The following is a 53232-nucleotide window of genomic DNA, read 5'->3' on the forward strand; positions in this document are numbered from 1 at the left end:
CCGAAGGCCGCACGACCGCGCCCAGCGCCCTGGTCACGGACGCCCATGCGGCGGGGCTGAAGGTGGTGATCTGGACCCTGCGGGCCGAGAACGCCTTCCTCCCGGCCGAGCGGCGGCGGGGCGAAGGGTTCGCCGACCATGGCGACATGGCGGGCTACGCCGCCGCCTTCGCGGATGCGGGTGTGGACGCCGTCTTCTCCGACTTCCCGGCCCTGGCGCGATCCAGGTAGCCGGACCGCGCGTCTATCCGGCCCGGAACTGCAGTTCGGCCAGACGCGCGTAAAGCCCGCCCTTGGCCACCAGTTGGTCGTGGGTCCCCTCCTCCACCACGCGGCCGTCGTCCATGACGACGATGCGGTCGGCGCGGAGCACGGTGGCCAGGCGGTGGGCGATGACCAGGGTGGTGCGTTCCTGCATGGCCTGGTCGAGGGCGATCTGGACCAGGCGTTCGCTTTCGGCGTCCAGGGCGCTGGTCGCCTCATCCAGCAGCAGGATGGGCGCGTCGCGGACCAGGGCGCGGGCGATGGCCAGACGCTGGCGCTGACCGCCCGACAGGCTCTTGCCGCGTTCGCCCAGCGGGGTGTCGAAACCTTCCGGCAGGGCGTCGATGAAGCCCAGGGCCTGGGCCTTGTCGGCGACGGCGCGGGCCTCTTCCAGGGTGGCGGTCTCGCGGCCGAAGCGGATGTTCTCCAGGGCCGAACCCGAGAACAGCGGCGTCTCCTGCGACACCCAGGCGAAACGGTCGCGCACGGCGACGGGATCGGCCTGACGCACATCGACGCCGTCGACCGAGACCACGCCGGTCTGGGGATCATAGAAGCGCAGCAGCAGGCGGAAGACGGTGGACTTGCCCGCCCCCGACGGACCGACCAGGGCCACGGTCTCGCCCGGACGGACGGTCAGGCTGAAGCCCTTCAGGGCGGGCAGGTCGGGACGGCCAGGATAGGAGAAGCCGACGGCGGACATCGACACCTCGCCGCGCGGCGGCGACGGCAAGGTGACAGGCTGGGCCGGCGGGGCGATGTCGGGCTTGGCCTGCATCAGCTCCTCGATCCGCTCCATGGCGCCGGCGGCCTTCTGAACATCGCCCCAGCTCTCGCCCAGGGCGCCGACCGCCCCGGCAGCGAAGACCGACAGCAGCACGAACTGCAGCAATGCGCCGGGCGTCATCACCCCCGCCACCACGTCCAGCGCCCCCAGCCACAGCACCAGGGTGACGCCGCCGAACATGACGATGATGATCAGGGCGGTCATCCAGGCCCGCGCCCGCATCCGGGTCAGGGAGGCGGCGAAGGCGTCCTCGACGGCCGCGCCGAACCGGGCGATGGCGCTGCGTTCGCGGCCGAAGGCCTGGACGGTCTCGATGGCGTCCACGCTCTCGCCGGCGAAGCCGACGGCGTTGGCGAACCGGTCCTGAGAGGCGACGGTCAGTTTGCGCACCCGGCGGCCGAAGATGAAGATGGGACCCAGCAGGAAGGGCACGATCAGCATGACCAGACCCGTCAGCTTGGGGCTGACGAAGAACAACAGGGCGACCCCGCCGATCAGGGTCAGGAAGTTGCGCAGGGCATAGGAGACCGAGGTGGTCATCAGGGTCTCGACCAGAGCGATGTCGGTCGTCAGGCGCGACAGCACCTCGCCGGTGCGCATATGGGCGTAGAAGGACGGGTCCAGCGTCAGGATGCGGCCGAACAAGCCCTTGCGGACATCGGCGATGACGCGCTCCCCCGTGCGGGTGACGTAGAAATAGCGGGCGGCGGTGGCCAGGCCCAGGAAGAGGGCGTTGGCGCCCAGCAGCAGGAACCACAGGTTCAGATTGGCGCCGCCGGCCTCAAACCCGTGGTCGATGGCCCCGCGGGCCAGGACCGTCAGCCCCAGCGAGGCGGTGGTGGACAGCAGCAGCCAGAAGACCGCCATCAGGGCATGGCCCTTGTGGCGCATGGCGAAGGGGATCAGGCGGGCCAGGGGGCGAATGTCGCGGCGTTTGGCGCGTTTCTCGCCCGCCTCGGACATCTGCTCCATCAAAAGGGCCCCGGCGCTGGGTCGGCCTTCGGCCGTTCCGACGCCGGAGGCGCGCCCCGAAACGGCGGCGGAACGGGCGGGAGCGGCGGTTTGATCGGTCATTGCGCCCGCCTCTTGCCCCGGAACGCCCCCCGGTGTAAACGCCCCGCTCTTTCCCGCTGACTCTTTCGGCGGGATTCTCAATTTCACGCGCACCGACGGTCGGCATCGTCACCGCGCCAGAGACCGGACGACGACCAATGAAGGCCGATACGCACCCCGACTATCACTTCATCACCGTGGTGATGACGGATGGCACCTCGTACCAGACCCGCTCGACCTACGGTAAGGAAGGCGGCACGCTGAACCTGGACATCGATCCGCTGACCCACCCGGCCTGGACCGGCGGCAACGCCCACCTGCTGGACCGCGGCGGCCGCGTTTCGCGCTTCAACAACAAGTTCGCCGGCTTCATCAAGAAGTAAGCGCGTCCTGGCTGCGACACGTTGCAGCATTTGGGCAGCATCTGAGCAGCAATCGGCTCACGAAGAGCGCCGGTCCCGGGACCGGCGCTTTTTGTTTGCCGGGAACATCGGTAACATAAGCGGCGTTCGCACATACGGCGAAGCAAGGGCGTCGATCCACGGGGATCGACCCATCGGGAAGCGGACGGGTTATGAATAGACGGGAACTGGGTCTGGGCGTCGCGACGGCGACCGTGACCCTCGCCTCCACGGCGCGCGCGCAGCAGGTGACCGTGCAGCGCGGTTCGCAGGCGACCGCCTTCTACAACAGTTTCAACGACCAGATTTCGCGTCTGCCCGAGACGCAACAGGCCGACGTCCGCGCCTTCTATGAAATGAACGGCTGGCGGCCGGTGTGGACCGCCGATCGGCTGCGCGCCCTGAACGCCGTCGCCGGTCGGACCGAGCGGCACGGCCTGTCGGCCGGCGACTATTTCGACTTCGTCGGCCTGGCCGCCGATCCCGCCTCGTCGGATCTGCGCACCACGGCCGCAGCCCTGGCCTATGGCCGCGTCCTGGCCGAGGGCAAGGTCCGGCCCGAGACGGTCGAGGACCTGTGGGAGATGCAGAAGAACCGCGTGGACCTGCCGCGCGGCCTGAGCGACGCCCTGGCCCGCAACATCCTGCTGGACTGGTTCGAGGGTCTGGCGCCGACCGACATCGGCTATCAGAATCTGTCGGCGGGCTATGTCCGTTATCGTCGCCTGGCGGCCCAGGGCGGCTGGCCCGCCTTCCCGGCCGGCCCGACGATCGAGCCGAACATGAGCGACCGGCGCATCCTGGCCCTGATCGACCGGCTGACGGCCGAAGGCGACCTGACGGCGGCGAACGGCGCGCGGCTGAAGACCGAGGGCCTGACCTATGGGTCGGAGCTGCAACAGGCGGTTCAGGGCTTCCAGGTCCGCCACGGTCTGGGCGCCGACGGCCGCATCGGCACGGGGACCCAGCGTTCGCTGTCGGCCTCGGCCGAGGACCGCGCCCGCCAGATCGCCCTGAACCTGGAACGCCGCCGCTGGCTGAAGCGCGACGTCGCGCCCGAGCGGATCGAGGTCAACACCGCCGCCGCCATCATGGTCTATTGGAAGGACGGCAAGCCGGTCCACTCCAACCGCGTCATCGTCGGCTCGGCCGAAAACCAGACGCCCAGCCTGGAGAAGCCCTTCGCCTCGGTGGTCGCCAATCCGCCCTGGTATGTCCCGGCCAGCATCGCCCGCCGGGAGATCCTGCCCAAGGGGCCGGCCTATCTGGCCGCCAACGACATGTATGTTCAGAACGGCACGGTGATCCAGCGCGCCGGGCCGAAAGCCGCACTGGGCTATGTGAAGTTCGAGCTGCGCGACAGCTACGCCATCTTCCTGCACGACACCCCGTCCAAGGCGGCGTTCAACCTGTCAATGCGCCAGCGCAGCCACGGCTGCGTGCGGGTGCAGAATGCGGTCGAGTTCGCGCGGCTGCTGCTGTCGCCCGACCCGGTCAAGCTGGCGCAGTTCGACACGGCCCAGGACACGCGCGAGACGACCCGCGTCACCACCGGCCGCGAGATCTCGGTGCGCCTGCTCTATTGGACCGCCTTCGTGGACGGTCAGGGCCGGGTGGCGTTCCGCGAGGACGTCTATGGCCGCGACGACAAGCTGGCCCAGGCCCTGGGCATCGCCGTCAGCCTGCCCAAACCGGTCGACGACGGCCGCCGCGACGTCAACGACGTCGGGCCGTAAGGGGACAATCTTCTCCCTCCCCCTCGGGGGAGGGGCGTCGCTTAGCGACGGGGTGGGGGCGGCTAGGCAAGGCCGCACTCATTTGATTGAAACAAAGGTTCGTGGGACGTCGCCGTGCCGTTCCCACCCGGCTCCGCTTCGCTTCGCCCCCCTCCCCCTGCGGGGAGGGAGAAGTTCAGCGTTATACGCTTCAGCCCTTGAACGCGGCTTCCAGCAGGCCGTGCTGGCTGAGCACGGGATTTTGCGGCTGCTCTTCCTGGACGTCCAGATACATGCGGCGGTCCAGATATAGCGCCCGGTCGAACAGTTTCTCGGACCGGACCAGATATTCCACCAGGGCGATGGGCAGTTCCGCGTGGCTGGGTTCGCTCTCGATCTTGCGGTCGTTCAGGCGATAACGCGGCTCGCAGGCGGCGTCCGGCGTCATGTCGTCCTCGCGCACGGCCCGCTGGACCAGCAGCCAAGAGGCGATCTGCATCAGGCGCGTGGTCAGCTTCATGCTCTCAGCGGCATAGGCCAGGGCGGCGGCGCGGGACAGCATCTTGGAATCGCGGCGCCCCTCCCCGTCCAGATAGGCGGCGGTCTCCTCGACCAGCTCCATCCCTTCGCGGAAGGTGCGGTCGAACAGTTCCGAGCGGGCGAAGTCCTGCACCTTGCGACCGCGGTCGGCCTTGGAGCCCGTGCTCTGGGTGTCGCTCAGGGTCATGGTGGACATCATCATCGAGAGTGGACGCTTGTTCTGACTTTGGGCAAGGACGGCGCCCGTGTCGTCAGGACTGCAACCGTCATGCCACGGTTTCGATCCTTGCGCGATCACGCTCCAAATTTGAACAGGGCGTCGGCGGCGCTCTTCTTGGATTTCTTGCCTTCTATGGCCGAGCGGGCGCGCTGTATCTCATGGTCCAGCGCCTCGATCCGTTCTTCCAAGTCCTCGATCGAATAGAGGTCCAGATCTTCGCGCGCCAGGGCCGTCAGGGCCTCGCCGCGCCGGGGGCGGGGTTCGATATCCTCGAACATCGTCGTCGCCTTTCTTCATTCTGCCATGGCCGCGCACGGCCGGGGCGCCTATCTGAACGCCCGGACACGGACGATTGCAAGCGGAGCGACTATGCGGGTCATCGAGATCGAAGGCGGTTCAGGACCGGCCGAGGCGCTGCGGCCGGCGGACCGGCCCGACCCTGTGGCCCGCGCCGGCGAGGTGATGATTCGGGTTCATGCGGCGGGAATCAATAGGCCGGACCTGTTGCAGCGAAATGGAGTCTATCCGCCGCCGCCGGGGGCTTCGGACATCATGGGGCTGGAAGTCGCCGGCGAGGTCGAGGCCGTGGGCGAGGGCGTGACGCGCTGGGCCGTCGGCGACCGGGTCTGCGCCCTGCTGGGCGGGGGCGGTTACGCCGACAGGGTCGTGGTGGACGCCCGGCATCTGCTGCCGATCCCGGACGGACTGGACTATGTGCAGGCGGCGGTCCTGCCCGAGACGGTCTTCACCGTCTTCGCCAATGTGTTCGAGGCGGGCGGGCTGAAGGCGGGCCAGACGCTGCTGATCCACGGCGCGACCAGCGGCATCGGCGTCACCGCCATCCAGATGGCCAAGGCCGCCGGCGCGACGGTGATCGCCACCTCGCGCGGGGCGGACAAGACCGCCGCCGCACGCGCCCTGGGCGCCGACGTCAGCCTGGACGCCAAAACCGACGATCTGGCCGCCGCCATCGCCGAGGCGGGCGGGGCCGATGTGGTGCTGGACATGGTGGGGCGGGACTACGCGGAACTGAACCTGAAGGCGCTGAAGGCCGGCGGGCGCTGGGTGGTCATCGCCTCGCTGTCGGGGTCAAAGGTCGAGATCGACCTGATGCGGGTGATGCTGAAACGGCTGGTGCTGACCGGCTCGACCCTGCGCAGCCGTTCAGCCGACGAAAAGGCCCGGTTGACCGCCGCCGTGGAGGCGACGGTCTGGCCCTGGGTGGTCTCGGGGGCGGTCCGGCCGCCGGTGCAGGCGACCTTCCCGCTGGAGCGCGCCGCCGACGCCCATCGCGCGCTGGAGGCGGGCGATCACGTCGGCAAGTTCGTGCTGACGGCCTAGTAGCGACCGCCCCGCACCGGGCGCATCGACGAGATGCTGTCGTTGAAGCCGCCGCTCAGATTGCGGATGTCGCCTTCGACGATACGGCAACGGCCCCGGAACTCGGCGTCGGTGCAGACTTCCCACCGCCCCTGGACGCGCACCGAACTGATCCGGTCATTGAAAGGCGTGCGGCCCAGGTTGCGGTCCTCGCCGACGAATTCCCGCGAGGCTCCGCGGAAGTTCGAATTCTCATAGACGGTGATCGAAGACCGGCCCCAGCCGCCGCCGTTCCACCCCCCGCCGTGGCCGCCGTTCCAACCGCCGCCATTTCCGCCGTTCCAACCACCCCCATTGCCGGGCCCGCCGCCGGGCCGATCGGGCTGGCGATCCTCGTAGTCGCCCCGGAACCGGCCGCAGACCAACAGGCCGTTGTCGTTGCTGATCTCCTCATCGCCGCAGCGCGCCAGCTCGATCGAGGTGCCGCGAATCTGGCCGCGCATGTCGCGACAATCGGCGTACAGGCGGCCCCGGTGCGTATAGGCCTCGGTGCAGGACCGGGCGTAGCTGCCGCGCGGCGCGACCCGCTGGGCGGTGATGTCCTGGCCCGAAGCCAGGGCTGCGGCCATGGCGGCCCCAAGCAGAATGGACATGATGTTTCTCCTCTCCCGAAGGCGAAAGCCTCGACTACCGCGAAGGTTGCCTCGGCGCACATGAACCGTGGCTGTACGTGAATGTTCGGCGGCGTTTTCTTTTCGGGCGAATAGGCCTATATCGAAACCATAAGCGCCCGGTCGAAAGGCCGGGCGCCGTCGTATCCAACGCCAGCCGAACCCCCATTCGGCGGCCCCACCATTCCGGGACGAACGCCCCATGAGCGACATTCTTATGCCGAAGGCCACTGCGGTCTGGCTGGTCGACAACACCTCCCTCAGCTTCGAGCAGATCGCCGATTTCTGCGGCCTGCATCCGCTTGAAGTGCGCGGCATCGCCGACGGCGACGTGGCCCGCGACATCCGCGGCGTCGATCCCGTCACCGGCGGCCAGCTGACCCGCGAGGAACTGGACAAGGCCCAGGCCGACGAGAACTATCGCCTGAAGGCCATCGTCAGCCGTCACGCCGAATTGATGAAGTCGGCCAAGCCGGCCCCCAAATACACGCCGGTCTCGCGTCGCCAGGACCGTCCGGACGCCATCGCCTGGTTCGTGCGCAACCACCCGGAAGTGACCGACGCCCAGATCGCCAAACTGCTGGGCACCACCAAGTCCACCATCGAAAGCGTGCGCAACCGCACCCACTGGAACAGCGCCAACATCAAGCCGGTCGATCCCGTCACCCTGGGCCTGGTCGGCCAGCTGGTGCTGGACGAAATCGTCAAGAAGGCCGCCGACAAGAAGACCAAGGACGACCTGAAGAAGGGCGGCGGCACCATCCAGCCGGTGGAAGAGGTCGAGGCCGAACCCGAGTTCGTGCCGGAAGCCCGCCAGCGTCCCGGCGCCGAACCGACCGCCGCGTCGGTGTTCGGCACCAAGGACTGAGACGCGTCGCCTCCTCCCATCGCTACGCGACAGGGCGGAGACAGAACGAAAAACGGCCCCGGAGATCGCGCTCCGGGGCCGTCGTCATTTTCGGGAGGTCGAGCGCCCCTTAGTGGGCCCGCGCCTCCAGACTGGTGATTTCTTCCTTCAGCCGGAGCTTCTTCTGCTTCAGCTCCCTGACCTGCAACGTGTCCACGGACGGACGGGTGAGCTCCTTCTGGATCGTCTGATCCAGGGTGCGATGACGATTACCCAGTTCGCGAATACGAGCCTCGATGGTCATGGCTTGCGCCTCCGTAGGTTAGGGACCAGTAGAGTGAGCGCCCGGTTCGGCAGGCTGTGGAATCACATTCCAGTGACAGCCGGTCTCGCCGGACCCACGGAGGCTGACCCTTAAAATGGTCCATGATGTGAACGGAGCCATACGGAACCCTCCTTATCGGCTAGTCGTAGGAATTTCAGGGGCTTCCGGAGCGATTTATGGCGCACGGGTGCTGGACGCCCTGAAGGATCTCGGCGTCGAGAGCCATCTGGTGGTGTCCAAGGCGGCCCTGCTCACATTGTCGCAGGAGACGGACCTGTCGCCCGCCGACCTGACCGCCAAGGCGACCGTCGTCCACAAGATGGCCGACGTCGGGGCCACCATCGCGTCGGGGTCGTTCAAGACCCTGGGCATGATCGTCGCCCCCTGTTCGGTCAAGACGATGAGCGAGATCGCCACCGGCGTGACCTCGTCCCTTCTGACGCGCGCCGCCGACGTGACCCTGAAGGAACGTCGGCCTCTGGTGCTGATGGTGCGCGAGACGCCCTTCCACCTGGGCCATCTGCGGACCATGACGGCCCTGACCGAGATGGGGGCGATCATCGCCCCGCCCCTGCCCGCCTTCTACGCCCGGCCGGCGTCGATCCTGGAGATGGTGGACCAGTCGGTCGGCCGGTCCCTGGACCTGTTCGGCCTGGACTGGAGCGCCGTGCGGCGCTGGGAGGGGCTCAAGTGACGGCCGCTCAATCCGCGCCCCTGTGGGACTGGGCGGTCGCCGCCTATGGCGCGCCGGGCGTCAGCGAGGCCTGTGTGGCCTTGCAGGACAATCATGAGCAGAATGTGCCGGTCCTGCTGTGGTCCGCCTGGATCGCGGCCACGGGTCGTAATCCGGACGCCGAGACCATCGAGGCCGCCTGCGACACCGCTCGCGCCTGGGAGAGCGTCGTGGTGGCGCCGCTGCGTGCGATCCGTCGCACCCTGAAGGTGCCGATCCCCGACATCGACGACGAACCCCGCCAGGCCGTGCGCGATCGGGTCAAGGCGCTGGAGCTGCTGGCGGAGCGCCATCTGCTTGAGGCCTTGGAGGCCCTGGCGTTGGAGGCCCCGACAGGCTCGCCTCGCCCCTTTGTCGAGGCCCTGGTCGCGACGGCGCGGGTCTGGGCCCAGGTTACGCCGCGTCCCGCCCTGATCCGGCTGGCCGACGCCCTTCCGGCCTGAGACGCCGGTGGCTATACTCGTTTCGGGGATTGCACGATGAATGACGACGTTCCGGAATACAGCGAGGAAGAGGCGGCGCTTCACGCCCGCGTCAAACTGCTGCGCCTCGAACATTCCGACCTTTCCGCCTCCATCGACGCCCTGACCCAGGCCGCCGTTCCCGACCAGCTGATGATCGCCCGGCTGAAGCGCAAGAAACTGGCTATCAAGGACGAGATCGTGAAGATCGAGGACCAGATCCTGCCCGACATCATCGCCTGACCCTTCGGCGGATTGCGCCGAGCGCGGAATGTTGATAACGACTCGCAAAATAACGAGGGCGATCATGGCGACTGCAAGCACCGGCTGGGACGCGCGTTACGCCGCGACCGACGACTATGTGTTCGGCACGGCCCCCAGCCGCTTTCTGCTGAACCATGCGAAGGCTCTGACACCGGGCAGTCGGATTCTCGCCCCCGCCGACGGCGAGGGTCGCAACTCCGTGTATTTGGCGTCTCTGGGTCACGACGTGGTGGCGACCGACATCTCGCCTTCCGGCCAGGACAAGGCGCGAAGCCTGGCTCGCGAAGCGGGCGTGGAGGTTGATTTCAGGGTGCAGGACCTGCAGGACTGGGCTTGGCCCCAGGCCGCCTATGACGCCGTCGTCGCTGTCTTCATCCAGTTCGCCGCCCCTGATTTCAGACACCAGATTTTCGAGGGCATGAAGAGGGCCGTCAAACCCGGCGGCTTGATCCTGCTGCACGGCTATACCCCGCGCCAGATCGAATACGGCACCGGCGGTCCGCCCCAGGTGGACTACCTCTATACGCCGGAGCTGTTGCGCCAGGCCTTCGGGGATTTCGAGATCGAGACGCTGGACGCTTATGACGCCGATCTTCACGAAGGTTCGGGCCACCATGGCCGCTCGGCCCTGATCGATCTGATCGCACGCCGTCCCCCGGGCTGACGCTCTGCGACCATCCGCCGCCAGACGACGGCCCAAAAGTCGCCCCAGCCGCCGGGCATAAGCCGGCCTCCCCTGGGACGGCCGCCGCGAGACCGCGCCGCCGCGCCTTCAAATCCAGAGCGTGAATACGCTGGAGACGCCGCCGAATGCGACGCCTGCTGACCGACGCGCCCCTGGCGCGCTGCAAGAGCCTTCTGATCCACTCCGGCCAGACGGTCGCCTTCGCCGCCGTGGCCGTGCTGGCCGCCGCCGCCGCCCCCGGCGTGACGCGCGAGACGCCGCCGCCCGCCCTGGCCGCCGCCCCCGTGGCCCCGCCGGTCAAGGCCCAGGTCGAGGCGCCCGGTCCGGTGATGCGCCAGATCGTCTTCTCGGCCCCGGTGCGCGGCTATGCGATCAACTCGCCCTACGGCCTGCGCAAACTGGCGATCGAGGCCCGCGCCCGCGCCCACAAGGGCGTCGACATCGCCGCGCCCAAGGGAACGACCGTCTTCACCGCCGCAGAAGGCCGGATCGTCCGCACCGGCTATGACGCCGGCGGCTACGGCAACTTCATCGAAGTCCGCCACCCCAACGGCCTCAGCACCGTCTATGGCCATCTCAGCCGCATCGACGTGGCCAGCGGCGACGCGGTCACGCCCGGCCAGCGCATCGGCCTTGTCGGCTCCACCGGCTATTCCACCGGTCCCCACCTTCATTTCGAGGTCCGCCGCAACGGCGGCCAGGTGAACCCGACCAAGGTCATGGGCCGACATTTCGACGTGGCGGTGAAGGCCAAGGCCTGAGCCTGAGCAATCCGTTGCGACGCGGGCCGAGATCGTCCTAACCTCCCCTTTCTGTGGAGGGACTGGATATGAACAGATTTGTCGCCGCCGTTGTCGCGGCCGCCTTGTCAGCCGCCCCCATCGCCGCCTCGGCCCAGAACTACAACCGCTACAGCGACGCGGCGGCCCAGTCCGAACTGTCCCGCATCGCCGATGTCGAGATGGCGGTGATGGTTCCGATGCGGGACGGCGTGGGCCTGGCGACCAACATCTATCGGCCCAAGGGCGCCAAGGGGCCCCTGCCCACGGTCTTCGTCAGGACGCCCTATAACGAACTGGCCTACAACGCCCGCTCGACGCGCAGCGCCCTGACCTGGGTCAGCCGGGGCTATGCCCTGGTGATGCAGAACGAACGCGGCCGCTACTTCTCGCAGGGCGATTACGAGATCCTGGGCTATCCCCAGACCGACGGCTATGACGCCCTGACCTGGATCGCGGCCCAGCCCTGGTCGAACGGCAAGGTCGGCACCCTGGGCTGTTCCTCCTCGGCCGAGTGGCAGCTGGCCCTGGCCGCCCAGAACCATCCTGCCCACGCCGCCATGGCGCCCCAGGCGTCCGGCGCGGGCATCGGCAAGGTCGGCCGGTTCCAGGAACAGGGCAACTGGTACACGGGCGGCGTGCCCCGCAACCTGTTCTTCGTCTGGCTGTACGGCGTGGACAATCCGCAGCGCGCCCAGATCCCCGGCGATATCGATCCGGAAACCCGCGCTCGGATCGTCCGCTACAACGACCTGGACGCCGAGAAGCCGGACGTGAACTGGCCCAGCCAGATCCGCCACCTGCCCGTCAACGAGATGATGAAGGATCTGGGCGAGCCGCCGGCGACCTTCGAGGAACTGATCGCGCGCACGCCGAACGATCCGGCCTGGCGCGAAGGGGGCCTGTATCACGACGACATGGGCTGGGGCGTGCCGTCGCTGTGGTTCAACAGCTGGTACGACGTCTCCATCGGCCCGAACATGGAGTTGTTCAACCACGCCCGTTCCACCACCCAGGACCGCGAGGCGGCCGAGAACCAGTATGTCGTCGTCGGACCGAACAACCACTGCGCCTTCGGCGGCCTGGGTCCGAACTTCCGCTCGGGCGACCGGGACCTGGGCGACGCCAGTTTCGACAGCGACGCCCTGGTCGCCGCCTGGTTCGACCGCTGGCTGAAGGGCGAGGCCCGCGCCTTCCCGGCCACGACCCCGCACGTCCAGTATTTCAACATGGGCGAGAACAGGTGGCGCACCGCCGCCCAGTGGCCGCCGCAGGGCGTCGAGACGGTGCGGATGTATCTGCGCTCGGGCGGCGAGGCCAACAGCCTGAACGGCGACGGCCGCCTCAGCCTGGAGGCGCCGCCCGTCGGCGAAGCGGCCGACCGCTATCGCTATGACCCGATGAACCCGGTCCAGACCATCGGCGGCGGCGACTGCTGCAACGGCGGCCTGGTCACGGCCGGCGCCTTCGACCAGCGCCCGATCGAGGCGCGCAACGACGTGCTGGTCTATACGTCCGAGCCGTTGACCGCGCCGATGCAGGTGACCGGCTTCATCGATGCGGTGCTGAAAGTCTCATCGTCGGCGCAGGACACCGACTTCGCCGTCAAGCTGGTGGACGTGGCGCCGGACGGGACGGCCTATATCCTGGGCGACACCATCATGCGGGCCCGCTATCGCGACGGCTATGCCCGGCCGACGCCCCTGGTCCCCGGTCAGGTGGCGACGGTGCAGCCCACGCCGATAACCGTCAGCAACACCTTCCAGCCCGGCCACCGCATCCGGGTCGAGGTCACCAGCTCCAACTTCCCGAAATTCGTCCGCAACCTGAATACGGGCGGCCCGAACGAGACGGAAACCCAGGGCGTGATCGCAGACAACGCCCTCCACCACGCGGGCGAGGACGCCTCCTATATCGACCTGCCCGTCCTGAAGTAGGGGCGCGACGCCGAAGCGGCTGGCCTGAACCGCTTCGGCCTTGCTAGGCTGACTGCAACTACGGGGGGAGACGAGATGACGGCGGCGTTGACGCTGGAGAGCGTAAGCAAGCGGTACGGTGGCTTCGACGCCGTCCGCGATCTCAGTTTCCAGGTGCCCAAGGGCTCGATCTGCGGCTTTCTGGGCCCGAACGGGGCGGGCAAGACCTCGACCCTGCGGATGATCCTGGGGCTGCAGGAGGCGAGCGCGGGGCGGATCGATATTCTGGGCGCGCCCAATGGGCGGTTCGTGCGTGACCGGATCGGCTTCCTGCCCGAGGAGCGCGGCCTCTACAAGAAGATGACCCCGGTCGAGGCCATCGCCTTCTTCGGCGCCCTGAAGGGCCTGCCGATGAACGATGGCAAGAAGCGCGCGAAACTGTTGCTAGAGCAGCAGGGCCTGGGCGCGGCGCAGAAGAAGAAGATGAAGGAGCTGTCCAAGGGGATGGCCCAGAAGGTCCAGCTGATCGCCGCTGTGGTCCACAAGCCCGAGTTCGTCATCCTGGACGAGCCCTTCTCCGGCCTGGACCCGATGAACCAGCAGGGTCTGGAAGAAATGATCCGGGGGCTGGCGGCGGACGGGGCCACGGTCCTGTTCTCCACCCATGTGATGCAGCACGCCGAACGGCTGTGCGACAAGGTCGTGCTGCTGGCCCGGGGCAAGAAGGCCTTCGAGGGTTCGGTGGACGAGGCCAAGGCCACCTCGCCGCGCTTTCTTGATCTGGACGGCGCCATCACGCCCGAGGCGGCGGCGGCCCTGCCCGGCGTGGCGGGGGTCGAGACCCTGTCCGACCAGGACGGGGTGCGACGGCTGAAGATCGCCCTGGCGCCCGGCGCCGGCGGGCAGGAGACGCTGAAGGCGGCCTTCCTGAACGGGTTGGACGTGCGCGGGTTCGCCCTGAAGGAGCCGACCCTGCACGACGCCTTCATCGGCCTGACCGGGGACAATCCCGATCAAGCCGTCACCCCTTCGGAGGCGGTCCAATGAAGCGCACCCTGCTGATCGCCCGGCGCGAATATGTCGCCTACGCCAAGACCGTGGGCTTCTGGCTGTCGCTGCTGGCCTTGCCGTTGTTCGCCGTGCTAGGCGGCGGCATTCCCCTGCTGATCCAGTCGGCCGAACCGATCAAGGCCGTGGCCGTCGTCGAGGACGGTCCGACCGCCACGGGCCTGGCCGCCGCCGTGCGCGCCTCGCTCCAGTCCGATCTGGACCGTCAGAACGAGCGTCTGCGCGAAGCCGCCGAAAAGGGACAGGCCGGCGCCGGCCGCGCCGTCGCCTCCATCAGCGGCCCCAAGATCCGCCTGGTCGCCCCGCCGCCCGCCATCGCCGAGGCGACCGGCCCGGCCCGCGACGCCGCCATCAAGACGGCCCTGGACAAGGAGACGCCCAAGGACCGCCGCCTGGACGCGGTCGTCTTCCTGAGCCGCGTCGACGGCAAGCCCGCCGCCCAGGTCTGGACCGGCCGCGCCAATGACAACGACGTCTCCGGCTTCATTCGCGGCGCCCTGCGCGACGCCCGCCGCACCGAACTGCTGACCGCCGCCGGGGTCGCTCCGGCCGTGGCCCAGGAGGTGCAGAGCTTCCGCCCCGAGGTGAAGGCCTTCTCGCCCAACGCCGCCAGCGGAGGCGAGGTCTCGATGCGCGACCGCATCCCCTCCTTCATCGGCCTGGCCGCCGGCTTCCTGCTATGGTCCCTGGTCATCACCGGGGCCTCCATCCTGCTGAACAGCGTGATGGAGGAGAAGTCGAACAAGATCCTGGAGGTCCTGCTGTCGTCGGCCTCGGCGACCGAAATCCTGACCGGCAAGGTGCTGGGCGTGGCGATGCTGACCCTCAGCGTGCTGGTGGTCTGGGGCGGGATCGGAACGTTCGGCCTGCTGTCCGCCTCGCCCCAGACGGCGGCGACGGTCGGACAGGTGCTGATGCACGACGGCCTGGTCTTCTATTTCATCGCCTATATGGTCGGCGGCTATCTGATGTACGCGGTCCTGTTCGCGGCCATCGGCGCCTTCTGCGAGACGCCGCGCGACGCCCAGACCCTGATGGGACCGATCATGATGATCCTGGTCGTGCCCATGCTGGTCATGCAGATGGCCCTGACCAGTCCCGACGCGCCGGTGGTCAAGGTCCTGTCGTGGATCCCCTTCTTCACCCCCTTCCTGATGAGCGCCCGCGCGCCCAGCGATCCGCCTCTGGTCGAGATCGTCCTGACCCTGATCGGCATGTTCGCCACCGCCGCCCTGATGGTCTGGATCGCCGGCCGCGCCTTCCGGGCCGGCGCCCTGTCGGACGTCAAACTGAGCTGGAAGACCTTCGGCCGGGCGATCACCGGCCGGGGATGAGGGCGAGACGCGGTCTCCTCCCCGCTTCGCCGGGAGGAGGCAAAGAAAAAGGCCGCCTCCTTGCGGAGGCGGCCTCGAATCTTTTGGCCTGAGCCTGAGCCTTAGCGGCTGCCGCCAGCGGCGCCGGGGCCGGGAACCCGCGGCTTCGGCGGGGGCAGCAGGCCTTCGCGCTGAGCGCGCTTGCGGGCCAGCTTACGGGCGCGGCGGACAGCTTCGGCCTTTTGACGGGCGCGCTTTTCCGACGGCTTTTCGTAATGCACGTGGCGCTTCATTTCACGGAAGCTGCCTTCGCGTTGCATCTTCTTCTTGAGGGCTTTCAGCGCTTGATCGACGTTATTATCGCGAACGAAAATCTGTACCAGGTTGAACTCTCCTTTGGCCGCCCGCCGCGTCCTGTGAGGGAGACGGGCGAACAAAATAAAATTGTCTTCCGGAAGTCGGGCTCCCGGATGAAGGCGCGCTGATACACGAGCCGCCCCATTCTGTCCAGTTCGTCGCAACCATTCTTCGAGGCTCGAAAGCCCGATGAGACGGGCGTATGATCCGCCCATGACACAGAACGACGATTGGGCCGACCGGACCGAACAGACCGTGCTGGACGCGGCCGTCGCGCGCGCCCCCGCCCTGGGCTGGAACGCCCGTCTGGTGCGGGAAGCCTGCGAGGCCTGCGGCCTGTCGCGCGGCGACGAGGAACTGCTTCTGCCCAATGGCGCGCGCGATCTGGCCGCCCTGCTCTCGCGCCGCCATGACGCCCGTGCGCTTGAGGCCCTGGGCGTAGTCGACGCCAAGTCCTTGAAGATACGTGAGAGAATCGCCCGCGCCGTGTCCGATCGGATGGAGGCCGGCGCCGCCGACCTGGAGGCGACCCGTCGCTGCGCCGCCTTCCTGGCCTTGCCGACCAACGCCGACCTGGGGCTGAAACTGGCCTGGGAGAGCGCCGACCACCTGTGGCGCTGGGCTGGCGACGAGACCACGGACTGGAACCACTATTCCAAGCGCACCATCCTGTCGGGCATCCTGATCCCCGCCCTGACGATGCGCTGGTTCGACGGTCGCGCGCCGGCCGAGGCCTTCGTCGCCCGTCGAATCGAAAACGTCATGGCCTTCGAGAAATGGAAGGCCGGCAAGGATTTCGAGGCGCCGTTCCGCAGGGTGAGCGACGCCCTGAGTCGGATGCGCTACGGGGCGAAGGACCAGCCCGTGTCCTGATTCGCGCGTCGGCCGCGCCAAAGCCGCCAGCCTCCGCCCCACAGCAAAACGGCCCCCGGATCGCTCCAGGGGCCGTTCTGTTAGGCGACTCTGTCTCTCGGCCTATGCTCGCCTCGCGGAGGCTCGCGACTTGAGGCCGATTTCGATCCTCGATTACTCGATGATCTTGGCGACGACGCCGGCGCCGACGGTGCGGCCGCCTTCACGGATGGCGAAGCGCAGGCCCTGATCCATGGCGATCGGGGTGATCAGTTCGACGTTCAACTCGGCGTTGTCGCCGGGCATGATCATTTCGACGCCTTCCTTCAGCTGCACGATGCCGGTCACGTCGGTCGTGCGGAAGTAGAACTGCGGGCGATAGTTGGTGAAGAACGGGGTGTGACGGCCGCCCTCTTCCTTGGTCAGGATGTAGGCTTCGGCCAGGAACTTGGTGTGCGGGGTGATCGAACCCGGCTTGCACAGAACTTGGCCGCGCTCGACGTCTTCACGCTTGGTGCCGCGCAGCAGAACGCCGACGTTGTCGCCCGCTTGACCTTGGTCCAGCAGCTTGCGGAACATTTCGACGCCGGTGCAGGTCGTCTTCTGAACCGGGCGGATGCCGACGATTTCGACTTCTTCACCGACCTTGACGATGCCCTTTTCGACGCGGCCCGTGACCACGGTGCCGCGGCCCGAGATCGAGAAGACGTCTTCGACCGGCATCAGGAAGGGCAGGTCGACCGGACGTTCCGGCTGCGGGATGTAGGCGTCGACGGTTTCCATCAGGGCCAGAACGCGCTGTTCGCCGATTTCCGGGTTCACGCCGTCGGTCGCGGCCTTGGCCGAACCCTTGGTGATCGGAATATCGTCGCCCGGGAACTGGTACGAGCTCAGCAGCTCGCGCACTTCCATCTCGACCAGTTCCAGCAGTTCTTCGTCGTCGACCAGGTCGACCTTGTTCATGAAGACCACCAGGGCCGGCACGCCGACCTGACGGGCCAGCAGGATGTGCTCGCGGGTCTGCGGCATCGGGCCGTCAGCGGCCGAAACCACCAGGATCGCGCCGTCCATCTGCGCCGCGCCGGTGATCATGTTCTTCACATAGTCGGCGTGGCCGGGGCAGTCGACGTGGGCGTAGTGACGGTTGGCCGTCTCATATTCCACGTGCGCCGTGTTGATCGTGATGCCGCGCGCCTTTTCTTCCGGCGCAGCGTCGATGTCCGCATAGGCCATCGCCTTGGCGCCGCCGGCCTTCGCCAGCGTCATCGTGATCGCCGCCGTCAGCGTCGTCTTGCCGTGGTCAACGTGGCCGATCGTGCCGATGTTGCAGTGCGGCTTCGTGCGTTCGAACTTTTCCTTGGCCATGGCCAAACTCCTGATGGCCCGGGTTGAGGGGCGCGATGCTGATCAAAAAACCTGGAGCGGGTAGACGGGATCGAACCGACATCCTCAGCTTGGAAGGCTGCTGCACTACCATTGTGCTATACCCGCGCGGAGACTGCGGAAGTTCTTGGGGAACGCCGCAGCCGGTTCCTCTCCGTCGTCCTGATCCATCGTATCCGTCAAGGCGCGTGGTGGGGGAAGAAGGACTCGAACCTTCGAAGCTTACGCAGGGGATTTACAGTCCCCCCCCTTTGCCACTCGGGACATTCCCCCAGCGCGCCTTGTCGAACCGATGGACCCCTCGTTCCGCCCTTAATCAAGCGGGACGAAACAAAAGCCTTCGGCTTGTCGCCTCCTCTAGGATAGAGGGGGCGCCCAGACCCGAAAGCCCTTGGGGCTCCAAATCGGAGGGCGTCTTATAGTGTCGTCGAAAACAGAACGCAACGACCGTAAAAGCGGTAAAAAACCGGTCTTCGGAAACCGGTCTTCCGGCCCGCGCGAAAAGGGCCAAAAGCCCGTCACACAAGGCTTTTCCAGCCGCGAGGAGCCCCCTCGCGCGCCCCGTCCGGCGGACCGGAGCAAGTCCGACGCCGATAATTTTCTCTGGGGCCGTCATCCGGTCCTGGCCGCGCTGGCGAATCCCGCGCGTCGCGGCATGGGCCGGTTGCTGGCCACGGCCGAGCGCGCCGCCGAGATCGAACAGGGCCAACTGGCCCACGGCCACAAGATCGAGGTCGTCGAGGTTCAGGCCCTGACCCGGATGCTGCCTGCCGGCGCAGTCCACCAGGGCCTGGCCTTCAAGGTTCAGCCGCTGGATGGCGTTTCGCTGGACGAGCTGGCCGAGCCGGCCCAGGGCGTCATCGTCATGCTGGACCAGCTGACGGATCCCCAGAACGTCGGCGCCATCTTCCGCTCGGCCCTGGCCTTCGGCGCGCGGGGCATCGTCGTCCAGGACCGCCACGCCCCCGCCCTGGCCGGCGCCCTGGCCAAGGCGGCGGTCGGCGCGACCGAACGCCTGCCCCATGCGCGGGTGACCAATCTGTCGCGCGCCCTGGAGCGGCTGGCCGATCTGGGCTGGCGCGCCGTCGGCCTGGACGGCGCCGGCGAACAGACGCTGGAAGAGGCGCTGGACCGCCAGCCGACCGTTCTGGTCATGGGGTCCGAAGGCGACGGCATCCGCCGCCTGGTGGCCGAACACTGCGATGTCCTGGCCAAGATCCCCATGCCCGGCGGATTCGAGAGCCTGAACGTCTCCAATGCGGCCGCCGTCGCGCTTTATGAGGCGACGCGCGCGCAACGCGGCTGACAGACGGCCGGACCGGCGTTAAGGAGCGGACATGGAATTTCTCTCGTCTCCCGAACTCGCCAGCCAGGCCACGGCGCTGGGCCAGGTCCTGCTGATGGACCTGGTCCTCGCCGGCGACAACGCCGTCGCCGTGGGCCTGGCCGCCGCCGCCCTGCCCCAGGATCAGCGCAAGAAGGCCATTCTGATCGGTCTGGCCGCCGCCGTCGTCATGCGCATCGGCTTCGCCCTGATCACGGTCCAGCTTCTGGCCCTGGTCGGCCTGCTGCTGGCCGGCGGGCTGCTGCTGCTGTGGGTCTGCTGGAAGATGTGGCGCGAACTGCAGGAGCAGCGCACCCACGACCAGGCCGAGGCGGAGAAGGAGCTCGAGCTCGCCATGAGCATCGAGCACGGCACCGGCCCCTCGCCCGAAGAACTGGGGCTCAAGCGCAAGTCGTTCGGCGCCGCCCTGCTCCAGATCATGGTCGCCGACATCACCATGTCGCTGGACAATGTGCTGGCCGTCGCCGGCGCCGCTCATGAACATCCGTGGATCATGGTCTTCGGCCTGATCCTGTCTATCGCCCTGATGGGAGTGGCGGCCACCTTCATCGCCAAACTGCTGCACCGTTTCCGCTGGATCGGCTATATCGGCCTGGTCGTCGTGCTGTATGTCGCCCTCCACATGATCTGGGACGGCGCCCGCCAGGTGGTGGTCCGCACCGGCAATATGGATGAGTTCAACGCCTCCGCCCCGGCCTTCATCGAGATCAGTCCCGAGGAAGCCGCCAAACACCTGGGCCACAAGCGCACCGAGACCAGCCCGACCCCGGCCCCGGCCGAACCCGCCGCGCCTGCGCCGACGCCCGCGCCATGACCGTCGCCACGGTCGATGTCGAAACGGCCGCCGCCTGGCTGCGCGCGGGCGAGGCCGTTCTGATCGACGTGCGTGAGGCGGACGAGTTCGCCGCCGCCCGCATCGACGGCGCGATTCTGGCCCCCCTCAGCGCCATGCCCGCCGCCTGGGAGGCGCTGGACCTCCCGGCGGATCGCAGGATCATCGTCATGTGCCTGCGCGGCGGCCGCAGCCACCAGGTCTGCGCCTTCGTCGGCCCGACCGGCCCCGAGGGCCAGCCCCTGTTCAACCTGACCGGCGGCATCCAGGATTGGCGCGCCGCCGGTCTGCCGATCGTCGAGGCCTAGGCCGCTTCGGAATACTGGTCGAACGCCCTCAGGGCGTCGGCCGCGTACATCAGGGCCGGCCCGCCGCCCATATAGACGCACATCGCCATGGCCTCGGCGATCTCGTCGCGCGTGGCTCCCAGATCCTTCAGCGCCTTGGCGTGGAAGCCGATGCAGCCGTCGCACCGCTGCGTCACCCCGATGGACAGGGCGATCAGTTCCTTGGTCTTCTTGTCCAGCGCCCCTTCGGCCGTCGCCGATTTCGCCAGTTCCGAAAAGGCCTGCATCGGCCCCGGCTGCAGCCGGCGCAGTTCGCCGATGTAGGTCGAGATGTCGCGGGTCAGCGCCGCATAGTCCTTGGCCATGACAGCCTCCTTCTCAATTCATATTTTTACGATATGAGGCGAGCATGGAATGTAAAGACGCCATGACGGTGAAATTGTCCCACGCGCTTCCGCAGCGCGTGGACGACGCCTCCGCCTTTCTGAAGGGTCTGGCCAATCCGCACCGGCTGATGATCCTGTGCGCCCTGGCCCAGGGCGAGCGGAACGTCTCGGCCCTGATCGCCGAAACGGGCGTGGCGCCCGCCTCCATGTCGCAGCATCTGTCCAAGCTGAAGGACGAGGGGGTGGTGGATTGCCGCCGCGACCACCGCACCCTGACCTATTTCATCGCCCATCCCGCGACGATCCAGATCATGGCCGTGCTGTACGACCATTTCTGCGCGCGCGACGACGCCTGACCGGGCGCGGCTTTGCGCCGCCCCCAGGGCGCTCAAGCGTAGAGTTTAATCCGTTGTCCCTGCCTTCAGGGGGAACCGGCCGTTCGGCTTAGTCCGCCCCGCCGAACCGTTCGGACCATTCGGCCACCTGGGCGTCCTCGATCTTGGCGAACAGAACGCCCTGGGCCGCCACGGCCTGACCGACGGCCAGGCTGTTCAGCACATCCTCGTCAGCCCCGGGCCAGCTCAGGTCGCTGGACCCGACCGACGCCGCGATCTTCTCGGCCGAGAAGGGCAGGATCGGCGCCGCCAGACGCGCGAACAGGGCCACCAGATTTAGCCCGGTCCGCACACCCACCGCCGCGCGGTCGCGGTCGGTCTTCAACGCCGTCCAGGGCGCCGCGACCTGCAGATATTCGTTGCCCAGCACCCAGACGGCGCGCAGCGCGGACGCGGCCTTGCGGAACTCCATGGCCTCGAACTGTTCGGTCGCCTCGGCGATTCCCGCCTTGATGTCGGCTTCCAGCTGGATCTCGACCGGACCCGCCTCGCCGCCCTCGGGCACGACGCCGTCGAACTTGGACTCGGCGAATTTAACGATCCGGTTGACGAAATTCCCCAGCACATCGGCCAGGTCCTTGTTGGTCGAGGCCTGGAAATCCTCCCAGGTGAAGGCCGAATCCGCGTGTTCCGGCCCATAGGCCGTCAGGCGCCAGCGCCAGTAGTCGGCCGGCAGCAGCTCCAGCGCCTGGTCCATGAAGACGCCGCGTTTCTGGCTGGTCGAGAACTTGCCGCCGTACCAGTTCAGCCAGTTGAAGGCCTTTAGCTGGTCCACCGTCTTCCACGGCTCGCCCGAGCCGATGATGGTCGCCGGGAAGCTGACGGTGTGGAAGGCGACATTGTCCTTGCCCATGAACTGGACATAGCGGACGTCCTCGGCCCCTTCGTCCAGACGCCACCAGTCGCGCCACGATCCGCCGGTCGCCTCGGCCCATTCCTCGGTCGCGGCGATATATTCGATGGGGGCGTCGAACCAGACGTAGAAGACCTTGTCCTCCATGCCCGGACGCGGGAAGCCGTCCTTCAGCACCGGCACGCCCCAGGCCAGATCGCGGGTGATGCCCCGGTCGATCAGCCCCTCGTCCAGATGTTTGTAGGCGATGGACTTGGCCAGCACCTGCCAGCCGGTCTTGCCGTCCACCCAGGCGCGGATCTGGGGCTCGATCCTGGTCTGCAACAGATAGAGGTGACGCGTGTCGCGCACCTCAAGGTTCTTGGACCCCGACACCGACGAATAGGGATCGATCAGGTCGGTCGGGTCCAGAAGCCGGCCACAGTTGTCGCACTGGTCGCCACGCGCGCCGACATGGCCGCAGTGCGGGCAGGTGCCCTCGACATAGCGGTCGGGCAGGAAGCGGGCGTCGTCGATCGAATAGATCATCCGATCCACCCGCTCCTCGATCAGGCCGTTCTTCTCCAGGGCCTCGGCGAAATGCTGGGTCAGGCGATGGTTCTGCGGGTTCGATGACCGGCCGAACCAGTCGTAGCTCAGGCCGAAGGCCTGACCCGCGGCCTTCTGGATCTCGTGCTGCTCGTCGCAATAGGTGCGCACGTCCTGGCCGGCGGCGGCGGCGGCCAGTTCGGCCGGGGTGCCGTGCTCGTCGGTGGCGCAGATGTAGAGGACCTCATGCCCCTGCGCCCGCTTGAACCGCGCCCAGACGTCGGCCGGCAACATCGAGCCCGCCAGATTCCCCAGGTGCTTGATGCCGTTGATGTAGGGCAGCGCCGAGGTGATGAGGATGCGGGCCATGATCGTCCAGGAGTTCGGGGAAGCGCAGGGATATAGAGAGCGGAAGCGGCGACGTCACCTCTCCCTCCCCTACATGGGGGCGGAGATTCTATGGCAGGCGCCGCGCCACCCTGACGAACCGCCCGGTCAGCAGGACAGACGAGGCCAGGCTGGCGATCACCACCGCCCAGACCAGACCGTCCACGCCCATCCGGTGCGCCAGAATCCAGCCCAGCGGCATCATCACCGCCCCATAGGCCACGAAATGCATGATCGTGGGCCACCAGACGTCGCCCGCCGCCCGGTTCGCCTGGGCCGCCACCACCTGGATTCCGTCCGCGACGAAGAACAGGGTCGCCAGCACCAGGGCCGGGGCGGCGATGGCCAGCAGCACCGGATCGCGATTGTAGGCGCCCACGATCAGATGCGCGCTGGGCCACACCAGCAGGGCGACCACGAAGGTCATGGCCGTGACCACCCCCAGCCCGACCAGACCCGCCCGCAACACCCCTCGCCCGTCGCCCGCCCCATAGCTGCGGCCCACCAGCACCGCCGTCGCCGACGACAGGCCCATGGGCAGCATGAAGACGATGGCCGAGACGTTCAGCACCACCGCCCAGGCCGCCGTCTCGGCGGCGCCGATCTGACCGGCGAAGAAGGTGAAGCCGGAAAAGGCCCCGACCTCGATGAAATAGGACGCGCCGGCGCCCAGGCCGACCTTGACCTGTTCGCGCGCCGCCTTGGGGTCGCGTTCGGGCTTGTCGAAGATACCCAGCGCCCGCGCCTCGGGCAGGCGCAGGATATAGACCACCAGGAAGATCGCCAGCGCCGCCCGCGCCCCGAACGTCGCCCAGGCCGAGGCGAAGGCGCCGTCGAAGCCGATGCCCAGCAGGTCCGGCACCAGCACGATATTCAGCGCCAGATTGACCCCGTTGGCGATCCACATGGCCACCATGCCGGGCTTGGGCCGCCCCAGGGCCTCCAGGAAGAACTGGCCCGTCACCGAGATCAGATAGAAGGGCATGGACAGGGCGAAGACCACCAGAGCCGGCCCCGCCCCCTCGGCCAGTCCGTCCTCCAGCCCGATCTTGCCCAGGCCCCACGGCCCCACAGCGATCAGGGCGATCATCGACACCACCCCGATCTGCAGCGAATAGGTCATGCCCCGCCGCAGCACAGACCCGACCGCGTGCCGACGCCCCTCGCCCAGCATCCGGGCCGTCATCACCTGCACGCCCAGCATCAGGCCCACCGCCGTCGTCACCACGATCGAGGTCGGCGCCCAGGCCAGCGAATGGAAGGCCAGTTCCTTGCTGGAGAAATTCCCCACCACGATGGCGTCCGTCAGCCCCATGGTCATGATGCCGATCCGCGCCAGGATCACCGGCCATGCCAGGTGCAGCAGGTCGCGAAAGGCGGAACGGGTCTGGAAACTGAGCGCGATCATCGGAGCCGGCACAGGCCACGCCCGACCGCCCCGGTCAACACCCAAAAACCGTGCAGCTCTGGCCTACCAGGCGCCCAGTTCGCGAAGCTGGCGCACCAGCTCCTCCGGCGCCTCGCCCGCGTCGAGGTCGGTCAGATCGACCGGGGCGTCCTTGGGCTCGAAATAGCGCCAGCCCTGGAAGGGCCGGCGCGCCATCGGCGCCGTGCGAACGACCTTGGGCTCCAGCGTGATCTCGCACCGGCTCTGCTTGCCCTCGCCCAGGGTGGCGATGTCGAGCACGCGCTGGCGGCAGACGATCACGCCCTTGACCACCCAGTACAGCGACCCGCCGTCCTCGATCTCGGGCGCGCGTTTCGGCGTCATCCGGGTACGGACCACCAGCGGCCCGCCCTTGGCCGCACGGGCCTCCAGCCAGTCGACGTCGGGAACCCCGACGCCCAGTTTGATCATGTGAAGCGGCATGGCGCCCACGTAGTCGCCCTTATCCACCTTGGCCAGATTCTTTAACGACGAAGCCGGATCATGGCCCGCGCGCTACCGGACGCCACGGAACCAGTATGTACGGATTGATCACGCGCCTGACCGCATACCCGGGTCGCCGCGACGAACTCGCTCTGCTCCTGATGGACCCCGCCGTCAGGAAACACGGCTGTCATTCCTATATCGTCGCGCACGATCTGGTCGACGCCGACGTCCTCTGGGTCACGGAGGTCTGGGCCGATCAGCCGACCCATCTGTCCTGGAGCGAAGATCTGCGTCAAAGCGGCGCCTGGCGCCCCATCTACGGCCTGATGGCCAAGATGGACGACTCGATCCTGACCCGGCCGCTGGGCGGTCTCGGGCTTTAGTCCGCCGCCTTCACCACGGCCAGCACGGCCGCCTCGACCACCTGATCGCCCACAGCCGCCACATGCTCGACCACCCCGTCGAAGGGCGCCGTCAGGGCGTGCTCCATCTTCATCGCCTCCAGCACCACGACCGGCTGGCCCTTGGCGACGACGTCGCCCGCCTTGACCGGCGCGGCGACGACCTTGCCCGGCATGGGGGCGCGAAGGGCGCCGTCGGAGACCGCTCCCGCGCCTGAGCCCACGGCGGCGCGATGCGGAGTCACCCGGCGCGCCTCGCCGTCCACGAACAGGACGAAGCCGTCGTCGATCACCTGATAGCCGAACAGCGCTTCGCCGGCCTGCACCTGGTCGAATCCGACCTGGGCCGTCCTTCCCTCGGCGCCGCGCCATCCCGCCTCGACCGGGGTCACGGCCCCAGACACGCCCCGGCCGTCCACATGCGCCCAGACCATCGTCTGAGCGGGCGCGTTCAGACGAACCCCATACGACAGGCCCGGCTGGCCGCCCCAGGGGCTGAACCGATCAGACCCGGCCGCCTCTCCATCGCTCGCCGCCTCCGCGATCAGGGTCAGGGCCGCCAGCGTCGCCTCGGCGCTCTCGTCCGGCTGCAGCACCGCCTCCTCCGCCGCGATGAACCCCGTATCCACATCCCCCGTCACGAAGCGCGGATGGTCCAGGCAGCGTTTCAGGAAGCCCGCATTGGTCTTGACCGGCCAGACCTCAACCTCGCCCGCCGCCTCGGCCAGCCGCGCCGCCGCCGCCTCGCGGGTGTCCTCATGGACGATCAGCTTGGCGATCATCGGGTCGTAGAACTGGCTGACCTCGCCGCCCTGTTCCACGCCGGTATCGACGCGAATTCCGTCCGGCATGACGAAATGCTCCAGCCGCCCGATCGACGGCAGAAACCCGTTCGCCGGATCCTCGGCATAGAGGCGCGCCTCCATGGCCCAGCCGTTCAGCTTGATCTGATCCTGCTTCAGCGGCAGGGGCTCGCCCGCCGCGACGCGGAACTGCCATTCGACCAGATCGACGCCGGTCACGCTCTCGGTCACCGGGTGCTCGACCTGCAGCCGGGTGTTCATCTCCATGAACCAGATTCCGTCCGCCTTCAGCCCGTCCGAGGCGTCGGCGATGAATTCGATGGTCCCGGCCCCGACATAGTTGACCGCCTTGGCCGCCTTGATCGCCGCGCCCGTCACGGCGGCCCGCACGGCCTCGCTCATGCCCGGCGCCGGCGCCTCTTCGATCACCTTCTGGTGGCGGCGTTGCAGCGAACAGTCCCGCTCGAACAGATGAACCACATCCCCGTGCCGATCCCCGAACACCTGCACCTCGATATGGCGCGGGCGGGTGATGTAGCGTTCGATCAGCACCCGGTCGTCGCCGAAGGCCGCGGCCCCCTCGCGCTTGGCGCTGGCCAGACCGGCGGCGAAGTCGGCCGGATCATCGACCCGTTTCATCCCCTTGCCGCCGCCCCCCGCCACCGCCTTGATCAGCACCGGATAGCCGATCCGCGCCGCCTCGGCCGTCAGGGTCGCTTCCGACTGGTCCGCGCCCTGATAGCCCGGCGTCACCGGCACCCCGGCCTGGATCATCAGTTCCTTGGCCGCATCCTTCAGCCCCATGGCCCGGATCGAGGCCGGATCCGGTCCGATCCAGATCAGACCCGCCGCCGCAACAGCTTCCGCAAAGTCCGCGTTTTCGCTCAGGAATCCGTAACCGGGATGGATCGCCTCCGCCCCCGTCGCCTTGGCCGCCGCCAGCACCTTGGCGCCGTCCAGGTAGGATTCGCGCGCCGCCGCCGGCCCGATCCGCACCGCCTCGTCGGCCTCGCGCACATGCAGGGCCTGGGCGTCGGCCTCGGAATAGACGGCGATGGTGCGTAACCCCATCCGCTTGGCGGTGCGGAAGACACGACAGGCGATTTCGCCGCGATTGGCGACCAGGACGGACTTGAACATGACGCGTTCTTAGCGAGGCGCGGCGGCTGTGTCTTCACCTCCCCATCGGCGAAGGCCGATGGGGAGGACAGATCGCGCAGCGATCAGGCGGGGGCGACTCGGTCTCAGACCGACCTACGCCTTCACCACCCCTTCGCCCCTTCCTGGCGACCTACGGCCGCCGGTCCTCCCCGTTCGCCTTCGCGAACAGGGAGGTGAAGTTTCCCTCGCCTTCCGCTATCCCTCCCCCATGTCCCTGCGCCCCCTCTTCGTCACCCAGGTCTATGAAGCCTCCCTCGCCGAGGGCCGAGGCTGGGCCGAGTTCAACGAGCAACTGATCGACGTCGTCCGCATGATGGCCGAGGAGGACGCGGCCGGCCGCCGCTGGTGCCGCGACAACGCCTATCGCGGCTACACCTCCTACGCCTCGCTGAACGACCTGCCCCAGCGCTTCCCCGAGTTCGCCGAGTTGAAACGCCACCTCGACCGGCACGCCGTCGCCTACGCCAAGGCCCTGAATTTCGACCTGGCCCGCAAGCCCCGGCTCGACAATCTCTGGGTCAACATCCTCAAGCCCGGCGGCGGCCACACCAGCCATATCCACCCTCACGCCTTCCTGTCGGGCACCGTCTATATCGACATCCCCGACGGCGCCTCGTCGCTGAAACTGGAAGACCCCCGCCTGCCCTTCATGATGGCCCGACCCTCCGTCACCGAGGACGCGACCGAGGCCGAACGCCCCTTCGTCTATCTGACGCCCCGCCCCGGCACGATCCTGATGTGGGAAAGCTGGCTGCGCCACGAGGTCCCGACCAACCAGGCCAAGTCCGACCGCATCTCGATCAGCTTCAACTACGCCTGAGACGAACTTCCGCCCCATTCCAGCGTCGCCCCGATTGAATGGCGCGCTGTCTCGGGACCCCCGTAGGGGTGGAGGGGCTCTTGGCGCCCCACCAACTTTTCCGAAGCGTTTGCCCCCTCCGTCACGGCGCTTTGCGCCGCGCCACCTCCCCCAAGGGGGGAGGAATGCGAGCACCGAAATCCTCCCCCCTTGGGGGAGGTGGCGCGGCGCGGAGCGCCGTGACGGAGGGGGCCCGAACGGCGCCAACTGTCACAATGACGCTGGTCTCACCCCAGCGATTCCAACCCCTTGCCAGATTCTCGCCCCGACTTTCCAGCCAGGGCTCCCCCACCCCCTATAATCAGCCTCGGTCTCGTCGCTTGGAGGGCTCGCTTGGCCTGCGACCTTGCGGCGGCGGGAGCGGATGGAACGGGAGCGGGGGTGTGATCCCTCCGCGCCGGCGGCGTCTCAAAACGCCGCCGGAGGGTCGAGGGGGATACTCGATCGCACTCGGGACGGTTCTTCGCAGGGACCGCCGACCCGTCGCAGGCTTATGGGGTTAGGCGATAAGACCGCCACCGCTCGGCGCCCCGAGCTTGCAGGCCAACCATTCGCGCGGGGGCCTCAACCTTCGTCGAAACGGTACTCAAAACACCAAACTCCGGGCGAAGGCCCGGCGCCCCGCCCAGCCCTTCATAACTTCGCAGCGAAAGCGCGGGGACGATCAGTCGCGTCCGGTCTTTCTCAACAGCCTGTCCCGCGCCGCATTGACCCGCGTCGCCAGGCCCTCGGTTCCGCCCTGGTCGGGGTGGGCGCGGCCCATGGCCTTTTTCCAGGCCGTGCGGATCTCGGCCTCGGTCGCGCCGGGACGCACGCCCAGAACGGCGCGGGCGTCGGCTTCGCTGATCGGTTCGGATCGCACCACGGGCCGGATGCGCGACGACCAGGCCAGATACAGCCCCGCCGCCGCCAGCACGCCCGCCCACAGCCAGGCGCCGCGAAACGCCGACAAGGCGCCTCCGGCCAGCAGCACCGATCCCAGCAGGGTCGCCGTCACGCGCCAATGGGCCCGGCCGCGCCGCTCGGTCTGGCGGCCCAGCCGCACTAGGGCCCAGACGGCGATCGCAGCCAGGGCCAGCCAGATCAGGCCCATACGCTCAGATCGCCTTTCAGGCGGCCACGTCCAGAGGCGCCAAGGCCTGTTCCAGACCCATGGCCTTCATCAGATTGCGCAGTTCCTGGCGCGCCGCGACATGGGCCAGGGACACGGCCACCGGACGAATGTCGTTCGACAGGTCGGCGACGGTCAGGCCGAACGGGAACAGTTCGCGATAGATGACCCGGTCGCGCAGGCCCGGCCCGACGCGGAAGCCGACCCGTTTGGCCAGCTTGTTCATCCGCTCTTCCAGGCGTTTGCGGTTGCGCGCCTCGGCCACGGCCAGGCGATTGGTCACCACCAGCCAGTCGATGGTGGCGTTCCGGCCCTGGCTGATCGCCCGGACCTTGCGCGCCTCCCAGACGCTTTCGGAATAGATCGAGGGCTTCAGCAGATCCAGCGACACGGGGTCCACCTCGCCCAGCAGGTCGAAGTCGACGAAACTGTCGTTCATCGGCGTCACGATCTGGTCGGCCCGCGCGTGGGCCGCGCTGGACACGGCGGTGTCGCCGCCGGGGGTGTCGATCAGGATGGCGTCCACCCCGGCCGCCACGGCCTCGTCGAAGGCGCGTTCGAAGGCGGCGATCTGCTCGTCCACCCCGCCCTTGGCCAGGGCCTTGCCGTCGCCCATGTCGGGCATGAAGGGCTGGGGCAATTCCTGCCTGTTCGCCGCCAGCCAGGCCAGGCGATTGGTGAAGAACCGCTGCATCGACCGCTGGCGCAGGTCCAGATCGATGATCGCGACAGAGCGCCCCGCATGCAGCAGGCCGGTGACGATATGGATCGCCAGGGTGGACTTGCCCGCCCCGCCCTTCTCGTTGCCGAGGACGATCACGTGAGGCTGCGTCATGGAGGAAACCCTCTGTGGCGACCGACGCGACTCAACACTGCGCGGCCTTCGGACGGGGCAGAGTCGGCGCACCGGCCGCAAACGTCAACGAGGCGTTAACGCGTAGCTGTGGACTTCAGCCCGAAGTTCAGCCGGCGCGGCGGCACCACGGGTCCGCCACCTGGGCGGCGGCGCACAGGGCGGACGCGGCCTCGACCGGAATCGGCCCGACCTTCAGCCGCGTCAGGCTGCGGCCGTTGACCTCGACGCCCTCGAACACCGGCGACAGGTTCGACAGGCTGGCGCGGGCCTTCAGCTGCGTCCAGGCGGCCTGCGCCCCGGCCCGGCTGGAATAGGCGCCCAGCTGGACCATGCGGCCTTCGGCGCGCGGACCTGCATCAACGACGGCGGGTCGCAGCATGGGTGGCTCGCTCCGCGCGACAGCCTGTTCGACCATGGCCCTGGCCACGACCGGCGCAGCGGCGCGCAGGGCGGGCTCGACCGCCGGCTCCGCCATCCGCGTCACGGCGCCGCGCAGGCCGTCGTCGCTCTTGTCTTCGGCCAACGCCAGGGAGCCGCCCCGGCTCAGGACGTCCCGCGCATCCCACATCTGATGCGGCGTGAGCACCGCCACATGGACGGGCGAGAATTTGGCGGGACGCAAGCCCTGGGCCTGCGCTGTCTGACGCGACGCCGCGCCGGAACCGATGGCCTTGGGATCCAGCGGGACGTCGATGGCGGCCACGCGCTCGGCCATCGCCTGGAAACTCTGGCGGTCGCCCTCGGCCGCCCCACAGCCGGCAAGGGCCAAGGTAAGCGCGATCAGAACTGGACGGGTCGCTCGTGCTGGCGTCATAAGCACGACCCTAGTCGCCAGGGTTTGAAGTCTGGTGCATCAACACGCTTAAGCCAAAGGGTTAACCGCTTCACCATGACCGAGCCTGCGTCCCTCCCCGTCGTCCACACCGTGGCGGATTTGCGCGCCGTCGTGCGTGACTGGAAAAGACAAGGCCTGACCGTCGGCATGGTTCCGACCATGGGCGCCCTGCACGAAGGCCATCTGACCCTGGTGCGCGAGGCCGGCCGCCGCGCCGACCGCATCGTGGCCTCCAACTTCGTCAATCCGACCCAGTTCGCCGCCAACGAGGACCTGGGCCGCTATCCTCGCCGTCAGGAGGAGGACGCCCGTCTGCTGGCCAGCGCCGGCTGCCATCTGATGTTCGCCCCGACGCCGGAGGAAATGTACCCGCAGGGCTTCGCCACCAGCGTCGCCGTGGCCGGGCCTGCGCTTGGGCTGGAAGGCGATTTCCGGCCCCAGATGTTCGGCGGGGTCGCCCTGGTCGTGACCAAGCTGTTCAACCAGGTCCAGCCCGACGTCGCCGTGTTCGGCGAGAAGGACTATCAGCAGCTGATGGTGATCCGTCGATTCGTCCGCGACCTGGACCTGCCGGTCGAGATCATCGGCGCCCCGACCCAGCGGGATGAGACCGGTCTGGCCCTGTCTTCGCGCAACGACTATCTGTCCGACGCCGAACTGGCCGTCGCCCGCCGCCTGAACGTGATCCTGGCCGAGGCCGCCGCCGGCGCCGCCGCGGGCCGCCCCCTGCCCGGCGTCGAACGGGACGCCTATTCCGCCATCCTCAAGGCCGGGTTCGAACGGATCGACTATGTCGCCGTTCGCCATGCCGAGGACCTGTCGCCGTTCCGCGACGGCGTCGTCGACGCCCCGGCGCGCATCCTGGCCGCCGCCTGGCTGGACAAGACCCGGCTGATCGACAACCGCGCCGTCTGAGCTCGAGACAAAAAGAACCCGACGCGGACGCCGGGTTGAAAAAGGTTCGGTGATGGTGCGTCCCAAAAAGGGACAGGTCCTTCATTGGACGCTTCGGTTAACAACTTCCTAAGTTCGGCGCCCTAGGCGCCGCGATCCGGAAGCCAGACGGTCTGACGGCCGCTGGGTCCCGTCGGCCAGGTCAGTCGCCAGCCTTCGCCGGCTCGCACCGGGGTGAAGTCCGACTGGGCGCCCAATCCGGGAAAGGCGAACCGTGTCCCGTCGATGTCGATCGTGGCGGCCCCGCCGCCCGGCGCCCTGGCCCGCCAGCGCCCGCCCGGTCCGCGCATGACCTCCGCGCGCTCCCCGTCGATCAGAACGACCGGGGGCGCGCCGTTCGATCGGCCGGACACGATGACCGCCGATCCATCGGAATCGACCGCGTCCAGCGCGCCTTGACCGTCCAGCCGCACCGTCGCCTCGCCGGACGCGACCAGCACGATAGGCCCCGCCCCGCCCCGGATCAGCACCAGAGTCTCGGGAGAGGGCGCTGCGTCCTCGCCGACCTGAACCTCGGGCGTCAGCCGGATGTCCCCCGGGGCTGCCGGAACGCGCAGCTCGAATCGTCCCGTAGCGTCGGCGCCGACCGCCACCGCAGCCCCGTCGGCCCCGCGCAGCACCACGCGGGCGTCCGGCCCCGCCCGGCCCTGAACCAGGATCATCGCCCCGTCGCGCCTTGCCGTCTGAACATGAGGAGGCTGCACCCAGGGGGAGGTCGCCTCGGCGTCCGCCGCGCGCCGCGCGCCCTCGCCGTCCCGGGAACAGGCCGACAGGGCCGCGACCATAGTCACGGATACGGCGGCCATGGCGATGATCCGACGTTTCATCCTGCGTCCCGACGATATAAGGCTGGCGGCCAAGCGCCCGGGGATTCTGTTACCCCGACCGCCGCCGGTTTGGCCATGGGCCGACCCAGCATTCGTTCAGTTGAGGCTCCATGTCCCTGCCCCCCGTTTTGATCCAGCCCTTCGACGGCCCGTCCGTCTGTCTGTTCTGCGGCTCTTCCGACCGCGCCGATCCCGCCTACACCGAGGCCGCCCGCGCCTTCGGCAGGGCCACAGCCGAGGCAGGCTGGCGTCTGGTCTATGGCGGCGGCGGCGTGGGCCTGATGGGCGCCTCGGCGCGCGGCGCCCATGACGCCGGCGGCCGTGTCGTCGGCATCATGCCGGCCTTCCTGCGCAGCCGCGAACGCCTGTTCGACGAGGTCGAGACCGTCGTCGTCACCTCGATGCACGAGCGCAAACAGCTGATGTACGACCAGTCCGACGCCTTCGTCGTCGCGCCCGGCGGCATCGGCACCCTGGAAGAAGTCGTGGAACTGCTGTCGTGGAAACGGCTGGACCTGCACCAGAAGCCAGTCGTCTTCCTGAACCTGAACGGCTTCTGGGAAGGCTTCTTCGCCCTGATGCGCCACAGCGTGGAGGAAGGCATGACCCCCGCCTCCTTCCTTGACGCCTGGACGGTGGCGGAGTCGGTGGAAGAGGCCATGGTGCTGATCCAGGGGGCCCCCGACACGGCCGTGCAGCAATATGATCGCCGATAGGTGATCGGCGCTAACAAATAATGCGGGCGCGTCTTGACAGTTTTTATCGAAAACTGACATTGGCGCGACGGCACGACGCCGTTCTTCAATCCGGAGACTTGCTCATGCGCGCCCTGCTCATCGCCGCCGCCCTGTTCGCGGCCGCCCCGGCCGTGGCCCAGGCCCCCGCCGCCACCCGCCTGACCCTGGCCGATTCGGCCAAAGCGCCGGCCCGCGCCACCATCATCGACGGCGCCCGCTGGTCCTGCGAAGGCGCGGCCTGCACCGCCTCGGGCGGCACGGAACAGCCGGCGACGCGCGCCTGCCGCCGCGTGGTGCAGAAGTTCGGCCCCGTGACCGCCTTCACCTACAAGGGAACCGAGCTGAGCGCCGAAGAACTGGCGGTCTGCAACGCCTGATCGGGCGGGGGCGGCCTTAGGCCGCCTCGCCTTTCAGCCGCCGCTGAATGGTCTCACGACCGATCAGCGGCGCCATGGCCGCCATGTCCGGCCCATGCGCCTGACCCGTCAGGGCCAGACGCAACGGCATGAACAGGGCCTTGCCCTTGGCGCCGGTCTCGGCCTTGACGGCGTTGGTCCAGGCGGACCAGGCGGTGTCGTCGATCACTTCCGGCAGCAGGGCGGCGGCGGCGTCGATGAAGGCCGCGTCCTCGATCACCGGCTGGATCGGCCCGCGGACGATCTTCGCCATTTCAACCACATCGGCGAACCTGCTGAGGTTGCCCCGCACCACCGACCAGAAGGCCTCGCCCAGGTCGGCGTCCAGCGCCTGTAGCCGCGGCCGGGCCGTCGCATAGTCCATGACGTGCAGCGCCTGGGCGTTCAGCCGGTCCAGGTCCGCCGTGTCGTAGCGCGCCGGCGAACGTCCCATCTTGGTGAAGGCGAAACTGGCGCCCAGAGCCTGCACCGACTCGGCCACTTCCAGCGGGTCCGAGGTGCCGATCCGGCCCAGGTGGCTGGTGATGGCGATCGGCTCATAGCCCTGGTCGCGCATGTCGCTGATCGACAGCGAACCCAGACGTTTCGACAGGGCCGCGCCGTCGGCGCCGACCAGCAACGGCATATGGGCGAAGCCGGGAATCGTCGCGCCCAGGGCTTCGAAGATCTCGATCTGGGCGCCGGTGTTGGTGACGTGGTCCTCGCCCCGGATGATGTGGCTGATGGCCATGTCGATGTCGTCGACCACGGACGGCAGGGTGTAGAGGAACAGGCCGTCCTCGCGGATCAGGACCGGGTCGGACATGGAGGCGGTGTCGACCTCGGCATGGCCGCGCGCCAGGTCTTCCCAGGCGACCCGCTTGCCCTCCAGCTTGAAACGCCAGTGCGGGCGACGGCCCTCGGCCTCGTAGGCGGCCTTCTGATCTTCGGTCAGCTCAAGCGCGGCGCGGTCATAGATCGGCGGCAGGCCGCGCGACAACTGCACCTTGCGACGGCGATCCAATTCGTCGGCGGTCTCATAGGCGGGATAAAGCCGGCCGGACGCCTTCAGCCTGGCGGCGGCCTCTTCGTAGCGGTCGAACCGCTTGGACTGGTTGTAACGCTCGTCCCAGGTCAGACCCAGCCAGGACAGGTCGTCCTCGATCCCCTGTTCGAACTCGGGCGTGGAGCGCGCCAGATCGGTGTCGTCGATGCGCAGCACGAACGAGCCGCCCTGCCCCTTGGCGAACAGCCAGTTCACCAGGGCGGTGCGGACATTGCCGACGTGCAACTTACCCGTCGGCGACGGGGCGAAACGAACCTTGACGGACATGGGATAGCGACCTTGAAAGCGAGGCGGCTAGGTCGCGCCGCAACCCGGCGAAGTCAAGGCGCGGGTTGGACCGAAACACCCGTCATGATAGACTTATCGCCGTCATGAACGCTCCCGTGCAGATCAGGAAGCCCGAAGTCGCCGAACGACTACGCCAACGCGCCAAGAGCGAAGGCAAGTCGATCACCGAACTGGTGGAGACGATGCTGGCTGAGCGCATCGCGGCGGACGAAGCTCAAACATCCGAAGACGCCGCGCGCCGTCGCGCGGCGGTCGAAGCCATCCTGGCTCGCGTCAGCGCGATGCCGAGATTGGCGACATGGCCAACGGACGACGATTTTTATGATGAGGACGGCCTTCCAAAGTGATCGTCGTGGATGCGTCGGCTTTGGTCGCCATCCTGGCCGGCGAGCCGGAGGCAGACGCTTTTATAAAGTTGCTGGTTGAAACACCGTCGCTGTTGTCGCCGCTCGGGTTTTGGGAGACGACAGTCGCCGCGCGCCGCGTCCTCGGCCCCGACGGCCAGCAAAGTCTGCTCGCGCTGATGGATGCTCTTCGCATTGAGATCACTGCCGCAGGCGGAGAGACGGCGCGGATCGCGGTGGAGGCCGAGACAAGGTTCGGCAAACACACGCCAGCCAGGCTGAACCTAGGCGACTGTTTCGCCTACGCCCTGGCGAAGGAACGCAACCTACCCCTGCTCTACAAGGGCGACGATTTCAGCCGGACCGACATCGAACCGGCCTTGCCCGTCTGAGATCAGTCGTCGCGGTGGACGCGTTCGCGGCGTTCGTGGCGTTCCTGGGCCTCGACCGACAGGGTCGCCGTCGGGCGGGCCTCGAGACGTCCCAGGCCGATCGGTTCTCCGGTGTCCTCGCAATAGCCGTAGGACCCGTCCTCGATCCGACGCAGGGCGTCATCGATCTTGGAGATCAGCTTGCGTTGACGATCCCGGGTGCGCAACTCCAGCGCGCGATCCGATTCCGACGAAGCCCGATCCACCAGATCGGGGTGGTTTTCGGTCTCGGCCTTCAGATTGACCACCGTGCCCTTGGACTCTCGAAGGATGTCGTCCTTCCAGTCCAGAAGCTTTTTCTTGAAATAGGCAAGCTGCCGTTCACTCATGAACGGCTCGTCGTCAGACGGCCGATACGGACCGGTTTCGTCGGACACAACGGACGCCAAAGCGTTCATCGCACTCACGCTCTCTAAGCACGCCCCCCTGTGGCGTATGGGCCGTATAGTGGGGTCCGCGAGTCCCGGCAACGGCGTTCGCGATTCCGTGATCATGATTAGGCGAAGCGTTGAACCGCGTGACATTTGGCGCGCAGTTTTCGCGCTCCGATTTGAAATACTGAAGCTTTCAGCTTCAGGAGCCGCCGCGGCGCATCTCCGCCTTGGCCAGTTCCACCGATGCTCTCAGGTCGATCTGGTCCAGCAGGTCGTTCAGCCCTGCATCCCCGTCATCGGGCCGATCCTCGCGCAACGTCCGGGAGAGTTGCTGCAGCACGGCCTCGTCCGGCTCGCCGGACAACAGGGCCATCTTCATCTCGTCCAGCCGGTCCAGCAGACCTGCGCCACGCCTCACCGCTCGACGCCGCTTCTCCAGCGGGCCCTCGATCCCCTGGAGCGCCATCAGGGCCGAGACGTCATTGACCCCCGATGTCGCCGCACTGGCGGAGGCGGCGGACGGCGCGGCGGTCGCGCCGGTCTGGCCCAGCGAAAATCCGGCGCTGGCGCGCGCAGGCTTGCCGCCCGTCGGCGCGCTGGGTCCCGTAGTCCCTGTGACCTTCATCGGCGGAGGCTCCGTCTCATGAGGCCACCCTTTGGCGAACGGAATGACCTTTTGGTTAACGCCCAGGCAAAAACTGCCGCCGCTCCCGCTCTCACCACAGAACGAAGTCAGTTATTTCAGTAACTTGAGCCACGGCACGATCTTCGCATCATAATGAATGAAACGCCTTTGGGACGTCCGACCGATGCAGAATCTGCTTGCCCGCCTTGTCGCGCCTCTCACCGCCTTTGCTGCGCTGGGCCTCGTCGCGTCTCCAGCCCTGGCCCAGTCACGAATCAAGGATATCGCCGCCGTCGAGGGCGTTCGCGGCAACCAGCTGGTCGGATACGGCATGGTCATGGGGCTGAACGGAACCGGCGACTCGCTCCGCAACTGCCCCTTCACCCGTCAATCGCTGGAAGGCATGACCGAGCGTCTCGGGGTCAATATCCGCGGCGCCAACGCCAACACCAAGAACATGGCCGCCGTCATGGTCTCGGCCGAGCTGCCGGCCTTCGCCACGCCCGGCTCGCGCATCGACGTCAATGTGTCATCCATGTGCGACGCCAAGAGCCTCCTGGGCGGGGCGCTGGTCGTCACCAGCCTCCAGGGCGCCGACGGCCAGGTCTATGCGGTCGCCCAGGGTTCGGTTCAGACCGGCGCCGTCTCGGCTTCCGGCGGTTCAGGCTCGTCGGTGACGCGCGGCGTGCCGACCGCCGGCCGCATCGCCTCGGGGGCCTCGGTCGAGCGCGAGACCGGGTTCGAGATGTCCAATATGAACGAGGTGCGCCTGAACCTGCGCAACCCCGACTTCACCACGGCCCAACGCGTCGCCGCCGTGGTCAACGCCGCCTATCCCGGCACGGCCCTGGCCGAGAACGGCACGGTCGTCACCCTGCGCGCGCCCGGCCAGCTGGGCATGGCGGGCTTCATCAGCCGCGTGGAGAACCTGGCGGTCACGGTCGACTCGCCGGCCAAGGTGATCATCGACGAGGTCAACGGCGTCATCGTCATGGGCGATGCGGTGCGGATCTCGCGCGTCGCCATCGCCCAGGGCAATCTGACCATATCGGTCGATGAACAACTGTCCGTCAGTCAACCTGCGCCCTTCAGCCAGGGCCAGACCGCCGTCATCCCCGACTCCCAGGTCAGCGTCGAAGAGGATCTGGGCACCCAGATGCGGATCGTCGGCGGTGGAACCAGCCTGTCCACCCTGGTCAACGGCCTGAACGCCCTGGGCGTCAGCCCGCGCGACATGATCAGCATCCTGCAGGCCATCAAGGCGTCGGGCGCCCTGCAGGCCGACATCGAGGTGATGTGACCATGACCGACCTGTCTGTCCCTACCGACCTGATCCGCCCCGTGCAGGGCCTGGCCGCCGGCGTCGGCGATGCGACCAAGGCCAAGATCAAGGAAACCGCCGAGGCCTTCGAAGCGTCCTTCCTGTCGCAGATGCTGAAGCCGATGTTCGAAGGCCTGTCGACCGACGGCCTGTTCGGCGGCGGTCAGGGCGAAGCGACCTGGCGCAGCTTCCTGCTGGACGAGATGGCCAAGAAGACGGTCGCAGCGGGCGGCATCGGCCTGGCGGGGCCGGTGATGAACGAAATGCTGAAGATGCAGGAGGGCGCGCAATGAGCGACGCCGAACTCGCCACCGTCCGCGTCCGCCAGTTGCTCGACCTGACGCGCCGCCTGACGGATCGCCTGGCCGCCGAAACGCGGGCCTTCGAAGAAGGCAGGCCCCAGGACGTCGCCGCCAGTCTGGCCGAGACACAGGAGATGGCCAACCTCTATCGTCGCGACTCCGGCCATGTGAAAGCCAATCCCGCCCTGCTCAGCGGCGGCCTGGCGACCGATCGGATGGCGTTGATCGAAGCCACGCGCGCCTTTGACGCCGTTCTGTCTCGCCACGCCAGCGCAGTCGAGGCGGCGCGGAAGATTTCGGAAGGCCTGGTGCGCGCCATCGCCCATGAGGTCGCCGCCGCCCGCACGCCCGCTTCGGCCTATGCCGCCGACGGCCGCGCCGCACAGGGCGACGGTCGCGCCGTCGCCTTCAACCGCAAGGCCTGACTCCGGCACGTTTCGACAACCGCGGTCGTTGTCGCCGTTGCCGATTTTTTAAGCGCCGCCATGCATGCTGTCGGCATGTCGATGACTGCTCGCCTCCTGGGTCTGGCCTTTGCATCTGCGGATGCGCTCGTCGAGATCGACGCCAAGGGCTCCGTGGCCTTCGCCTTGGGGGCCGGGCCGTCTCCGGGCCAGGATGTCGGCGCCCTGTGGACCGGCAAGCCGCTGCTCGATTTCCTGCATGAAGGCGCAGGGGCCGTCGAAACTCTGCTGGCCACCAAGCCGGGCGGGCGCAGTCCCGCCACACAAATCCTGATCCGCGTCGGAACGGACCGGGTTCGACGCGCCTCGCTCCGGGCCTTCATCCTGCCTCAGCTGGCCCCCGCCATATCCTGCTCGATCTCCTATGAAGGTCCCGCCATCGCACTGGCGGACGTCGAGACCCCGCCCCTGTCGGATGCGGAAGGATTTCTGGCTCAGGCGGCCTGTATCGTCGAGGGCGCCCCAGGCTTGTCTCTGGCCTTTCTTGATATCAGAGGCCTCGAATGCCTCGGCGGCGAAGTCGCCGACAAGGTGTATCGCCGCATCGAGGCGACGCTGCAGTCCGCCGCCGCGCAGGGCTCGTCAGCCGCCCAGATCACGCCTGAACGTTTCGCCGTCCTGCGCCCCAGCGGCGACACGCGTGACCTGGCGGCCGAGATCGTCGAGGCTGGCCGCGCGGAAGGCGTGGACCTGGGCGCCGAGTCCTTTATCTCCAGCGTTCCCAAAGGCGCCGACACCCTTTGCGTGTTGCGCGCCATGCGGTTCGCCATCGAAGGCTGCCTCAAGGATGACGGCCTGGCCAATCCGCAGATCGCTTTCTCGGACTCGCTGAAACGCACCTTCCGCGACGCCGAGGCCTTCCGCAGCGTGGTCAAGTCGCGTGAATTCCAGGTTCACTACCAGCCCATTGTTCATCTCGCCTCTCGCTCGGTCCACCATTTCGAGGCCCTGGCGCGGTTCAGCTCCAACAACAACGGCCCGGCCAACGCCATCCGCATGGCCGAGGAGCTGGATCTGATCGAATCCTTCGATCTCGCCGTCGCTGAAAAGGTGCTGAAACGCATGCGGGCGCCGGGCGCCGGCCTGCTGAAGATGGCTATCAACGTCTCCGGATCCTCCCTGGGCGACGACACCTATGTCGAACAGCTGCTGCACATGACCGCCGGATCGCCGGCAGAGCGCAAACGCCTGATCGTCGAGGTCACCGAGACGTCAGCCCTGGCCGACATAGAGGCGGCCAACCGCCGCCTGGCCGCCCTGCGCGAAACCGGGATCAAGGTCTGTATCGACGACTTCGGCTCCGGCGCCGCTTCCTACGACTACCTCCGCAAGCTGACGGTCGATGCGGTCAAGATCGACGGCTCCCTGGTGCGCGATCTCGAGACGGACGAATTGGGCCGCGACTTGCTGCGCAATATCGTAGAGCTGTGCCGTTCCATGAAGCTCGAGACCATCGCCGAAATGATCGAGACCGAAGGCGTCGTGACCGAGTTGAAGGCGCTCGGCGTGGAATACGGCCAGGGTTGGCTGTTCGGCCGGGCCGAGGCGGAGCCCCGCACCCAGTTGGCCAGCGCCGCGCCCGTCCGCCGCCGTGGAGCGGTCGAAGCCTGGGGCTGAGATCAGGGATATGACGTATTGACCTGATCAGTCTTGACCGGGCTTGACGCGAATCGCTCCATATACCATCGGTATGCGCGGCCAAGTCCGGGTTGGATGCAGGCCTGAAAACGGCCCGTTCCGAACCTTCATTGGCTCCGGGGCGGGCCGTTTTGCATGACCTCACAGACCCCTTGTTTCACAAGGCCGTCCTTAGTGGGCCGCCACCGTCGGCAGGTGTTCCTTCTCGAACCGGCCCACCTGATCCACCAGGGTCCTGGCGGCCTGATTCATGCCGATGACCTCCACCTGGGCGCCCTGGCGGCGATAGCGGAAAACGACCTTGTCCACGGCGGCGACGCCGGTCAGGTCCCACAGATGGGCGTCGGTCATGTCGATCTCGACGCGCTTGGGATGGCCGTGGTGTTCGAAGCTGGCGGCGAACAGATCGGCTGAGGCGAAGAACAGCTGGCCGGTCACGCGATAGCGCAGCACGCCCTCCTCCGGGGTCTCGATCTCGGTCACGGCGATGGTCTTGCCGACCTTGCGCATGAAGAAGACCGCCGACAGCAGAACGCCCAGGATCACGCCCTTCGACAGGTCATGGGTGGCGACCACGGTGACGGTGGTGGCGATCATGACGACGGACGACTGGAACGGGGTCGAGCGCAGCTTCAGCACCGAGCCCCAGTCGAAGGTGCCGATGGAGACCATGATCATCACGGCGACCAGGGCCGCCATCGGGATCTGAGCGACCCAGTCGCGCAGCACCAGGATCAGGAACAGCAGGAACAGGCCCGCCCACAGGGTGGACAGCCGCCCGCGCGCGCCGGAGGTGACGTTGATGATCGACTGGCCGATCATGGCGCAGCCCGCCATGCCGCCGAACAGGGGCGACAGGATGTTGGCGATCCCCTGGCCGCGCGTCTCGCGATCCTTGTCCGACGGAGTGTCGGTGATGTCATCCAGCAGATTGGCGGTCAGCAGGCTTTCCAGCAGACCGACGAAGGCCAGGGTCGCCGAGATCGGGACAATGATGGCCAAGGTCCCCCAGGTCAGGGGCACGGACGGCAGGTGGAAGACCGGAAGCGTCGAGGGCATCTGGCCCATGTCGCCGACGGTGCGGACGTCCAGCCCGGTCATGATGACGAAGGCGCTGATCAGGACGATGGCGACCAGGGGCGAAGGCACCGCCCTGGTCAGGCGCGGGAAGCCGTATATGACGACCAGGGCGGCCCCGACCAAGGCGAAGGTCTGCCAGTTGGCGCCGATCAGCTCGGGCATCTGGGCCAGGAAGATCAGGATCGCCAGGGAGTTGACGAAGCCGGTCATCACGCTGCGGCTGACGAACCTGATGTAGCGGCCCAGCTTCAGCAGGCCGATGATGATCTGGAACAGGCCGCACAGAATGGAGGCGGCGAACAGGTATTCCAGCCCGTGGTCGCGGACCAGACCGACCATCAGCAGAGCCATGGCCCCGGTGGCGGCCGAGATCATGGCCGGACGACCGCCGACGAAGGCGATGGTCACGGCGATGACGACGCTGGCGTAGAGGCCGACGGCCGGATCGACGCCGGCGATGAGGGAGAAGGCGATAGCCTCGGGGATCAGGGCCAGGGCGACGACGGTCCCCGCCAGCAGGTCGCGGCGAGGGTTGGCGAGCCATTGCTGGCGCGCGGAGGCGATAAGGGACATGTGGGGTTCATCTGGGGTCTGCCGCCGACCTGGCGCGCGGCCATGGGTCGTGTGCGGCGGGTTTCCCGGCGGATCGGCGGCCGGGATAGCCACCCGACGCTTCAAACAGGCCGGGTCCAGGGTGAGGCGCGCCTGATGCCCGGTCCCGGCCCGAAAGGCAAGCCGCCTATCCGGCGGTCGGCTTGGCCAGCGACGGTCGCTCGGACGCCTTGGCGGCGGCGGTGGCTTCGACGGCGCGCATGACGCGCAGCAGGTTCTCGCCGGCGATCTTGCGGATGTCGGCCTCGGTCCAGCCGGCGTCCATCAGGGCGGCCAGGATGCGCGGATAGGCGTCCACCCCGGTCATGCCCTCGGGCAGGCTGCCGATGCCGTCGAAGTCTGCGCCCAGGCCGACATGGTCGATCCCCGCGACCTGACGCACATGCTGGATGTGGGCGACCACGTCGGCCAGGGTCGCCTCCGGCGTCGGATGGGCGGCGGACCAGGCGGTCAGCCCGGCCTCGACGGCGGTCGGATCGCCGGGGTTCAGGGTCTTCAGCCGCGCCTCCTCGCCCGCGCGGTCGGCGTTCCAGGCGCGGACCCGTTCGGAGACGAAGCCGGGGGCCAGATTGATCATCACGATCCCCCCGTCCTCAGGCATCATCCGCAGCACCCGGTCGGGCACATTGCGGGGATGGGCCGTGATCGCCCGCGCCGAGGAGTGGGAGAAGATGACCGGGGCGTCGGACACCCGCATGGCGTCCAGCATGGTGTCCTCGGAGACGTGGCTGAGGTCCACCATCATGCCCAGGCGGTTCATCTCGCGCACCACGTCCTCGCCGAAGGGGCTGAGCCCGCCCCATTTGGGGGCGTCGGTCGCGCTGTCGGCCCAGGTGGTGGTCTTGGAATGGGTGAGGGTCATGTAGCGGGCGCCGGCGCGGTGGAACTCGCGCAACAGGGCCAGGGAGTCGTCGATGGAGTAGCCGCCCTCCATGCCGATCAGGCTGGCGATCCGGCCCGAGGCGAAGACGGCGTCCACCTGATCTGCGGTCGTGGCCAGGCCGAAGACGTCGGGGTGGGCGGCGATGATCCGCTTGGCCGTGTCGATCTGTTCGAAGGTCTCCTCGACCGCCTCCAGCGGGGTCAGGCTGGCGGGGACATAGACCGACCAGAACTGGCCGCCGACGCCGCCGGCGCGCAGGCGGGCGATGTCGGTGTGAAGCCGAGTCGTCGCCTCGAGATCGGTCGTCAGATCAACGGCGTAGACGTCATTGCCGTACTGCTGGCGCAACGCCCAGGGCAGGTCGTTGTGGCCGTCGATCAGGGGGGTGGTCTTCAGGATCTCCATCACCCTGGCCTCATTGGCGGATTGGGCATGAGCGGCGGTGGCGAAGGCGGCGACGGCGACGGCGACGCCGGCCAGCAGATGACGGATCATGATGCGACTCCCTGATGTTGCGACGCACACTGACAGAGGATCCCGCACAAAAGAACCCTCTCCCGCTTGCGGGAGAGGTGGCCCGGCGTTCGCGCAGCGAACCAGGGTCGGAGAGGGGAGTATCGCTCAGTAGAAGACTTCCCCCATCGTCAGGCGTGTCGCTTCGCGCCACGACCTGCCACTTCCCCCGCAAGCGGGGGAAGGTCTAAGACGCACCATGAGCGACGCCGCCTTTTCCGATCCGCTCGACCTGAAGAAGGTCGAGACCCGCGCCTGGTTCGAGCATCTGCGCGACCGTATCCACTCCGCCTTCGAGGCGCTGGAGGATGCGGCGCCCGACGAGCTGTTTCCGGGGGAGCCGGGGCGGTTCGTGCGGACGCCGTGGGACCGCGAGGCAGGCGGCGGGGGCGTCATGGGGATGATGCACGGCCGGCTGTTCGAGAAGGTCGGGGTCCATGTCTCGACCGTCCACGGATCGTTTCCGGCCGACTACGCCAGGACCGTGCCGGGGGCGGCGGAGGATCCGCGCTTCTTCGCCACCGGGATCAGCCTGATCTGCCATCCGGTCAGCCCCCGGGTGCCTGCGGTGCATATGAACACCCGCTTCATCGCCACGACCCAGAGCTGGTTCGGCGGCGGAGGCGATCTGACGCCGGTGCTGGACGCGGATCGGCGCCCGGACCACCCGGACACCCTGGCCTTCCACGCCGCGATGAAGGCGGCCTGCGACGCCCATGATCCGGACTGGCACGCCAAGTACAAGGCCTGGTGCGACGAGTATTTCTTCCTGCCGCATCGGCAGGAGCCGCGGGGCACCGGCGGCATCTTCTACGACCACCACGACAGCGGCGACCATGACCGGGACTTCGCCTTCACCCGCGACGTGGGTCTGGCCTTCCTGGACATCTATCCGAAGATCGTCGCCGGGCGGATGGGCGAGGCCTGGACGCCGGAGGAGCGCGAGGAGCAGCTGGTGCGGCGCGGGCGCTATGTGGAGTTCAACCTGCTGTACGACCGTGGCACCATGTTCGGCCTCAAGACCGGCGGCAACGTCGATTCGATCCTCAGCTCCATGCCCCCGGTGGTGAAATGGCCGTGAAGTCCCCCCTTGCGAAGATCCTGCTGCGCCCCCTGGCCACCTCGGTCCTGTTTGCGGTGCTGTACGGGATCTATCTGACCCTGTCGCACCAGCCGCAGATCCCGCTGACCCTGTTCGTGGTGATCGGCTTCTACTTCGCCGCCTCGCTGCTGCTGGAGCGGTTCGTGTTTCCCCGGTTCGGACTCTGATCGAAAAAAAGACAGTCTAGATCGTCTAAATCGTCTGAATTCGGCGGCCCGCCCGCCCTTGAAATCGCGTCCCCGAATTGCCCGGCGCCGGCGAAAGCCGGTGCGATGCGCAAAAGCGTACAGTTTGGCGGCGTGTTTTCCGTTCGATTGTCAAAGACCTGGCGGCCAGTCTAACCGCGCCCGGAAGGGCGATGGGTCGATTGTGGGGATTTCATTGAAAGCCCTTAGAATTCAGAATGCGGTGGCGCGGAATTAGGGGTGCATCCCCCGTCCGCTCATTCCCATGGCGGAGACAAAAGCGTCGCCCGCCTTGCTGCGATAGCGTTCGCGATGCCGCAGCAGGCGGAACGGGCGTTCCGGCAGGCTGAAGGCCGCCGTGACCAGACGGCCGGCCGCGACCGATCCATAGGCCACGCTTTCGGACAGGGCCGTGGCCCCCGCCCCCGCCTCGGCCGCCGCCAGCACCGCCTCGTTCGACGGCAGGGTCATGGCGATGGACAGGGCGGCGGGGTCCACGCCCGCGTTACGCAGCGCCGCCTCCAGGGTCGAGCGGGTGCCCGAGCCCGCCTCGCGCAGGACCCAGGCCTGGGTCGCCAGGGTCTGGGCCTCCAGTCGGCGCAGTCCGGCCCAGGGATGGTCGGGCGTGACCAGAACCGCCAGCCGGTCCGAGCCCACCACCGTCTGATCCAGCAAGGGCTGGTCGATCTCGCCCTCGACCAGACCCAGTTCGGCCGCGCCGCCCAACACCCCCTCGGCCACCTCGCGCGTATTGCCGATGGCCACGTCCAGTTCGACGCCGGGATGGGCCGCATGAAAGGCGGCCAGTCGGCGGGGCAACCAGGCGCTGGCGATGGTCTGGCTGGCGAAGAGGGTCAGGCGGCCGCGCCGCAGGGCGCTCATGTCCGCCAGCGCCGCCTCGGCCGCCGCTGCGCGGGCCAGCACGGCCCTGGCCTCGGGCAGGAAGGCCTGGCCGGTCTGGTTCAGGACGACGCCCCGGCCGACCCGGTCGAACAGTTGGACGTCATGTTCGGCCTCCAGCGCCGCGATGGCGTTGGAGACGGCCGACTGGGTCAGGTTCAGCGCCCGCGCCGCCGCCGTCACATGCTGACGCTCGGCCACGGCGACGAAGATGCGCAGGCGTTCCAGAGTCACGATCAATCTCCAAATCGGATTGAAACGACCATAACAATCCGTTGGATCGGGGTCGAGGGGCGGCGCATCAAGCGGAACCATGAAGTCCGCCGCCCCTGACGCCGTTTTGAGTCCTCCCCTGCCCCGCATGATACGGTTGGGCGCGTTCGGGCGCGCGGTGTGGCCCGGCCTGATGATAAGCCTGGTGGTCGCCCTGGCGGCGGTGGGCCTGGGTGGCCTGGAACGCGGGGCGGTCGGCAAGGTCTGGCTGGAGCCGCTGGTGCTGGCCATCCTGCTGGGCGCCGGCGTGCGGGCGGCCTGGACGCCGGACGTGCGGTTCAGGGCCGGGATCGATTTCAGCGCCAAGATCCTGCTGGAGGTCGCCGTGGTCCTGCTGGGGGCCTCGGTCAGTGCGGCGACCCTGTCGTCGCTGGGGCTGGGGTTCGTGGCGGGGGTCTTCGCCCTGGTCGCGGCCGCCATTCTGGCCGGGTTCGGGATCGGGCGTCTGCTGGGGCTGAACCCACGCATGGCCCTGCTGGTCGCGTGCGGCAACGCCATCTGCGGCAACTCCGCCATCGCCGCCGTGGCCCCGGTGATCGACGCCGATGGCGAGGAGGTGGCCGCCTCCATCGCCTTTACCGCCGTGCTGGGGGTGGTGGTGGTGCTGACCCTGCCGCTGCTGGGCGGGCTGATGGGGATGAGCGGTTTGCAGTTCGGCGCCCTGGCGGGGCTGACCGTCTACGCCGTGCCGCAAGTGCTGGCGGCCGCCGCCCCGTTCGGCGCCGTCGCGACCCAGACGGGGACGGTGATCAAGCTGGCGCGGGTGCTGATGCTGGGGCCGGTGATCCTGGTGCTGTCGCTGATCTTCCGGGATCGGGCGGAGGGGGCGAAGGGGCCAGGTCTGCACCGGCTCCTGCCGTGGTTCATCGTCGGCTTTCTGGCGATGATCGCGCTGCGGAACCTGAACCTGATCCCGCAAGCGGCGCTCGAACCGATGGCGGCGGCGTCGGGCCTGCTGACCGTGGCGGCCATGGCGGCGCTGGGGCTCCAGACCGACATCCGGGCCGTGGCGCGGGCCGGCGGGCGGGTGGTCGCGGCGGTGGTGTTGTCGCTGGCGGCCCTGGTGGGGCTGAGCCTGGGGCTGATCGCGGTGCTGGGGGTTTAGCGCCTTCCCTTTCGTCATTCTCCGGCAAGCCGCGCCTTCGCGGCGCAGACCGGGGAACCCAGCGGCGCCGAAGGCGATGTGGCCGTCGCACAATGTTCGATATCTCGTCCGTGACAGGTTCGCGCTATCGCGCGCCGCTGGGTCCCCCGGTTCCGCTTCGCGGCCCGTAGGATGACGAAAGAAAGGTAGAGGCTAGATCCCGCTGCCTTGCTCTTCCACCGGCGGCGGGGTCAGCAGCAGGAAGGCGCGGATCCAGGCGGTGAGGACGGCGCGGTCGTTGGGGCGTTTCAGGCTGTCGAGCGCGGCCTCGGCCAGAGGTTCGGGGATGCGCGAGCCGCGCCGGACCTCGACCAGGGCGGCGGCGTAGTCGGGCTGGAACTCCGGGTGGCACTGGAAGGAGATGGCGTCCTGGCCCCAGGCCAGGCCGGCGTAGGGGGTGAAACCGCTGGAGGCGATGACGCGCGCATCGGGCGAGACGGCCACGACCTGATCCTGATGCGAGACGGGGATGGCGAGGGTGCGGGCGCGGGGGTGCATCCAGGGCTCGGTCCCGTGCACGTCGTAGCGGTGCAGGCCGACGCCCCAGCCCTTGTCGGACTTCTCGACCGCGCCGCCGAAGGCGTGGGCCAGGACCTGGTGGCCGAAACAGATGCCGACGATCCGGGTCCGGCCCCGCGCCGCGCGCAGCCAGTCGACCAGCTGGGGAATCCACGGCAGGTCGTCATAGACGCCGGCGGCCGAGCCGGTGACGATCACGCCCTGGAAAGCGGCGGGGTCGGACGGCAGATGGCCGGACTGGACGTCGAAACGGGTGGTGGGGACGTTTTCGCCCAGCAGGGCGCGGAACCGGGCCGGATAGTCGTCGAAACTGTCCTTCAGGGCCTCGGGCGGATGGCCGGTTTCCAGGATGGCGATACGGGTCATGACCCGACCATAGACGGCGGGCGCTTCGATCAGAAGGACCAGATTTCAGCCCGGCCGCCCGGATCGCCCAGACGGTCGGCGACCCAGCCGCAGACCTGGCGCGCCGCGTCCTCGGCGCCCGGCGGCGGATTGACGATCACCAGGGCGCAGCCGTTCATCTTCATCGGATTGGTCAGGGGTCGCAGGCGGGCCTCGGCCACCAGGGTCGGGCCGGCCTTGGGCTGCAGCCGGCGGATGAAGCCGTCGAAGGTCTCCAGATCCTTCAGCGGGGTCCAGATCGCCACGGTTGCGGTCGGGTCGCGACGGACCACCGCCAGGGCGGTTTCGGCCGAACGGATATAGTCGTCGGGCTTCTCGAACGGCGGGTCGATCAGGATCAGGGGCGCCTTGGCCCGCGCCGCCTCGGCCGTGGCCAGGGCGTAGCCGTCGCCCTCGCGCGCCTCGGCGTTGGCGCGATCCGCGAGGGCCTGATCCAGCAGGGCGCGGACGGGCGGGTTCAGCTCGAAGCCGACATAGGTTCCGCCCGCCCCGAGGGCGTCGGCGATCAGCAGGGGCGAGCCGGGATAGAAGCGGGCGCCGCCGTCGGGGTTCAGCGCCGCCACCCGATCCGCCAGCGCGCGCATCAACGGCGGCAGATCCGGGTCGGTCATCAAACGCGCGACCCCGGCCTCGGCCTCCTTCGACCGCACGGCGTCGCCGGACAGATCATAGAGGCCGGCGCCGGCGTGGGTGTCGAGCACCGTCAGCGGGCCCGCCGCCGCGCGGGTCTTCACCAGCCACAGGACCAGGGCGTGTTTGACCAGGTCGGCGAAGTTCCCGGCGTGGAAGCTGTGGCGATAATTCATGCCGCCTCGTGTCGCGCCGGGCGCGCGGGGTCAAGGGGAAGCGGCGGCTGGAACCCGGCGACCCCACCCGGCGTTCGTTGCTGGTCTTGGGGCGGGTCTGGGGCAAGTCGCTGAAAGACCAATGAAAAGGAAGGCCGCTGATGGCGGACGGATCGCATGGCGTGGATATTGCGGTCGAGGTTCCGCAGGGGCTGAGCTGGTGCAGCGACGACAACCCCGGCCTGACCCGCCGCCGCGCCGGCAAGGGCTGGTCCTATCGCGACCCCAAGGATCAACCGGTCAAGGACGCCAAGGTTCTGGACCGTATCCGCGCCCTGGCCATTCCACCCGCCTGGACCGACGTCTGGATCTGCCCCAAGGCCAACGGCCATATCCAGGCGACCGGGCGCGACGCGAAGGGGCGCAAACAGTACCGCTATCACGCCGGCTGGAGTTCGGCCCGGTCGGAGAACAAGTTCGACAAGCTGCCGGCCTTTTCGCGCGCCCTGCCGAAACTGCGGGCGCAGGTGGAGCATGATCTGGGCCTGAGGGGGCCGGTGAAGGCCAAGGTTCTGGCCACTGCCGTCCGCCTGCTGGAGATCACCCTGATCCGGGTCGGGAATGCGACCTACGCCCGCCAGAACCGCAGCTATGGGCTGACCACCCTGAACAAGCGGCATCTGGAGGTGGACGGCGCGGCCCTGACCTTCGAATTCCGGGGCAAGAGCGGCAAGGACCACCGGGTCAGCGTCCGCGACAGGCGGCTGGTGCGGGTGGTGCGGGCGCTGGAGGAACTGCCGGGCCAGCACCTGTTCAAATACCGCACGGCCGACGGGGAACTGTGCCCCGTCACCTCGGACGATGTGAACGCCTATATCCGCGCGGCCATGGGCGACCAGTTCTCGGCCAAGGATTTCCGCACCTGGGCGGGCACGGTCTCGGCGGCGCGGGCCTTGCGCGAGATGGAGCCTCCGACCTCGCCGACCGACGCCAAACGCAAGATCACCGTCTGCGTCAAGGCGGTGGCGGGCCTGCTGGGCAATACGCCGACGGTGTGCCGGACCTCCTACGTCCATCCGAAGGTGATGGCGCTGTACGAGAGCGGCGAGCTGAAGACCGCCCTGCCCGGCCCAGACGCCAAGGGGTTCGAGACGGCGCTGATCCGGCAGTTGGCCGCAGCCTGAGCGTCAGCCCTTCATCCGCCAGGTGGCGCCGTCGGGGCCGTCCATGACGACGACGTTCAGTGCGTTCAGGCGGTCGCGGATGCGGTCGGCCTCGGGCCAGTCCTTGGCGGCGCGGGCGGCGGCGCGTTGGTCCAGTAGGGCCTCGACCTCGATACGCAGGGCGTCGGAGACGTCGCCCTCCAGCCAGGCGGCCGGGTCGGACTGAAGCACCCCCAGAATGGAGGCGCAGGCCATGAGGCGGGCGCGGGCCTGGGCCACGGCGTCCAGATCGCCCGCCGTCATGCCGCGCTCGATCTCGCTGGACAGGGCGAACAGGCTGGCCATGGCGCCGGGGGTGTTCAGGTCGTCCTCGATGGACTTCATGAAGTCGACGGGGGGATCGAGATCCAGAACCTCGACGCCGCCGGAGCGGTGCAGGGCGCCGTACAGGCGATCCAGCGACTTCTTCGACTGGTCCAGCAGCCCCTGGTTCCAGTCCAGCGGCTGGCGGTAATGGGCCGACAGAAGCGCCCAGCGGACAACTTCGCCCGGCATGGCCTGGACCAGGTCGTGCAGCAGCAGGACGTTGCCGACGGACTTGGACATCTTCTCGGCGTCCACGGTCAGGAAGCCGTTGTGCATCCAGTAGCGGGCGTATTCGTCGTGGGCCTTGTCGCCGTGGGCATGGCCGTGGGCGCAGACGCCCTGGGCGATCTCGTTCTCATGGTGAGGGAAGACCAGGTCGATGCCGCCGCCGTGGATGTCGATGGGCAGGCCCAGGGCCTGTTCGATCATGGCCGAGCATTCGATGTGCCAGCCGGGCCGCCCCTCGCCCCAGGGCGACGGCCAGGACGGCTCGTCCGGCTTGGACGGTTTCCACAGGACGAAGTCGTGGGGGTTCTTCTTGTAGGGGGCGACCTCGACGCGGGCGCCGGCGATCATGTCGTCCAGGTTCCGGCCCGAGAGGGCGCCGTAGGACGGATAGGACGAGACGTCGAACAGGACATGGCCTTCCGCCGCATAGGCGCAGCCGGCGTCGACGATGGCCTGGATCTGGGCGACGATGGCCGGGATATAGTCGGTGACGTGGGGGGCGAGGTCGGGCGGCGAGACGTTCAGCAGGCCCATGTCGGCGAGATAAGCGGCCTCGTAGCGGGCGGTGACCTCGCCGATCGGCACGCCCTCGCGGGCGGCCTTCTGGTTGATCTTGTCGTCCACGTCGGTGACGTTGCGAGCGTAGATCACATGATCCGCGCCATAGGTCCGGCGCAGCAGACGCACCAGGACGTCGAACACCACCGGCGGGCGCGCATTGCCGATATGGGCGTAGTCATAGACCGTCGGGCCGCAGACATAGAGGGTCACCCGGTTCGGATCGCGCGGTTCGAACAGGCGCTTTTCACGGTGCAGGGTGTCGTGGATGTGCAGCGGCATAAGATAGGTGGACTTCGTTTTCTTGCAGGACGGAGGGTCCGTCCCATATAGCGGCCTGATATACAGTCCCGACGGATTGTAGAAGCTATACCGGGCGGCTCCGACCGCCCCGGCCGGAAAATCGAGTTCATGAGCGTCATCCCCGCCAAGCCCGTCCTCGTCAGCGACGAAACCGCCACGGTTCAGGAGTCTGGGCGCCCGTCGCGCGAGCAGGCGCTGGAGGCCGTGCGCACCCTGATCGCCTGGGCCGGGGACAATCCGGACCGTCCGGGCCTGATCGACACGCCCAAGCGGGTGGTCGACGCTTACGGCGAATGGTTCGACGGCTATGAGGCCGACGCGGCCAAGGAGCTGTCGCGCACCTTCGAGGACGTGACCGGCTATGACGACATGGTCATCCTGCGCGAGATCGAGGTGGAAAGCCATTGCGAGCACCACCTGGCCCCCTTCCTGGGCAAGGCCTACGTCGCCTATCTGCCCGGCGAGAAGGTTGTCGGCATCTCCAAGCTGGCGCGGGTGGTGGAGATCTTCGCCCGACGTCTGCAGAATCAGGAAACCCTGACCAACGACATCATCGAGGCCATCGAATCGCACCTGCAGCCCAAGGGCGTCGCGGTGATGATCGACGCCGCGCACCAGTGCATGACCACGCGCGGGGTGCATCACCGGCATGTTTCGACCGTCACCACCCGGTTCACCGGCGCCTTCAAGTCCGATCCTGCCCTGATGGACCGTTTCCTGAAGCTGGCGAAGGCGTAAAGCCTCGCCTGTCGCGGGTAATTGACGTTCCGGAACGCCGGATCGTTTAGAACCGCTTTACAAGCGCGCATCGGGACGCCAAGAACCGAACAAGCTCTCGGGCGATCCATAGGGAAATGTCGGCGCGGATCGCGGCCGGCGGTAACGGAGATTAGGCATGGCTGCGAAGATCGGCGGTTCCGGTGGGGACAAGCACACGATCGAACAGACGGCGGATATCAACATCACGCCGTTCATCGACATTCTGCTGGTGCTGATGATCATCTTCATGGTCGCCGCGCCCATGGCGACCGTGTCGATCCGCCTCGACCTGCCGCCGGCGACGCCGCCCACCGATCCGACCAAGGAAAAGGAACCGGTGTACATCACCATCCAGGAAAACGGTCAGCTGTTCCTGTCGGACAAGCAGACCTCGATCGACAACCTGGCCGCCGACGTCTGCACCGCCCTGGGCGGCGGCGCCTGCCAGGAAGAGCGCGTCTTCGTGCGCGCCCAGCCGGAAGTGAAATATTCTCAGTTCATGGAAGTCATGAACAAGATGCAGGAGAACGGCTTCTTCAAGGTCGGCCTGCTGAACGAAGACATCGAATAGGACCGAGGTTCTATCCAGGATCAGGGCCGCGTTCCGAAAGGGACGCGGCCTTTTTCTTTGCGGCGAGGCTTGCTCCCGCGCGCGCTGACCGCCTTGATGCCAAATCGGCTGTTCGAGGAGTCCGCCCATGCGTCGTCGCACCTTCCTGTCCGCCCTGCCGGCCGGAGCCCTGGCGGCGACGGCCGTCCAGGCGCGACAGTCGTCTCCGACCGCCAAGCCGACCGAGGCGGCCCCTGCCCCTGCCCGTCCCGC

General features: G+C 67.9%; 60 protein-coding genes, 2 tRNA genes, 2 pseudogenes and 1 other annotated feature (2 of these 65 only partly in view). Of the genes and pseudogenes, 37 read left to right on the forward strand and 27 right to left on the reverse strand.

Translation table 11 applies throughout. The features are described 5' to 3' along the window. A protein-coding gene (locus tag ACP7CK_RS12735) for a glycerophosphodiester phosphodiesterase (RefSeq protein ID WP_426026223.1) crosses the window boundary here: on the forward strand, window positions 1-230 show its final stretch. The gene continues 796 nt to the left of window position 1, outside the view; only the last 230 of its 1026 coding nucleotides appear in the window; its start codon lies off the left edge, out of view; it ends in the stop codon at window positions 228-230. 13 nt (window positions 231-243) lie between these two features. Here ACP7CK_RS12735 and ACP7CK_RS12740 read toward each other — a convergent pair whose 3' ends face one another. Beyond that, window positions 244-2124, reverse strand: a complete 1881-nt coding sequence (locus ACP7CK_RS12740) for an ABC transporter transmembrane domain-containing protein (RefSeq protein ID WP_426026224.1) — start codon at window positions 2122-2124, stop codon at window positions 244-246. A 137-nt stretch (window positions 2125-2261) separates the two neighbouring features. Between ACP7CK_RS12740 and rpmE the strand changes: the two genes are divergently transcribed. Both rpmE and ACP7CK_RS12750 read left to right on the forward strand, forming a co-directional pair. Further along, window positions 2262-2486, forward strand: coding sequence for a 50S ribosomal protein L31 (rpmE, locus tag ACP7CK_RS12745; RefSeq protein ID WP_008258897.1), 225 nt, complete (start codon window positions 2262-2264; stop codon window positions 2484-2486). 191 nt (window positions 2487-2677) lie between these two features. Next, window positions 2678-4240: a L,D-transpeptidase family protein gene (locus ACP7CK_RS12750; RefSeq protein WP_426026225.1), complete on the forward strand. Its 1563-nt coding sequence runs from the start codon at window positions 2678-2680 to the stop codon at window positions 4238-4240. Window positions 4241-4430: 190 nt separating this feature from the next. Here the strand turns inward: ACP7CK_RS12750 and ACP7CK_RS12755 are convergent, their stop codons facing one another. After that, window positions 4431-4946, reverse strand: a complete 516-nt coding sequence (locus ACP7CK_RS12755; RefSeq protein ID WP_050771718.1) for a DUF1465 family protein — start codon at window positions 4944-4946, stop codon at window positions 4431-4433. 107 nt (window positions 4947-5053) lie between these two features. Then, window positions 5054-5257: a DUF1192 domain-containing protein gene (locus tag ACP7CK_RS12760; protein WP_426026226.1), complete on the reverse strand. Its 204-nt coding sequence runs from the start codon at window positions 5255-5257 to the stop codon at window positions 5054-5056. Window positions 5258-5348: 91 nt separating this feature from the next. On the opposite strand from ACP7CK_RS12760, the gene ACP7CK_RS12765 reads away from it, so the two are divergent. Continuing rightward, entirely contained in the window at window positions 5349-6320 is a 972-nt protein-coding gene (locus ACP7CK_RS12765) for an NAD(P)H-quinone oxidoreductase (RefSeq protein WP_292150733.1), read from the forward strand. Here the strand turns inward: ACP7CK_RS12765 and ACP7CK_RS12770 are convergent. After that, complete coding sequence (locus tag ACP7CK_RS12770; RefSeq protein ID WP_154726992.1) at window positions 6317-6952, reverse strand: beta/gamma crystallin-related protein; 636 nt, start codon at window positions 6950-6952, stop codon at window positions 6317-6319. The genes ACP7CK_RS12765 and ACP7CK_RS12770 overlap by 4 nt on opposite strands. Window positions 6953-7172: 220 nt before the next feature. Here ACP7CK_RS12770 and ACP7CK_RS12775 point away from each other — a divergent pair, with 220 nt between their 5' ends. After that, complete coding sequence (locus ACP7CK_RS12775; RefSeq protein ID WP_008263868.1) at window positions 7173-7838, forward strand: DUF1013 domain-containing protein; 666 nt, start codon at window positions 7173-7175, stop codon at window positions 7836-7838. A 109-nt stretch (window positions 7839-7947) separates the two neighbouring features. Here the strand turns inward: ACP7CK_RS12775 and ACP7CK_RS12780 are convergent, their stop codons facing one another. Continuing rightward, window positions 7948-8121 carry a YdcH family protein gene (locus ACP7CK_RS12780; RefSeq protein ID WP_008262715.1) on the reverse strand — a complete coding sequence of 58 codons (174 nt, stop codon included), beginning with the start codon at window positions 8119-8121 and terminating at the stop codon, window positions 7948-7950. Between the two features lie 115 nt (window positions 8122-8236). Between ACP7CK_RS12780 and ACP7CK_RS12785 the strand changes: the two genes are divergently transcribed. The 8 genes from ACP7CK_RS12785 to ACP7CK_RS12820 all read left to right on the forward strand — a co-directional run bounded on the left by ACP7CK_RS12785 (window position 8237) and on the right by ACP7CK_RS12820 (window position 15382). Further along, complete coding sequence (locus tag ACP7CK_RS12785) at window positions 8237-8836, forward strand: UbiX family flavin prenyltransferase (RefSeq protein ID WP_052005156.1); 600 nt, start codon at window positions 8237-8239, stop codon at window positions 8834-8836. Continuing rightward, complete coding sequence (locus tag ACP7CK_RS12790) at window positions 8833-9318, forward strand: TIGR02444 family protein (protein WP_426026228.1); 486 nt, start codon at window positions 8833-8835, stop codon at window positions 9316-9318. Before ACP7CK_RS12785 ends, ACP7CK_RS12790 begins: the two co-directional genes overlap by 4 nt. A 36-nt stretch (window positions 9319-9354) precedes the next feature. Next, window positions 9355-9579, forward strand: coding sequence for a YdcH family protein (locus tag ACP7CK_RS12795; RefSeq protein WP_426026229.1), 225 nt, complete (start codon window positions 9355-9357; stop codon window positions 9577-9579). Window positions 9580-9643: 64 nt separating this feature from the next. Further along, window positions 9644-10264 carry an SAM-dependent methyltransferase gene (locus ACP7CK_RS12800; RefSeq protein WP_372705638.1) on the forward strand — a complete coding sequence of 207 codons (621 nt, stop codon included), beginning with the start codon at window positions 9644-9646 and terminating at the stop codon, window positions 10262-10264. 146 nt (window positions 10265-10410) lie between these two features. Further along, window positions 10411-11046, forward strand: coding sequence for a M23 family metallopeptidase (locus tag ACP7CK_RS12805; protein WP_008262584.1), 636 nt, complete (start codon window positions 10411-10413; stop codon window positions 11044-11046). 68 nt (window positions 11047-11114) lie between these two features. After that, window positions 11115-13001: a CocE/NonD family hydrolase gene (locus ACP7CK_RS12810; protein ID WP_426026230.1), complete on the forward strand. Its 1887-nt coding sequence runs from the start codon at window positions 11115-11117 to the stop codon at window positions 12999-13001. A gap of 75 nt (window positions 13002-13076) precedes the next feature. Then, complete coding sequence (locus ACP7CK_RS12815; RefSeq protein ID WP_426026232.1) at window positions 13077-14027, forward strand: ABC transporter ATP-binding protein; 951 nt, start codon at window positions 13077-13079, stop codon at window positions 14025-14027. Further along, window positions 14024-15382: an ABC transporter permease gene (locus tag ACP7CK_RS12820; RefSeq protein ID WP_008260990.1), complete on the forward strand. Its 1359-nt coding sequence runs from the start codon at window positions 14024-14026 to the stop codon at window positions 15380-15382. The genes ACP7CK_RS12815 and ACP7CK_RS12820 overlap by 4 nt, the downstream gene beginning before the upstream one ends. Window positions 15383-15483: 101 nt before the next feature. Here ACP7CK_RS12820 and rpsU read toward each other — a convergent pair whose 3' ends face one another. Continuing rightward, entirely contained in the window at window positions 15484-15744 is a 261-nt protein-coding gene (gene rpsU / locus ACP7CK_RS12825) for a 30S ribosomal protein S21 (protein WP_035310689.1), read from the reverse strand. Between the two features lie 187 nt (window positions 15745-15931). On the opposite strand from rpsU, the gene ACP7CK_RS12830 reads away from it, so the two are divergent. Beyond that, window positions 15932-16591, forward strand: a complete 660-nt coding sequence (locus ACP7CK_RS12830) for a COQ9 family protein (RefSeq protein ID WP_426026233.1) — start codon at window positions 15932-15934, stop codon at window positions 16589-16591. Window positions 16592-16744: 153 nt separating this feature from the next. Here the strand turns inward: ACP7CK_RS12830 and tuf are convergent, their stop codons facing one another. From tuf to ACP7CK_RS12845, 3 genes are all read right to left on the reverse strand, one after another. Then, a complete protein-coding gene (gene tuf / locus ACP7CK_RS12835; protein WP_008260274.1) occupies window positions 16745-17935 on the reverse strand; it encodes an elongation factor Tu in 1191 nt (396 codons plus the stop codon). Window positions 17936-17987: 52 nt separating this feature from the next. After that, window positions 17988-18061: transfer RNA gene (locus tag ACP7CK_RS12840), tRNA-Gly, on the reverse strand. A gap of 81 nt (window positions 18062-18142) precedes the next feature. Beyond that, window positions 18143-18226 (reverse strand) — tRNA-Tyr (locus ACP7CK_RS12845). A gap of 148 nt (window positions 18227-18374) precedes the next feature. Here ACP7CK_RS12845 and rlmB point away from each other — a divergent pair. From rlmB to ACP7CK_RS12860, 3 genes are read left to right on the forward strand one after another with little or no spacing between them, the layout of a single operon-like run. After that, window positions 18375-19259: a 23S rRNA (guanosine(2251)-2'-O)-methyltransferase RlmB gene (gene rlmB, locus ACP7CK_RS12850; RefSeq protein ID WP_426026235.1), complete on the forward strand. Its 885-nt coding sequence runs from the start codon at window positions 18375-18377 to the stop codon at window positions 19257-19259. 31 nt (window positions 19260-19290) lie between these two features. Then, window positions 19291-20112: a TerC family protein gene (locus tag ACP7CK_RS12855; protein WP_008262837.1), complete on the forward strand. Its 822-nt coding sequence runs from the start codon at window positions 19291-19293 to the stop codon at window positions 20110-20112. Beyond that, the gene (locus ACP7CK_RS12860; RefSeq protein WP_183194879.1) at window positions 20109-20438 is read left to right on the forward strand and encodes a rhodanese-like domain-containing protein; all 330 of its coding nucleotides are present in this window, start codon (window positions 20109-20111) and stop codon (window positions 20436-20438) included. The genes ACP7CK_RS12855 and ACP7CK_RS12860 overlap by 4 nt, the downstream gene beginning before the upstream one ends. Here the strand turns inward: ACP7CK_RS12860 and ACP7CK_RS12865 are convergent. Next, complete coding sequence (locus tag ACP7CK_RS12865; RefSeq protein ID WP_008258902.1) at window positions 20435-20782, reverse strand: carboxymuconolactone decarboxylase family protein; 348 nt, start codon at window positions 20780-20782, stop codon at window positions 20435-20437. The genes ACP7CK_RS12860 and ACP7CK_RS12865 overlap by 4 nt on opposite strands. A gap of 44 nt (window positions 20783-20826) precedes the next feature. Here ACP7CK_RS12865 and ACP7CK_RS12870 point away from each other — a divergent pair, with 44 nt between their 5' ends. After that, entirely contained in the window at window positions 20827-21159 is a 333-nt protein-coding gene (locus ACP7CK_RS12870; protein WP_426026236.1) for an ArsR/SmtB family transcription factor, read from the forward strand. 88 nt (window positions 21160-21247) lie between these two features. On the opposite strand, the gene metG is transcribed toward ACP7CK_RS12870, so the two are convergent. From metG to ACP7CK_RS12885, 3 genes are all read right to left on the reverse strand, one after another. Beyond that, complete coding sequence (metG, locus tag ACP7CK_RS12875) at window positions 21248-22948, reverse strand: methionine--tRNA ligase (protein ID WP_426026238.1); 1701 nt, start codon at window positions 22946-22948, stop codon at window positions 21248-21250. An 88-nt stretch (window positions 22949-23036) separates the two neighbouring features. Continuing rightward, complete coding sequence (locus tag ACP7CK_RS12880; RefSeq protein WP_426026240.1) at window positions 23037-24386, reverse strand: MATE family efflux transporter; 1350 nt, start codon at window positions 24384-24386, stop codon at window positions 23037-23039. Window positions 24387-24437: 51 nt separating this feature from the next. After that, entirely contained in the window at window positions 24438-24836 is a 399-nt protein-coding gene (locus tag ACP7CK_RS12885; protein WP_426026357.1) for a DUF1489 family protein, read from the reverse strand. A 95-nt stretch (window positions 24837-24931) separates the two neighbouring features. Here ACP7CK_RS12885 and ACP7CK_RS12890 point away from each other — a divergent pair, with 95 nt between their 5' ends. Further along, window positions 24932-25222 carry a putative quinol monooxygenase gene (locus ACP7CK_RS12890; protein WP_292150569.1) on the forward strand — a complete coding sequence of 97 codons (291 nt, stop codon included), beginning with the start codon at window positions 24932-24934 and terminating at the stop codon, window positions 25220-25222. On the opposite strand, the gene ACP7CK_RS12895 is transcribed toward ACP7CK_RS12890, so the two are convergent. Then, window positions 25219-27183, reverse strand: a complete 1965-nt coding sequence (locus tag ACP7CK_RS12895; RefSeq protein ID WP_426026241.1) for an acetyl/propionyl/methylcrotonyl-CoA carboxylase subunit alpha — start codon at window positions 27181-27183, stop codon at window positions 25219-25221. The genes ACP7CK_RS12890 and ACP7CK_RS12895 overlap by 4 nt on opposite strands. Window positions 27184-27412: 229 nt before the next feature. On the opposite strand from ACP7CK_RS12895, the gene ACP7CK_RS12900 reads away from it, so the two are divergent. Beyond that, window positions 27413-28024, forward strand: a complete 612-nt coding sequence (locus tag ACP7CK_RS12900; protein WP_008259957.1) for a TIGR02466 family protein — start codon at window positions 27413-27415, stop codon at window positions 28022-28024. A 703-nt stretch (window positions 28025-28727) separates the two neighbouring features. On the opposite strand, the gene ACP7CK_RS12905 is transcribed toward ACP7CK_RS12900, so the two are convergent. The 3 genes from ACP7CK_RS12905 to ACP7CK_RS12915 all read right to left on the reverse strand — a co-directional run bounded on the left by ACP7CK_RS12905 (window position 28728) and on the right by ACP7CK_RS12915 (window position 30799). Then, window positions 28728-29156, reverse strand: coding sequence for a J domain-containing protein (locus tag ACP7CK_RS12905; protein WP_183194869.1), 429 nt, complete (start codon window positions 29154-29156; stop codon window positions 28728-28730). Between the two features lie 16 nt (window positions 29157-29172). Beyond that, entirely contained in the window at window positions 29173-30009 is an 837-nt protein-coding gene (locus ACP7CK_RS12910; protein ID WP_035308288.1) for a division plane positioning ATPase MipZ, read from the reverse strand. Window positions 30010-30136: 127 nt separating this feature from the next. Next, a complete protein-coding gene (locus ACP7CK_RS12915; RefSeq protein ID WP_426026242.1) occupies window positions 30137-30799 on the reverse strand; it encodes an SPOR domain-containing protein in 663 nt (220 codons plus the stop codon). 120 nt (window positions 30800-30919) lie between these two features. On the opposite strand from ACP7CK_RS12915, the gene panC reads away from it, so the two are divergent. Next, window positions 30920-31780 carry a pantoate--beta-alanine ligase gene (gene panC / locus ACP7CK_RS12920; protein ID WP_426026243.1) on the forward strand — a complete coding sequence of 287 codons (861 nt, stop codon included), beginning with the start codon at window positions 30920-30922 and terminating at the stop codon, window positions 31778-31780. A 122-nt stretch (window positions 31781-31902) separates the two neighbouring features. Here panC and ACP7CK_RS12925 read toward each other — a convergent pair whose 3' ends face one another. Next, the gene (locus ACP7CK_RS12925; protein ID WP_426026244.1) at window positions 31903-32646 is read right to left on the reverse strand and encodes a hypothetical protein; all 744 of its coding nucleotides are present in this window, start codon (window positions 32644-32646) and stop codon (window positions 31903-31905) included. Window positions 32647-32756: 110 nt separating this feature from the next. On the opposite strand from ACP7CK_RS12925, the gene ACP7CK_RS12930 reads away from it, so the two are divergent. Together ACP7CK_RS12930 and ACP7CK_RS12935 are read left to right on the forward strand one after the other, a co-directional pair. Beyond that, complete coding sequence (locus ACP7CK_RS12930) at window positions 32757-33362, forward strand: TIGR00730 family Rossman fold protein (protein ID WP_372705625.1); 606 nt, start codon at window positions 32757-32759, stop codon at window positions 33360-33362. A 104-nt stretch (window positions 33363-33466) separates the two neighbouring features. Further along, window positions 33467-33760 (forward strand): CC_3452 family protein, encoded by a 294-nt coding sequence (locus tag ACP7CK_RS12935; protein ID WP_035308281.1) that lies wholly within the window; start codon window positions 33467-33469, stop codon window positions 33758-33760. A gap of 16 nt (window positions 33761-33776) precedes the next feature. On the opposite strand, the gene gltX is transcribed toward ACP7CK_RS12935, so the two are convergent. Next, entirely contained in the window at window positions 33777-35111 is a 1335-nt protein-coding gene (gene gltX / locus ACP7CK_RS12940) for a glutamate--tRNA ligase (RefSeq protein ID WP_426026245.1), read from the reverse strand. Window positions 35112-35215: 104 nt separating this feature from the next. On the opposite strand from gltX, the gene ACP7CK_RS12945 reads away from it, so the two are divergent. Beyond that, window positions 35216-35479 (forward strand): type II toxin-antitoxin system VapB family antitoxin, encoded by a 264-nt coding sequence (locus tag ACP7CK_RS12945; protein ID WP_050771660.1) that lies wholly within the window; start codon window positions 35216-35218, stop codon window positions 35477-35479. Beyond that, on the forward strand, window positions 35476-35868 hold the full coding sequence (locus tag ACP7CK_RS12950; protein WP_292148327.1) for a type II toxin-antitoxin system VapC family toxin: 393 nt from the start codon (window positions 35476-35478) through the stop codon (window positions 35866-35868). Before ACP7CK_RS12945 ends, ACP7CK_RS12950 begins: the two co-directional genes overlap by 4 nt. Window positions 35869-35870: 2 nt before the next feature. Here ACP7CK_RS12950 and dksA read toward each other — a convergent pair whose 3' ends face one another. Both dksA and ACP7CK_RS12960 read right to left on the reverse strand, forming a co-directional pair. After that, window positions 35871-36305 (reverse strand): RNA polymerase-binding protein DksA, encoded by a 435-nt coding sequence (gene dksA / locus ACP7CK_RS12955; protein ID WP_081836181.1) that lies wholly within the window; start codon window positions 36303-36305, stop codon window positions 35871-35873. Window positions 36306-36480: 175 nt separating this feature from the next. Beyond that, window positions 36481-36906, reverse strand: coding sequence for a flagellar assembly protein FliX (locus tag ACP7CK_RS12960; RefSeq protein WP_292148325.1), 426 nt, complete (start codon window positions 36904-36906; stop codon window positions 36481-36483). A 184-nt stretch (window positions 36907-37090) separates the two neighbouring features. On the opposite strand from ACP7CK_RS12960, the gene ACP7CK_RS12965 reads away from it, so the two are divergent. The 5 genes and pseudogenes from ACP7CK_RS12965 to ACP7CK_RS12985 form a co-directional block, all read left to right on the forward strand. Next, entirely contained in the window at window positions 37091-38206 is a 1116-nt protein-coding gene (locus tag ACP7CK_RS12965; RefSeq protein ID WP_035308278.1) for a flagellar basal body P-ring protein FlgI, read from the forward strand. Window positions 38207-38208: 2 nt separating this feature from the next. Continuing rightward, on the forward strand, window positions 38209-38520 hold the full coding sequence (locus tag ACP7CK_RS12970) for a rod-binding protein (protein WP_008263546.1): 312 nt from the start codon (window positions 38209-38211) through the stop codon (window positions 38518-38520). Continuing rightward, the gene (locus tag ACP7CK_RS12975) at window positions 38517-38954 is read left to right on the forward strand and encodes a flagellar basal-body protein FlbY (RefSeq protein ID WP_426026247.1); all 438 of its coding nucleotides are present in this window, start codon (window positions 38517-38519) and stop codon (window positions 38952-38954) included. The genes ACP7CK_RS12970 and ACP7CK_RS12975 overlap by 4 nt, the downstream gene beginning before the upstream one ends. 795 nt (window positions 38955-39749) lie before the next feature. Continuing rightward, window positions 39750-40520, forward strand: a pseudogene (locus ACP7CK_RS12980) (EAL domain-containing protein); the annotation flags it as partial. A gap of 49 nt (window positions 40521-40569) precedes the next feature. After that, window positions 40570-40632 (forward strand): annotated as a pseudogene (locus ACP7CK_RS12985) (hypothetical protein); the annotation flags it as partial. A 170-nt stretch (window positions 40633-40802) separates the two neighbouring features. On the opposite strand, the gene ACP7CK_RS12990 reads toward ACP7CK_RS12985, so the two are convergent. Continuing rightward, complete coding sequence (locus tag ACP7CK_RS12990) at window positions 40803-42284, reverse strand: SulP family inorganic anion transporter (protein WP_426026249.1); 1482 nt, start codon at window positions 42282-42284, stop codon at window positions 40803-40805. A 59-nt stretch (window positions 42285-42343) separates the two neighbouring features. Then, window positions 42344-42405: a sequence feature (sul1 is cis-regulatory element that is thought to sense ions involved in sulfur or methionine metabolism; They are found in Alphaproteobacteria), on the reverse strand. 45 nt (window positions 42406-42450) lie between these two features. Beyond that, window positions 42451-43701 (reverse strand): dipeptidase, encoded by a 1251-nt coding sequence (locus ACP7CK_RS12995; protein WP_426026250.1) that lies wholly within the window; start codon window positions 43699-43701, stop codon window positions 42451-42453. 217 nt (window positions 43702-43918) lie between these two features. On the opposite strand from ACP7CK_RS12995, the gene hemF reads away from it, so the two are divergent. After that, entirely contained in the window at window positions 43919-44800 is an 882-nt protein-coding gene (gene hemF, locus ACP7CK_RS13000; RefSeq protein ID WP_426026251.1) for an oxygen-dependent coproporphyrinogen oxidase, read from the forward strand. Next, entirely contained in the window at window positions 44797-44988 is a 192-nt protein-coding gene (locus ACP7CK_RS13005; protein ID WP_040349701.1) for a hypothetical protein, read from the forward strand. Before hemF ends, ACP7CK_RS13005 begins: the two co-directional genes overlap by 4 nt. Before the next feature lie 252 nt (window positions 44989-45240). Here the strand turns inward: ACP7CK_RS13005 and ACP7CK_RS13010 are convergent, their stop codons facing one another. Next, entirely contained in the window at window positions 45241-46140 is a 900-nt protein-coding gene (locus tag ACP7CK_RS13010; RefSeq protein WP_426026252.1) for a LysR family transcriptional regulator, read from the reverse strand. Window positions 46141-46219: 79 nt separating this feature from the next. On the opposite strand from ACP7CK_RS13010, the gene ACP7CK_RS13015 reads away from it, so the two are divergent. Then, complete coding sequence (locus ACP7CK_RS13015; RefSeq protein WP_426026253.1) at window positions 46220-47284, forward strand: YeiH family protein; 1065 nt, start codon at window positions 46220-46222, stop codon at window positions 47282-47284. Between the two features lie 192 nt (window positions 47285-47476). Here the strand turns inward: ACP7CK_RS13015 and ACP7CK_RS13020 are convergent, their stop codons facing one another. Next, complete coding sequence (locus tag ACP7CK_RS13020) at window positions 47477-48208, reverse strand: glutamine amidotransferase-related protein (protein ID WP_426026255.1); 732 nt, start codon at window positions 48206-48208, stop codon at window positions 47477-47479. Window positions 48209-48237: 29 nt separating this feature from the next. Beyond that, window positions 48238-49053, reverse strand: a complete 816-nt coding sequence (gene rlmJ, locus ACP7CK_RS13025) for a 23S rRNA (adenine(2030)-N(6))-methyltransferase RlmJ (protein WP_426026256.1) — start codon at window positions 49051-49053, stop codon at window positions 48238-48240. Between the two features lie 140 nt (window positions 49054-49193). On the opposite strand from rlmJ, the gene ACP7CK_RS13030 reads away from it, so the two are divergent. Beyond that, complete coding sequence (locus tag ACP7CK_RS13030; protein ID WP_426026257.1) at window positions 49194-50216, forward strand: DNA topoisomerase IB; 1023 nt, start codon at window positions 49194-49196, stop codon at window positions 50214-50216. 3 nt (window positions 50217-50219) lie between these two features. Here ACP7CK_RS13030 and cysS read toward each other — a convergent pair whose 3' ends face one another. After that, complete coding sequence (gene cysS, locus ACP7CK_RS13035; protein ID WP_426026258.1) at window positions 50220-51629, reverse strand: cysteine--tRNA ligase; 1410 nt, start codon at window positions 51627-51629, stop codon at window positions 50220-50222. 129 nt (window positions 51630-51758) lie between these two features. Between cysS and folE the strand changes: the two genes are divergently transcribed. From folE to ACP7CK_RS13050, 3 genes are all read left to right on the forward strand, one after another. Further along, on the forward strand, window positions 51759-52388 hold the full coding sequence (gene folE, locus ACP7CK_RS13040; RefSeq protein WP_154725539.1) for a GTP cyclohydrolase I FolE: 630 nt from the start codon (window positions 51759-51761) through the stop codon (window positions 52386-52388). Between the two features lie 157 nt (window positions 52389-52545). After that, window positions 52546-52980: a biopolymer transporter ExbD gene (locus tag ACP7CK_RS13045; RefSeq protein WP_292148310.1), complete on the forward strand. Its 435-nt coding sequence runs from the start codon at window positions 52546-52548 to the stop codon at window positions 52978-52980. A 127-nt stretch (window positions 52981-53107) separates the two neighbouring features. Then, window positions 53108-53232: the 5' end (the start) of a gamma-glutamyltransferase family protein gene (locus ACP7CK_RS13050; protein WP_426026259.1), read on the forward strand. Its footprint extends 1705 nt past the window's final position; 125 of the gene's 1830 nt are visible here — the first part of the coding sequence; its start codon is at window positions 53108-53110; the stop codon falls past the right edge of the window.

The organism is Brevundimonas sp. TSRC1-1, from assembly GCF_049898245.1.
GTDB lineage: Bacteria > Pseudomonadota > Alphaproteobacteria > Caulobacterales > Caulobacteraceae > Brevundimonas > Brevundimonas mediterranea_A.

Bases quoted from the DNA above. Each gene is read 5' to 3' on its own strand.
- ACP7CK_RS12970 (WP_008263546.1), top strand. From the start codon at position 38,209: ATGACCGACCTGTCTGTCCCTACCGACCTGATCCGCCCCGTGCAGGGC.
- ACP7CK_RS12785 (WP_052005156.1), top strand. From the start codon at position 8,237: ATGGTCCATGATGTGAACGGAGCCATACGGAACCCTCCTTATCGGCTA.
- ACP7CK_RS12830 (WP_426026233.1), top strand. From the start codon at position 15,932: ATGACACAGAACGACGATTGGGCCGACCGGACCGAACAGACCGTGCTG.
- ACP7CK_RS12890 (WP_292150569.1), top strand. From the start codon at position 24,932: ATGTACGGATTGATCACGCGCCTGACCGCATACCCGGGTCGCCGCGAC.
- ACP7CK_RS12865 (WP_008258902.1), bottom strand. From the start codon at position 20,782: ATGGCCAAGGACTATGCGGCGCTGACCCGCGACATCTCGACCTACATC.
- rpmE (WP_008258897.1), top strand. From the start codon at position 2,262: ATGAAGGCCGATACGCACCCCGACTATCACTTCATCACCGTGGTGATG.
- cysS (WP_426026258.1), bottom strand. From the start codon at position 51,629: ATGCCGCTGCACATCCACGACACCCTGCACCGTGAAAAGCGCCTGTTC.
- metG (WP_426026238.1), bottom strand. From the start codon at position 22,948: ATGGCCCGCATCCTCATCACCTCGGCGCTGCCCTACATCAACGGCATC.
- gltX (WP_426026245.1), bottom strand. From the start codon at position 35,111: ATGTCCGTCAAGGTTCGTTTCGCCCCGTCGCCGACGGGTAAGTTGCAC.
- ACP7CK_RS12910 (WP_035308288.1), bottom strand. From the start codon at position 30,009: ATGACGCAGCCTCACGTGATCGTCCTCGGCAACGAGAAGGGCGGGGCG.
- ACP7CK_RS13045 (WP_292148310.1), top strand. From the start codon at position 52,546: ATGGCTGCGAAGATCGGCGGTTCCGGTGGGGACAAGCACACGATCGAA.
- ACP7CK_RS12765 (WP_292150733.1), top strand. From the start codon at position 5,349: ATGCGGGTCATCGAGATCGAAGGCGGTTCAGGACCGGCCGAGGCGCTG.
- folE (WP_154725539.1), top strand. From the start codon at position 51,759: ATGAGCGTCATCCCCGCCAAGCCCGTCCTCGTCAGCGACGAAACCGCC.
- ACP7CK_RS12900 (WP_008259957.1), top strand. From the start codon at position 27,413: ATGTCCCTGCGCCCCCTCTTCGTCACCCAGGTCTATGAAGCCTCCCTC.
- ACP7CK_RS12780 (WP_008262715.1), bottom strand. From the start codon at position 8,121: ATGACCATCGAGGCTCGTATTCGCGAACTGGGTAATCGTCATCGCACC.
- ACP7CK_RS13030 (WP_426026257.1), top strand. From the start codon at position 49,194: ATGGCGGACGGATCGCATGGCGTGGATATTGCGGTCGAGGTTCCGCAG.
- ACP7CK_RS12995 (WP_426026250.1), bottom strand. From the start codon at position 43,701: ATGATCCGTCATCTGCTGGCCGGCGTCGCCGTCGCCGTCGCCGCCTTC.
- ACP7CK_RS12755 (WP_050771718.1), bottom strand. From the start codon at position 4,946: ATGACCCTGAGCGACACCCAGAGCACGGGCTCCAAGGCCGACCGCGGT.
- ACP7CK_RS12770 (WP_154726992.1), bottom strand. From the start codon at position 6,952: ATGTCCATTCTGCTTGGGGCCGCCATGGCCGCAGCCCTGGCTTCGGGC.
- ACP7CK_RS12885 (WP_426026357.1), bottom strand. From the start codon at position 24,836: ATGCCGCTTCACATGATCAAACTGGGCGTCGGGGTTCCCGACGTCGAC.
- tuf (WP_008260274.1), bottom strand. From the start codon at position 17,935: ATGGCCAAGGAAAAGTTCGAACGCACGAAGCCGCACTGCAACATCGGC.
- ACP7CK_RS12945 (WP_050771660.1), top strand. From the start codon at position 35,216: ATGAACGCTCCCGTGCAGATCAGGAAGCCCGAAGTCGCCGAACGACTA.
- ACP7CK_RS12810 (WP_426026230.1), top strand. From the start codon at position 11,115: ATGAACAGATTTGTCGCCGCCGTTGTCGCGGCCGCCTTGTCAGCCGCC.
- ACP7CK_RS12925 (WP_426026244.1), bottom strand. From the start codon at position 32,646: ATGAAACGTCGGATCATCGCCATGGCCGCCGTATCCGTGACTATGGTC.
- dksA (WP_081836181.1), bottom strand. From the start codon at position 36,305: ATGAACGCTTTGGCGTCCGTTGTGTCCGACGAAACCGGTCCGTATCGG.
- ACP7CK_RS13020 (WP_426026255.1), bottom strand. From the start codon at position 48,208: ATGACCCGTATCGCCATCCTGGAAACCGGCCATCCGCCCGAGGCCCTG.
- ACP7CK_RS12805 (WP_008262584.1), top strand. From the start codon at position 10,411: ATGCGACGCCTGCTGACCGACGCGCCCCTGGCGCGCTGCAAGAGCCTT.
- ACP7CK_RS12740 (WP_426026224.1), bottom strand. From the start codon at position 2,124: ATGACCGATCAAACCGCCGCTCCCGCCCGTTCCGCCGCCGTTTCGGGG.
- ACP7CK_RS12775 (WP_008263868.1), top strand. From the start codon at position 7,173: ATGAGCGACATTCTTATGCCGAAGGCCACTGCGGTCTGGCTGGTCGAC.
- hemF (WP_426026251.1), top strand. From the start codon at position 43,919: ATGAGCGACGCCGCCTTTTCCGATCCGCTCGACCTGAAGAAGGTCGAG.
- ACP7CK_RS13015 (WP_426026253.1), top strand. From the start codon at position 46,220: ATGAAGTCCGCCGCCCCTGACGCCGTTTTGAGTCCTCCCCTGCCCCGC.
- ACP7CK_RS12860 (WP_183194879.1), top strand. From the start codon at position 20,109: ATGACCGTCGCCACGGTCGATGTCGAAACGGCCGCCGCCTGGCTGCGC.
- ACP7CK_RS12820 (WP_008260990.1), top strand. From the start codon at position 14,024: ATGAAGCGCACCCTGCTGATCGCCCGGCGCGAATATGTCGCCTACGCC.
- ACP7CK_RS12750 (WP_426026225.1), top strand. From the start codon at position 2,678: ATGAATAGACGGGAACTGGGTCTGGGCGTCGCGACGGCGACCGTGACC.
- ACP7CK_RS12870 (WP_426026236.1), top strand. From the start codon at position 20,827: ATGGAATGTAAAGACGCCATGACGGTGAAATTGTCCCACGCGCTTCCG.
- ACP7CK_RS12895 (WP_426026241.1), bottom strand. From the start codon at position 27,183: ATGTTCAAGTCCGTCCTGGTCGCCAATCGCGGCGAAATCGCCTGTCGT.
- ACP7CK_RS12975 (WP_426026247.1), top strand. From the start codon at position 38,517: ATGAGCGACGCCGAACTCGCCACCGTCCGCGTCCGCCAGTTGCTCGAC.
- ACP7CK_RS12990 (WP_426026249.1), bottom strand. From the start codon at position 42,284: ATGTCCCTTATCGCCTCCGCGCGCCAGCAATGGCTCGCCAACCCTCGC.
- ACP7CK_RS12855 (WP_008262837.1), top strand. From the start codon at position 19,291: ATGGAATTTCTCTCGTCTCCCGAACTCGCCAGCCAGGCCACGGCGCTG.
- ACP7CK_RS12905 (WP_183194869.1), bottom strand. From the start codon at position 29,156: ATGGGCCTGATCTGGCTGGCCCTGGCTGCGATCGCCGTCTGGGCCCTA.
- ACP7CK_RS12960 (WP_292148325.1), bottom strand. From the start codon at position 36,906: ATGAAGGTCACAGGGACTACGGGACCCAGCGCGCCGACGGGCGGCAAG.
- panC (WP_426026243.1), top strand. From the start codon at position 30,920: ATGACCGAGCCTGCGTCCCTCCCCGTCGTCCACACCGTGGCGGATTTG.
- ACP7CK_RS12965 (WP_035308278.1), top strand. From the start codon at position 37,091: ATGCAGAATCTGCTTGCCCGCCTTGTCGCGCCTCTCACCGCCTTTGCT.
- ACP7CK_RS12815 (WP_426026232.1), top strand. From the start codon at position 13,077: ATGACGGCGGCGTTGACGCTGGAGAGCGTAAGCAAGCGGTACGGTGGC.
- ACP7CK_RS12935 (WP_035308281.1), top strand. From the start codon at position 33,467: ATGCGCGCCCTGCTCATCGCCGCCGCCCTGTTCGCGGCCGCCCCGGCC.
- ACP7CK_RS12760 (WP_426026226.1), bottom strand. From the start codon at position 5,257: ATGTTCGAGGATATCGAACCCCGCCCCCGGCGCGGCGAGGCCCTGACG.
- ACP7CK_RS12930 (WP_372705625.1), top strand. From the start codon at position 32,757: ATGTCCCTGCCCCCCGTTTTGATCCAGCCCTTCGACGGCCCGTCCGTC.
- ACP7CK_RS12795 (WP_426026229.1), top strand. From the start codon at position 9,355: ATGAATGACGACGTTCCGGAATACAGCGAGGAAGAGGCGGCGCTTCAC.
- ACP7CK_RS12800 (WP_372705638.1), top strand. From the start codon at position 9,644: ATGGCGACTGCAAGCACCGGCTGGGACGCGCGTTACGCCGCGACCGAC.
- rlmJ (WP_426026256.1), bottom strand. From the start codon at position 49,053: ATGAATTATCGCCACAGCTTCCACGCCGGGAACTTCGCCGACCTGGTC.